The sequence below is a fragment of the Micromonospora sp. NPDC126480 genome, from assembly GCF_040302465.1.
In the GTDB taxonomy this organism is placed as follows: domain Bacteria; phylum Actinomycetota; class Actinomycetes; order Mycobacteriales; family Micromonosporaceae; genus Micromonospora.
Genome location: NZ_JBEORU010000005.1, coordinates 168864 through 226534, shown reverse-complemented (window position 1 = coordinate 226534; position 57671 = coordinate 168864). Strand labels below are relative to the sequence as shown.

Below are 57671 nucleotides of genomic sequence, written 5' to 3'. Positions count from 1 at the left end.
GGTGAAGGTCGGCGTCGGCAACGCGTTCCTCAACTCCGGCCAGACCTGCACCGCCTGGACCCGGATGCTGGTGCACCGCTCCCGCTACGACGAGGCGGTCACCCTCGTGGCGAAGGCGGCCGACGGCTACCGCCCCGGCGACCCCTTCGACCCGGCCACCCGGCTCGGCCCACTCGTCTCGGCCGCCCAGCGCGACCGGGTCCGCGAGCACGTCACCCGCGCCCTCGCCGACGGTGGCCGGCTCGTCGCCGGCGGGCCCGACGCGCCCCTGCCCGACCGGGGATTCTTCGTCGCGCCCACCGTCATCGCGGACGTCGACCCGGACAGCGCACTCGCCCAGGAGGAGGTCTTCGGGCCGGTGCTCGCGGTCATCCCGGTCGACGACGACGAGCACGCCGTCACGGTCGCCAACAACTCCCGGTACGGGCTGGCCGGCGCGGTCTGGTCCGGCGACGAGGAGCGGGCGCTGCGGGTCGCGCGGCGGATGCGGACCGGCGCGGTGGACGTCAACGGCGCCCCGTTCAACCCGCTCGCCCCGTTCGGCGGCTACAAGCAGTCCGGCCTCGGCCGGGAGCTGGGCCGGTACGGGCTGGAGGAGTTCCTGCAGACCAAGGCGATCCAGCGATGAGGGGCCTGGTCGTCCGGGCGGCCGGCGGGCCACCCCGGGTCGAGGAGATCGAGCCGCCGGTGCTCGGGCCCGCCGACGTACGGGTGCACATCCGCGCCGCCGGGGTCTGCCACTCCGACCTGTCCATGGTGGACGGCACCCTCGCGCCGCCGTACCCGCTGGTGCTCGGGCACGAGGCGGCCGGTGTGGTGACCGAGGTGGGCGCCGACGTCCGCCGGGTCGCTCCCGGTACGCACGTGGTGCTCAACTGGGCGCCGCCGTGCCGGGACTGCTGGCACTGCGGGCACGGGGAGCCGTGGCTGTGCGAGCGCACCGGCGCCCCGGCCGCCCCCGGCGGCCGCACCACCGGCGGCGAGGCGCTGCACGTCACGCTCGGCCTGGGCGCGCTCGCCGAGGCCGTGGTGGTGCCCGAGCGCGCGGTCATCCCGGTGCCGGCCGAGCTGCCCTTCGAGGCGGCGGCGCTGCTGGGCTGCGCCGTGCTCACCGGTGTCGGCGCGGTACGCCGCACCGCCGCCGTCGCCCCGGGCGAGTCGGTGGCCGTGATCGGCCTCGGCGGGGTGGGCCTGTCGGCGGTCTCCGCCGCCCGGGCGGCCGGTGCCGACCCGGTGATCGCCGTCGACGTGTCACCGGCGAAGGAGGGGCTGGCCCGCGCCGCGGGAGCCACCGACTTCCTGCTCGGCGACGACTCGCTCAGCCGGGCGGTGCGGCGGCTGACCGCGGGCCGCGGGGTCGACCACGCGCTGGAGTGCGTCGGGCGGAGCACGACCATCCGCGCCGCGTGGCGGGCCGCCCGCCGTGGCGGTCAAGTCACCGTGGTGGGGATGGGCGCGAAGGACGACGTCGTCGGCCTCAGCGCCCTGGACATCTTCCACTCGGCGCGCACGCTGCGCTCATCGGTGTACGGCTCCTCGGACCCGGACCGGGACGTTCCCGAGCTGGCCCGGGCGGTTCTCCACGGCACGCTCGACCCCGCTGCGCTGATCACCGACCGGGTCACGTTGGCGGAGGCGCCGGCGGCGTTCGAACGGATGGCGCGCGGCGAGGGCGCCCGGACGGTGGTGCTGTTCGGCCGGTGATCCGGTGACCGCGCCGGCCTGCGAACCGCCGCCGCGTCGTCACGGTGTCGAGCGGGTGCGCCGCGCCGCGACGTAACGCCGGACCTTCTCGGCGGTGCCGCAGTCGTCCATGCTGCACCAGCGGCGACTGCGGTTCTTGCTCTCGTCGTAGAAGACGAACCGGCAGCCCGCGCAGCCTTTGATCCGATTCAGCGCTCCCGTGGTGAGCAGGTGGACCGCCGCGTGCACCACCGGCCGCAGTGGCCGGAGGAGGGTGTGGTCGTCCCGCCAGGTCCAGAGGAACGCGCTGCCCCGGTCGAGCCGCGCGTGCCGGAGCGCGTCCGCCTCGTCGTCGCGGAGGCGGGCCAGTGCGGGCACGGCCGGATCGCGTCCGGCGGCCAGCGGGCGGAACACCTCGTCGAGGTGGTCGCGGGCGCGGAGCGCTCGGGCGAGGGCGGCGCGCGCCTGACGTGGATCGTCGCGGGCCGACCGGCGCAGCGCCGCCGCCTCCGCCTCGGCGAGGACGCCCGCGTACCGGCCCCAGGCGACAAGCGCGGGGTAGCCCGTCAGCACGTCGTCGTCGGGCGGTCCAGCCGGTGGACCGGTGCGGGTGTTGACGAAGTCCAGGGCGAGGTTGCCGCCGACCAGGCGCATCCGCGTGACGTCCTCGGTTGTTTCCATCGAAACCGACTTTACCAGTTGCCCCGACCGGTCCCTCTCGATAGCCTGATTCCACTGTTAGCGCGTTAGCCGGTAACACGGGGAGGGCCGGATGGGCCACAGAAGGGCGGTCGGGGCGCTGATCGGCCTGGCCGGCGGGACGTTCCTCTACACCACCGCCGAGGCGCTGCCGGTCGGGCTGCTGCTCCCGATGGCCACGGACCTGTCCGTCCCGCCGTCGCGCGTGGGCGTGCTCGTCACCGCGTACGGGGCACTGGTCCTCGTCGCCTCGGTGCCGTTGACGGCGTTGGCCCGGCGGGTCCCCCGGCGGCGGCTGCTGTCGGCGCTCCTGGCCGGCTTCGTCGTCAGCACGCTGACCACGGTGTTCGCGGAAACCTTCGCGCTGGTACTGGCGGCCAGACTGGCGACCGCCGCGACGCATGCGTTGTTCTGGGCGGTCGTGGTGCCGGCCGCGGCCGAGTTGTTCCGACCCGGCCTTCGCGGGCGGGTGGTCGCGATCGTGTTCGCCGGCGGCAACGTCGCTCTGGTCCTCGGCGTGCCGGCCGGCACCTGGCTGGGCGAGCGCGCCGGCTGGCGGGCCGCGTTCCTGGCGGTGGCGGCGCTCGGCGCGATCGTGTTCGTCACGGTGGCCGCGCTGCTGCCCTCGGCGCCACCCGACCAGGGACACGCCGCCCGCGGTGCGACACCCGACGCCCGCCGTTTCTGGCTGCTGGTCGCGGTGGCCGTCCTGACCACCGCCGGGGCGATCGCCGCCTACACCTACGTCGCGCTGTTCGTCACCGAGGTCAGCGGGTTCGCCGCCTCGTCGGTCGGGGCCATCCTGCTGGCACGCGGCATCGCCAGCGTGGTCGGCATCCTCGCCGTCGGCACGGTGGCCGACCGCGACCCGTGGCTCGCCCTGGTCGCCGCCGTCGCGCTGCAGTCGGTGGCGCTGCTCGGGCTCCACCCGCTCGGCCACCATCCGGCGGCGTCCGTCGCGCTGCTGGCGCTGGCCGGGCTGGCCTTCGCCGCGTTCACCGCATCGCTCGGCGGTCTCGTGCTCCAGGTGGCACCCGGGCGCTCGGACCTCGCCGCCGCCACTCTCTCCGCCGCCGTCAACCTCGGCATCGCCGGTGGCGCCCTGGTCGGCGGGCTCACCGTGGCACGTCACGGGGTGCACGGCACGGCGCTTGTCGGCGCCCTGCTCGGCATCCTCGCTCTGCTGCTCGCACTCGGTGAACGGCTCATCCCGCCCGCTGCCGGCTCACCGCGCCGCCATCGGGGCGACCCCCTGTCGGCACCGGCCGCCACCAGGTCAGCCGCCGCCACACCGGAGCGTCCGGCGTCCGTGCCCTCCGTCGATCCGAGTCCTCGCTGAGCCGACGGCGGGGCGGATGGGCCGAGGACGGCAGAGCGGCCGGGTCTTGTCAGTCCGGGCCGGATCGGCGGACGCCGCCGCGGGTGCTCGTCACGGCGCCACGCTGCCGCCCGCCTCGAGTCGGTCACGACCCCGTCTCAGCCGAGTACGCGGGCCAGCTCGGTGCGGGAGCGCACGCCGAGCCGGTGGAAGATGTTGCGCAGGTGGTGGTCGACCGTCCGGGTGGACAGGAACAGCTGGGTCGCGACCTCCCGGTTGGTGGCGCCCGAGGCGACCAGGTGGGCGATCCGCAGCTGCTGGCCGGTCAGCAGCTGCGCCGCCGGGCGCGCCGGGACGCCGACCGACTCCCCCGCCGCCCGCAGCTCCGCGGTCGCCTGTTCCGCCCACGTCTCCGCACCGAGCAGGGTGAACGTCTGGCGGGCATGGTGCAGGTGGGCACGGGCGTCGCGGGGCCGCCGGCAGCGACGCAGCTCACGGCCGAAGAGCAGCTCGGTGCGGGCCCGCTCGAAGGTGGCGGCGTCGGCCGGGTGCAGCCGCAGCGCGGCGCGGAAGTGCTCCTCGGCCTCGGCGCTGCCGCGCGGGGCCAACAGGGCGTGGCACCGGGCGGACAGCGCCCGGCGGGACGGGCTGGCGGTGCTGCTGGCCCACCTGTCGAAGACGGCGAGGGCGGCCCGGGCGCGGGCGTGGTGACCCAGCTGGGCGGCGGCCTCCACCAGGTGCGGGGTGGCCATCACCTGGACCAGGACCTGACCCCGGCCGGTGCCGGGACGGGCCAGCGCGGCGAGCCGGTCGGCCGCGTCGGCGTGCCGGCCGTCGACCAGGTCGAGCACCCCCAGCGCCCACTGGGCGAGGGCGTACGGGCGACTGCCCGGGACGGCGGTGTCGCCGATCCCGGCGACGTGTCGCAGGGCGGTGTCCCGCTCGGCCCGCACCGCGGCGAGCACCGCCAGCAGACCCAGGTGTACGCCGGCGCAGGTGTGCTGGCCGCCGGCCCGGGCCACCCGCAGCCCTTCCCGGCAGCTGTCCGCCGCCGCGTCGTGGCGGCCGAGCCAGTACTCGGTCATCGCGCGCAGCTCCAGCGCCCGCGGCAGCAGGGACAGCTCACCGGTGGCGCGGGCCAGGTCCACGGCGCCGTCGGCGAGCCGGTGCGCGGCGGCGTCCACGGCCACCAGGAGGCCGGCCACCGCCGCGCCGGTCAGCGCGGTGGGTGTCAGCGCGGCTCCGGACAGCCGGCCGCCGAGGACGACGGCGCGGCGCAGCAGCGGCCCGCCCTGCTGGTGCTCGCCACGCAGCGTGGCGGCCACGCCGGTGGCGAGGGTGGCCAGCAGCTCGGCCTCCGGCGGGTCGCCGTCGCGGCGCAGCGCGGACACCCGGCGCGCCACCTCGGCGTACCGGTACTGGTCGCCGGAGAAGCAGATGGCCTCGCCGGCCCGCAGCAGCGCGACCAACGCCGCGGTGCGGTCCGTGCCGGCCAGCGTCGTGGCGGCGGCCAGCAGGGTGGTCAGCGCGGCCGACGGCGATTCGCACCGTAGCTGCATCTCGCCGCGCAGCAGGTCGGCCCGGCCGGTGACGGTCGGGTCGGCCGGAACGGCGGGCAGGGCGTGCAGCAGCACGCGAGCCTGGTCGGGCCGCCCGGCCATCCAGGCGTACCGGGCGGCGGTGACCCGCCGGGTGGCGGCACGGGTCGCGTCGTCGCTGAGGTCGGCGGCACGGGCCAGCGCCGATGAGGCGGCGGCCCGGTCGTCCGCGCCGGTTGCGGCGGCCTGCTCCAGCTCGGCCGCGAGCCCCGGGTCGGGGCCGTCGGCGGCGGCGGCCAGGTGCAGGGCCCGGTGCAGTCGCCGGCCGCACGCGTCGAGCGCCCCGGCGAGCAGCAGGTGGGCGGCACGCCGGTCGGCCAGCGACGCGGTCACCTCGACCATGCGGCGGGCGAGCGGTAGCGGGAACGTGACCCGACCGGCCGGGTCGACGCGGACCAGGCCGCCGGCCTCGGCCGGGGCGAGCGCCTCGACCGTGCTGCCGGCGGCCCGGGCGGCGCGGTTCACGATCGTGCCGTCGGTCTCACCGGCGAGGGCGGCCAGCAGCAGCACCCGGCGGGTGTCGCCCGGCAGCCGGTCCAGCACCGAGCGGTACGCCCCGGCGAGCGCACCGTCCGCCGGTGGCGCGTCGGGCGGCGGCTCCTGCCCGTGCCACTGGCCGGGCGTCAGGGTGCCGGCGAGGTCGACAAGGGCCTGCGGGTTGCCCGCGCCGACCGCGGTCAGCGCCGCGAGGACCGGCGCGGGCGGCCGCGGGCCGGGCCGGGCGTCGGCGAGCAGGCGGTGGCTGTCGTCCTCGTCGAGCGGGCGCAGCCGCTGGGCGGGTATGCCGGCCGCGTCGGTGTCGCCGTGGGCGGTCAGCAGGACGGTGACCGGCAGGCCGCGCAGCCGCCGGGCGACGAAGGCGAGCGTCTGCGCGGTGGGGCGGTCGCCGGCGTCGACGTCGTCCACCGTGCACAGCACCGGCTGCTCCCGGGCGGTCACGGCGAGCAGGCCGAGCACCGCCACCGACAGGGCGAGCCGGTCGTCCTCGGGGCAACCCTCGCCGGCAAGCGCGCGCCGCAGCACGCGGTGCTGCCGCTCGGTAAGCGCGTCGGCCCGGTGCAGCACCGGGCCGAGGAGCCGCTGGAGTCCCGCATACGGCAGCGACGCCTCGTCGGGCAGCCCGCTGCCGGCCAGCACGGTGCGGGCGACGGCGTGGCGGTGCGCGTACGCGAGCAGGGTGCTGCGGCCGGAGCCGGGCTCGCCGTGCAGCAGCAGCGCTCCCCCGGCCGGCCCGTCGAGCAGGGACCGGATCGCCCGGCACTCGTCGTCCCGACCCCGCAGCACGGTTATCTGCACTGTCGATGCATTAACCATGCATCAAGTTTCACCTATCGGTAACCGGTTGGAAAGAGGGCGACGGAACCGGTCAGCGCCCGGCGTCCGCGAGCAGGGCGCCCACGGTGCGGGCCATCACCGCGCGGGCCTGGTCCACACCGAGGCCCAGCCCGTCGCGCAGCATCGACCAGGCCGACCACGTGCTCGCCGCGACCAGGGCGTGCACCAGTTGCTCCCGCCCCGCGCCGGCCCGCTCCAGCTCGGCGGCGAACAACACCTCGACCTCCTCGCGCACCCGCTCGATGTGCTTGAGCCGGTTGCGGTGCAACTGCGCGGACAGCGGCTCGCGCATCTGGGCGGCCCGCGCCGACGGGGCGATCAGCTGGAGCAGCTTGGCCCGCTGCCGGCAGAACGCGTCGACCCGCTTGGCCAGCGGAAGCTCCGGTGGGATCGGCCGCCACGCGGCGTCCTGCTGGCGCAGCACCTCCACACCGCTGGCCTCGAAGAGCGTCTCCATGTCCTTGAAGTTGGTCCAGAGGGTGCGCAGCGAGATGCCCGCGCGCTCGGCGATGCGCTCACCGGTCGGCCGCAGGTCCCCCTCCGAGATGAGGGCGAGGTGCGCTTCGACGATCGCCGCCCGGGTGCGCTCGGCGCGGGCCGTACGCCCGTCGACCCGACCCGGGGCCTCGGCCCTGCCCATCCCCGCCCGCCTCCTTCGCGTTGTCCGCACGCCGAGTCTAGGGCCTTGGTCGTCGTGCCCGGTCGAGCCGCGACGGCGCCGGCGGCGGCCCTCGGGTCGCCGCCGTCACCCGGCCGGTGGCCGGTGGCGGCGCAGCTCGCGGCGGGCGAGCGCCTGCCGGTGCACCTCGTCCGGACCGTCGGCCAGCCGCAGGGCCCGGGCCCGGTACCAGAGCCCGGCCAGGGGCGTGTCCTGGCTCACGCCGGCCGCGCCGTGGGCCTGGATGGCCCGGTCGAGGATCCACTCGACGGCCGCCGGCACCACGATCTTGATGGCCTGGATCTCGGCGTGCGCGGCCTGGTTGCCGACGGTGTCCATCAGCCAGGCGGTCTTGAGCACGAGCAGCCGGGCCTGCTCGACGCGGACCCGGGCCTCGGCGATCCAGTCCCGGACGACGCCCTGCTCCGCGAGGGGTGCGCCGAACGCGTGCCGGTCGGTCACCCGGCGGCACATCAGCTCGATGGCCCGCTCGGCCATACCCAGCAGGCGCATGCAGTGGTGCACCCGCCCCGGACCGAGCCGCGCCTGGGAGATGGCGAATCCGGAGCCCTCCGCACCGATGAGGTGGTCCGCCGGCACCCGGACGTCGACGAAGTCGACCTCGGCGTGGCCGCCGTGGTCGCTGTCGTCGTACCCGAAGGCGAGCATGCCCCGGCGGACCGTGACGCCCGGGGTGTCCCGAGGCACCAGGATCTGGCTGTGCTGGCGGTGCCGCGGGGCGGACGGGTCCGACCGGCCCATCACGACGAACACCGCGCAGCGCGGGTCCATCGCCCCGGTGACGAACCACTTGCGGCCGTTGACCACGTACCCGTCGCCGGCGCGCTCGATCCGGGTGGCGATGTTCGTCGCGTCGGAGGAGGCGACCGCCGGCTCGGTCATCGCGAACGCCGACCGGATCCGCCCGTCCAGCAGCGGGACCAGCCAGCGCCGCCGCTGGTCCGGCGAGCCGAACAGCGCCAGCAACTCCATGTTGCCGGTGTCCGGCGCGGCGCAGTTGAGGGCCGCCGGGGCGAGCGCCGGGGACCGGCCGGTGATCTCGGCGAGGGGCGCGTACTGGAGGTTGGTCAGGCCGGCGCCGTGCTCGCCGGGCAGGAAGAGGTTCCACAGGCCCCGCCGGCGGGCCTCGGCCTGCAGCTCGAGGACCACCGGCGCGACCCCCCAGGGGTCCTCCCGCTCGGGCAGTTGCCGCGCGAGCACGGGCTCGGCCGGGTGGACGCACTCGTCCATGAAGCGCAGCAGGCTCTCGCGCAGCCGCTCGGTGGTCTGGTCGTAGCGGAAGTCCATCGACGCCTCCGGGTCCGCGCGGTCAGCCGGATTTTGCATTGGCGGTGCAGACTTTATGGCGACGCCTCGACGCGCGTCAACGGCGGTGACGATGACCACGAGGCGGACTGATTGACATCGTCGTCGATTGCTTGCACTGTCAGTGCAACTATCATCGCGTACTCCAGGAAGGACCTCCGCCATGCCGGAAGCCGTCATCGTGGCCGCCGCCCGGTCACCGATCGGGCGCGCGAACAGGGGCTCCCTGCGCGACCTGCGCGCCGACGACCTGGCCGCCACCGTCGTGCGTGCCGCCCTCGACCAGGTGCCGCAGCTGGCACCCACCGAGATCGACGACCTGATGCTCGGCTGCGGGCAGCCGGCCGGCGAGCAGGGCCACAACCTCGCCCGGGTGGTGGCCACCCTGCTCGGCTTCGACCACCTGCCCGGCACGACCGTCAACCGGTACTGCTCGTCGTCGCTGCAGACGACCCGGATGGCGCTGCACGCGATCCGGGCCGGCGAGGGCCACGCCTTCGTCTCGGCCGGCGTGGAGTGCGTCTCCCGGTACGGGGCCGGCCGCGCCGACGGTCGTCCCGGCACCACCAACCCGGCGTTCGCCGACGCCCTCGTCCGCACGGCGACCCGCGCCGAGAGCGACGCGCCGCCGTGGCACGACCCGCGCCACGACGGCGAGCTGCCGGACGTGTACGTCGCGATGGGGCAGACGGCGGAGAACGTGGCACAACTGCGCGGGATCTCCCGGCAGCGGCAGGACGAGTTCGCCGTACGGTCGCAGATCCTCGCCGAGGCGGCCATCGAGGCCGGGTTCTGGGCCCGGGAGATCACCCCGGTCACCACGCCGGGCGGCCGGGTGGTCACCGCCGACGACGGCCCCCGGCCGGGGACCACCCTGGAGGCGGTGGCCGCGCTCAAGCCGGTGTTCCGGCCCGACGGCACCGTCACGGCCGGCAACAGCTGCCCGCTCAACGACGGGGCGGCCGCGCTCGTGGTCATGTCCGACGTACGCGCCCGGGAGCTGGGGATCACGCCGCTGGCCCGGATCGTCGCCACCGGCCTTTCCGCCCTGTCCCCGGAGATCATGGGCCTGGGGCCGGTCGAGGCGTCCCGGCGGGCACTGCGCCGGGCCGGGATGTCCATCCGCGACGTCGACCTGGTGGAGATCAACGAGGCCTTCGCGGCACAGGTCGTGCCGAGCGCCGAGGAGCTGGGCGTCGACTGGGACCGACTGAACGTCAACGGCGGCGCGATCGCCGTGGGGCACCCCTTCGGCATGACCGGCGCCCGGATCACCACCACCCTGATCAACTCGCTGCGCTGGCACGACCGGCAGGTCGGCCTGGAGACGATGTGCGTGGGCGGCGGTCAGGGGATGGCGATGATCATCGAACGGCTCAGCTGACGGCCGATCGATGGTCGATCGCCTGCACAAGCGATGGGGTGTCGTGGCCGCGCCGGGCGGGTGCGCGAACCCCGCCCGGCGACCCACACGTCAGGTGGTCGGCACCCCGTTGGCCGGCGGTGCCACCGGCGGCGCGGTGTACTCGTTGACCGCACCGTCGCCCTCGTCGGTCTCGTACGCCGCCCCGAAGTAGGCCTGCACTCCCCCGCTGACCCGGGTCAGGCGACCGCCGCCGTAGCCGGAGTGGTCGGTGGCGGAGAACCGCAGCGGCGCCAGTCCGGGACCCTGGAAACCGCCCTTCGCGACCGCCTCGACGAGCTTCTCGCGGGTGAGGTCCTTGCCGGCGGCGAGCAGCACCTGGACGAAGAGGTAGCCCACCGCCATGCCGTAGACGGTGTTGCCGTCGAACGGCGCGTTCCCGTTGTGCTCCTGGTTGACCTTCGTGAACAGCTGGATCCACGGGTTGGCGGTGTCGGTCTGCATCGGCAGGTAGTTGATGCCGACCATGCCCTCCAGCAGGCCGGCCGCGTCGCCGAGCTGCTTGGCCAGGGTCGGGTGGTCGGAGCCCACGTTGGACACCACCCACTGCGGCCGGAAGCCCAGTCGGGCGGCCGTGCCGATGGACAGGGCGGTGAAGCCCGGCACGGTGGCGAGGACGACGACCTCGCAGCCGGCCGCCTTGAACTTCCCGATCTGGGGAGCCACGTTTGTGTTGCTGGTGACGTAGGTCTCCCGCGCGACCACGGCCTCCGCACCGAGCACCTTCTCGACCCCGGCGAGGCTGTCGCGGCCGAAGTCGTCGTTCTGCCCGAGGAAGCAGACCTTCTTGCCTGGCAGCGTGGTCTTCACGTGGTTCGCCAGGATCTTGCCCTCGACGGTGTAGTCGGTGTTGAAGCCGAACGTGTTCGGGTAGCGGTCGGGCTGGTCCCAGCTGCGGCTGCCGGACGCGACGAACAGGTCGGGCACCCGGTTGCTGTGCAGGAAGTCGAGGACGCCGCTGTGGGTCGGGGTGCCGAGCCCGTTGAGGATGGCGAAGACCTTGTCCTGCAGGACCAGCTGGCGGACGACCTGCTGGGTGTTCGCCGGGTTGTACCCGTCGTCCATGACCTTGTAGGTGATCTTCCGGCCGTGCACGCCGCCGTTGGCGTTCACGTAGTCGAAGTACGCCTTGGTGGCCGGTGCGATCTTCGAGTAGCCCGCCGAGGCGGGACCGGTCAGTGGCATGTGGGTGCCGACGACGATCTCGGTGTCGGTGACGCCGGGGACCGGTCCGCGGCCGGAGCCACCGTCGTCGGAGCTGCACGCCGTGGCGGTGATGAGCAGGGTGATGGAGGTGGCGATCGCGAGACCGCGTCGTGCGCTGCGTCGCATGGTGCACCGACCTTTCTCGGTCCGGTTCTGTTGGTGGGTGGGTGGGTCGCGTCCCGGCCGGCGGCCGGGACGGTGTCAGGAACGGCGGCCCGGCAGGCGGGCACGCAGGGTCGCGACGGCACGCGACAGCAGGCCCTGCACGCCGCCGGGCGCGGCGATCATGACGACGATCAGGGTGATCCCGAAGATCGCCAGCGGGAGGTTGCCCTCCAGCCGCTGCGCCGCCGCCGGGGACAGGGTCAGCAGATCGGTCAGGGTGTGCGTCAGGTCGGGCAGGGCGACCAGCAGGGCGGCGCCCCACAGCGCGCCGGCGAGCCGGCCGAGCCCACCGATGACGACCGCCATGAGCAGGAACAGCGACAGCGTCAGGGAGAACGCGCCCGGCGAGACGCTCTGGGCCAGCACCGCGAGCAGCGCGCCGCCGAGGCCGGCACCGGCCGCGCTGACCACGAAGGCGAGAACCTGCGTGCGGGCGACGTGGATCCCGGCGAGCCGGGCGGCGACCTCGTCGTCGCGGACCGCGCGGAACGTGCGGCCGTACCGGCTGCGCACGAGGTTGCCCAGCAGCACCAGGCAGAGCAGCGTCGCCGACCCGGCGACCCAGAGCTGCCACCGCTCGTACGGGAAGTACACCCCGAGCGCCTCCGGTGGCGGCGCGACCGGGACGGCCAGCCCCTGCTCGCCGTTGAAGACCCCGGCGAAGGTGACGGTCAGCGCCGGCGCCACCACCGCGACAGCGAGGGTGACGCCCGCCAGGTAAGGGCCGCGCAGCCGGGCGGCGGCCGCGCCGACGACGGCGCCGACCGCGACCGTGACCAGCACGGCCGCGAGCAGCGAGACGACCAGGGTCCCGCCGGCGGTGACCCCCCGCTCGGCGAAGGCGTCCTGGCTCAGCGCGACGGTGTACGCGCCGACCGCCATCAGCGCCCCGTGCCCGAGCGAGAGCTGCCCGTTGAGTCCGGTGAGGACGGTCAGCCCGGCGGTCGCGCACAGGTAGGCGGCGACGGTGGCGAGCTGGAAGTTCCGGAACGGCTCCAGGCCGTAGCTGACCGCGACAAGCGCCAGCGCGGCGGCGACCGCGATGCCGAGGTGGCGTACCAGGGTCGGGACCTGCCACCGGCCGGCCGGCCCCTCGGGTGCGGTGCGGCTCGCGGCTGGGGCCGCCACCCGGGTGGCGCTCACACCCGCCTCGCCGTGACCGGGGCGAACAGGCCGCCCGGGCGGACCAGCAGCACGGCCAGCAGCAGCACCAGCACCGCGAGGGGCACGAGGTCGCTGCCGGCGAAACCGCTGACGTGCGACAGCAGCAGCCCGACCCCGAGGCCGCCGACGATGGCGCCGGGTGGGCTGTCCAGCCCGCCCACGACCGCGGCGGTGAACGCGGAGACGAAGACCAGGTCCATGGCGTGCGGGTGCAGGCCCAGCTCGGTGGGGATGACCAGCATGGCGGCGAGGGCGCCTACCCCGGAGGCGAGCGCCCAACCGAGGGTCAGCATCCCGCCGACGTTCACCCCGAGCAGGCGGGACACGTCCGGCGCGAACGCCGCGGCGCGCATCCGCAGGCCGACGGCCGTGCGGGTGAAGATCCAGGCCAGGGCGGCCCCGACCACGCCGACGGCGGCGAAGACGAACACGTCGTACGGGGACAGCGCGGCGACACCGCCGATCGTGAACGCGGTGCGGCTGAACGGCGTCTGCGCCGGCCGGAACTCGTTGCCGTACACCATCCCGAGGACGGCCTGGATCAGCAGGACCAGCCCGAGCGCGACGATCACCGGGTTCAACGGCGAGCGGTGGTCCACGAAACGCATCACGGCGACGTCCACGACGGCGCCGAGCAGCAGCCCGGTGGCGAGCGCGGCGGCGAAGCCCAGCCAGTAGGAGCCGGTCGCGGCCGAGACGCTGTAGGCGGCGTACGCCGCGGCCACCGCCATCGCCCCCTGGGCGAAGTTGACGATCCGCGCCGCGCGCCAGATGAGCACCAGGGCGAGCGCGAACGCGGCGTAGACCGCTCCCCTCGACAGGCCGTCGAGGGTGAGGAAGACGAAGCGGTCCAACGATCCTCCTTACCGGGGGTCAGAATCCGAGGTACGCGTGACGCAGGTCGGCGTCGTCGCGCAGCCGGGCGGCGGGGGCGGTGGTGACCACCCGGCCGAGGGACATCACGACGCCCTGGTCGGCGACGGTGAGCGCGCTGCGGACGTTCTGCTCGACCAGCAGCACGGCGAGGCCGGTGCGGTCGCGCAGCTGCCGCAGCAGCGCCATCGTCTGGGCCACCACCCGGGGTGCCAGGCCGAGCGACGGCTCGTCGAGCAGCAGCAGGCGGGGCCGGGCGACCAGGGCGCGGCCGAGGGCGAGCATCTGCCGCTCGCCGCCGGAGAGCTGGTGGCCGAGGTGCCGGCGCCGGCGGGCCAGCGGCTCGAACAGCTCGTACACCTCCTCGCGGGCGCGGTCGGCGTCGGCGCGGTCGCGGCGCCACAGCCCGCCGAGGCGCAGGTTCTCCTCGACGGTCAGCTCGCCGATCACACCGCGCCCCTCGGGAACGTGGGCCATGCCGCGGCGGACGAGTTGCTCGACCGGTGTGCCGCGCAGCTCCTCGCCGTCGAGGAGGATCCGACCGGCGGTGGGGCGCAGCAGGCCGGAAAGGGCGCGCAGCAGGGTCGTCTTGCCAGCGCCGTTGGCGCCGACGACGGCCACGATCGCGCCGGCGGGCACGCGCAGGTCGACGGCGTGCAGCACCGGCGCCGCCCCGTAGCCGGCCACCAGTCCCTCGACGGCGAGCAGGTCGCCCGCCGCGCCGTCCCCGCTCATGCCGCCGCCTCGTCGACGGCGGCGCCCAGGTAGGCGTCGGCGACGGCCGGGTCGTCCCGCACCGCCTCGGGGGTGCCGGTGGCGACGACCCGGCCGAAGTCGAGGACGACGATGTCGTCGCAGACCGACATCACCAGGTCCATGTGGTGCTCGACCAGCAGCACCGCGCACGGGTCGGTGTCGCGCCGGGGCAGCTGCCGGATCAGCTCGGCCAGCTCGGTGATGTCCTCGGCGCCGAGGCCGCCGGCCGGCTCGTCGAGCAGCAGCAGGCGGGGCCGGGCGGCGAGGGCGCGGGCCAGGGCGACCCGCTGGCGTACGGCGAAGGGCAGCGTCGCCGGCACGGCGTACGCGTGCGCGGCGATGCCGAGCGTGTCGAGGACGTCGAGGGCGTGCCGGCGCAGTCGGCGTTCGTCCCGGTCGCTGCGTGGCAGGCCGAGCAGGGCCGAGGCGAAGCCGGCCCGGGCGGTGTGCGTGGCGCCGGCCATCACGTTCTCCAGCACGGTGAGCCCGGCGAAGAGCCCGGTGCCCTGCAGGGTGCGGGCGATGCCGAGCCGGGTGAGCCGGTGCGGACGCGGCCGCAGCGGCGCGCCGTCGAGGGTGAGGGTGCCGGTGTCCGGGGGGACGAAACCGCAGATGACGTTGAACAGGGTGGTCTTGCCGGCACCGTTCGGACCGATGACGCCCACCACCCGCCCGGGGGGCACCCGGAGCGAGACGTCGTCGAGGGCGGTGAGGCCCCCGAAGCGGACCCCGATGTGGTGCAGTGCGAGCCCTTGCGCCATCACTCGTCCCTCACGTCGGGGCCAGAAATTACACTGGCAGTGTACGTTTCTTGGCTGGCTCGTCAATACCGTCGATACGCTGTCGTGACACGTCCGCAACGGATTCGCCGACCCGGAGCCGACCGCGTCGTCCTTCGGCTTTTCTGCACTGACGAGGAAGCGTTTCAGGCGACCGGCACGCCGTGCCCCGGGGCCGGCAGGTCGACCAGGCGCGCCACGGCCGCCCGGTGCCGGTCGGCGGTGCCGAACGCGATCGCACTGCTCTTGGCCCGCTTGAGGTACAAGTGCAGGGGATGCTCCCAGGTGAAGCCGATGCCGCCGTGCAGCTGCACACCGACCTCGGCGGCGTGCACCGCGACCGGCCCGCAGTAGGCCTGGGCCAGCGATGCCGCGAGCGGAGCCTCCGCGTGCCCGGTCGCGAGCCGGTCGGCGGCGTGCCGGGCCACCGCCCGGGCCTCGGTGACCTCCACCCACAGGTCGGCCAGCCGGTGCTTGACCGCCTGGAACGAGCCGACCGGCCGGCCGAACTGGTGCCGCTCCCGGACGTGCCCGACCGTGCGGTCCAGGCAGTACTGCGCGACGCCGACCTGCTCGGACGCGAGCAGGGCGGCACCGGCGGTCAACGCGTCGTCGAGCGCGGCCCACGCCGCCGCCCCGGAGGCGAGGAGCCGCCCGGGCGCCCCGGTGAGAACCAGGTCGGCCAGTGTGCGGGTGGCGTCCAGCGACACCACGGGCACCATCCGCACGCCCGGTCCGGCGGCGTCGACGGCGTACAGGCCGTCACCGGCGGGGACCAGCAGCACGTCGCAGGGCAGGGCGTCGGCCACCCCCGGCACCGTGCCAGAGAGCGTCCCGTCGGGAGCAACCGCGAGGGGGTGCGGGCGGGTGCCGGGTGCGGTGGCGAAGCAGACGGCGAGCGCAACCGCGCAGTCGCCGGTGGCGACGCGGCCGAGCAGCTCGCTCCCGCCGCAGGAGAGCAACGCCCGGGTGGCCACGGTGGTGCCGAGGTACGGCACCGGGGCGACCGCACGGCCCAGCTCCTCCAGCACCACCGCCACCTCGCGGAAGCCGGCGCCGGCACCGCCGTACGCCTCCGGCACCGCCAGCCCAGTGAGCCCGAGCTGGCCGGCCAGCCGGGCCCACAGTGCCCCGTCGTACGGGTCGTCGCCGTCGAGCCGGGCCAGCACGCGCTGCCCGGGTGCGTGTGCCGCGAGCAGGGCGCGGACGCTGTCGCGCAGCGCCTCCTCGTCGGCGCTGTAGAGCAGGTCGGTCACCGGTCCACCCGGGGTTCGCGGGGCAGGCCGAGCACCCGCTCGGCGACGATCGTGCGCAGGATCTCCGACGTGCCGCCTTCGATGGAGTTGCCGCGGGCGCGCAGGTAGCGGTAGGTGGCGGTGCGGCCGAGCAGGTCCGGCTCGGCGGGGCGGCGCAGCGTCCAGTCGTCGTACCGCAGGCCCTGCGCGCCGAGGAACTCCACCTCCAGGCCGCTGATCCACTGGGCCAGCTCGGCGAAGGAGAGCTTCACCGCCGACCCCTCCGGCCCCGGCTCACCGGCGGCCACCTGCTGGCGCAGCCGCAGGGCGGTCAGCCGGGCCGCCTCGGCGCGTACCCACGCCCGCAGCACCTCCTCGTGCAGCCCCGGCGTACGCAGCTCGGGCCGCTCGCGCCAGCCCCGGGCCAGCAGGCCGATCATCCCGCCCTCCCGGGGCAGCGGCAGGCCGCCGATGGCGACCCGTTCGTTCATCAGCGTGGTCCGCGCGACCTGCCAGCCCTCCCCGACGGCGCCGATCCGGTGCGCGTCCGGCACCCGCACCCCGGTGAGGAAGACCTCGTTGAACTCGGCCTCGCCGGTGAGCTGACGCAACGGGCGCACCTCGACGCCGGGTGCGGTCATGTCGCAGACGAAGTACGTGATCCCCCGGTGCTTCGGCATTCCGGGGTCGGTGCGCGCCAGCAGGATCGCCCAGCGCGCCCGGTGGGCCAGCGAGGTCCACACCTTCTGCCCGTCGACCACCCAGTCGTCGCCGTCGCGCACGGCGCGGGTGGTGAGGCCGGCGAGGTCGGAGCCGGCACCGGGCTCGCTGAACAGCTGGCACCAGATCTCCTCGCCGGTCCACAGGGGTCGCAGCCAGCGCCGCTGCTGCCCGGCGGTGCCGTGGCGCAGCAGGGTCGGCGCGGCCATGCCGAGGCCGATGCTGTTACGGCGGGGGCGGTTGTCCGGCGCGCCGGCCAGGTCGAACGCCTCGTCCACCACCGGTTGCAGGTGCCGCGGGGCGCCGCGTCCGCCGAGCCCGGGAGGGAAGTGCACCCAGGCCAGTCCGGCGTCGAAGCGGGCCCGCAGGAACGCGGTCCGCTCGCCGGCCGGGTCGTTCGCCCGCAGGAACGCGTCGACCAGGGCTCGCAGCCGCTCCGGGGTGTGCTCGGGCACCGCCACCTCCCATCAGGATTATTTGCACTGGCACTGCAATATAGTGCTGCGCCGCGCGGGACGGAAGAGCCCGGCGGCGGGTGCCGGGGCGGCCGCACGGGCACGGCCGCCCCGGGTCGCGATCAGGAGTGCGGGCAGGTGTTGCGGTACTCCTCGATCGCGAGCCCGCTCGGGCCCGGGCAGAGGAACGGCTCGTACCGGGTGTCGTTGTCGACGAACCGCTTCAGCCAGGCGACCATCTGCTTGGCGAGCGGGGTGTTGGTGGTCTGCGGGAAGAAGTGACTCGCCCCGTTCAACTCCAGGTACGCCTTCTCGGACGAGGCCGGGATGCTGGAGTAGAACGGCTCCGCGTGCGACGAGACCGGGGCCACACTGTCCGACTCGCCGCCGACGATCAGGGTCGGGACGCGCACGTCGCCCCAGGTCTTGTCCAGGTTCCACGGCGCGATCGGCACGGCGGCCTGCAGCGACGGCCGGGAGACGGCCGCCTCCAGGCTGCCGCCGCCGCCCATCGAGTGGCCGGCCACGGAGAGCCGGGTCGCGTCGATGCGGCCGCGCACCGAGCTGCGCTCGGTCAGCCAGTCCAGCGCGGCGAGCAGTTGCCGCCCCCGGCTGGCCGGCTGGTCGAAACGGCTGTTGGTCTCGATCCCGATGACCACGAAGCCGTGCGAGGCGATCCGCGGGCCGAGCCAGTCCAGGGTGGACCAGGAGGCGGTGTAGCCGGGCGAGATGGCGACGGCGCCGAAGGTGCCCTCGCTGGTGCTGGTCGGGTAGTAGACGACCCCGCCGCCGAAGCCGGTGACGCTCCAGGAGGAGACGCTGAACGACGAGGTGGCGAACGGGCCGCGGCTGGCCTCCAGGATCGCGTTGGTCGGGGCGGGGCCGCGCTCGTACGGGTTGTCCGCCTGAGCGGCGGCCGGTACGGCCAGCGCGGCGCCGCCGGCCAGGAACGCCGTCACGGCGAGCCGGGCCAGGGTGGAGATGACGGAACGGGGACGGGTGGTGGTGGATGATCGCACGTCGGGTACTCCCTGCTGGGTCGGAGTGGGATCGACGTGCGTCAGTCTTCGATGGTTAGCGGGGGCGCCGCATCGGCGAAATCACCTGTCGATTCCGGCGCCGGTCGGGACGAGACCACGGGCGAACCGGAACGACACGGCCTCCATCAGCGGCTTGCGCTTGGTGTTCTGGAAGGCGGCGATCCGCCACCGGCCGTCGTCCTCGCGCACCAGCACGTACGTCTGCACCTTGGTCAGCCGCCTCGGACGGTCGCCCTTGTAGATCTCGCCGCGGCCGGTGACCACCGCGGCGTCCGGCCCCAGGAACCGGACGTCGAGCACCTCGTCGGCGAGCCGGGTGCCCTTGACGAACTTCGTGAAGAGCTCCTGGTGACTCGCCACGATGTCCCGCCGGCCCCGGTAGTGGGTGCCCACCCAGGTGACATAGGTGGCGTCGGCGGTGAACAGCCGCCCGTACGCCTCGGCGTCCTGCCGGCCCCAGGCGGCAACGAGCGCGTCGATCACGGCGAGGACGGCGGTACGGTCGTCGGGCATGATTCCTCCCAGGATAATCTGCATCTAAGCAGAATCTGCATGTGTGCAGATAATAGGAAGAGGTCCATCGGTATGGCAAGGCGGTCATGGGACGAGCGGCACGCCATCTTCCGCCGCTACCTCGACGCGGTCGGCCTGCACGGCATGGCGGGGGCGGAGGCGGCCGGCCTGCACCCGTCGGAGTGGCACGCGCTCAGCCTCATCACGCTTGAGGGTTCACTGACCTCCGGCGACCTCGCGACGCGGATCGGGCTGACCACCGGTGCCACCACGAGGCTTATCGACCGGCTGGAACGCGCCGGTTACGCCCGCCGCGCCGCCGACCCGGCCGACCGGCGCAAGGTCGTGGTCGAACCGGTCCCGGAGGCGCTCGGCCGCATCGACGAGGTGGTGACCCCGGCGCGCGACCGCCTCGCCGACGTGCTCGCCGCGTACACACCGGAGCAGCTCGACGTCCTCTTCGACTACTTCGAGCGGGCCGCACCCGCCTTCCGGGAGGCGACCCGGCAGATCCGCGACGGACGGCGGCGCTGACGCCGGCCCGGATCAGCGGAGCAGCCGGAGCCCGCTGACCGTCCGCTCGTGCGCCGGGAAGTCCTCGGCGGTGTGCGGCGCGTAGATCCAAGTCCGCAGGGAGTCGCTGGCGACGTCCACCTCCACCAGCCGGACCGGGTTGGTGCGGCGGGAGTGGAAGGTCTGCAGGAACGAGTGGATCCGGTTGCCGTGCGCACCGGTGTCCACCCGGTACGCGGCGGTGCCGGTGTGGCCGGAGAAGACCAGGCGGATGTTCGGGTAGCGCGAGATCAGGTTGTCGAACAGGTACCGCGGACTCGTCGACCCGTACCCGGCGCTCGCCCCGATCGTCCCGTCCGCCTCCAGGTAGTGGTGCGTCACCACCACGACGTTGTGCCGGGGATGGGCGGCCACCACGTCCCGCGCCCAGCCGACCGCCGCCGCCCGGGGCCACGGCTCCAGGGTCAGCAGCAGCCACCGCACGCCACCGGCCTGGTAGGTCGCGTACGCGTTGTCGACCTTGCCGGCCTCGAACCGGCCCCGGACCGTCCCGGCGGTGAAGTACCGGTTGAAGACGGTGGTGTCGCGCAGCAACGGCCCGGCGGGCCGGCGCACCGTCCCGTCCGGCGCGTAGACCTGGGTGTCGTGGTTGCCGACGGTGAGCGAGTACGGCACCCCGGCGGCCTCCAACGGTCGCAGCGCGTCCCGGGCCCGGACGTACTGCACGTGGTCCGGGGTGTCCCACTTGACCACGTCACCGGCGTGCGTGACGAAGCGCAGGTCCAGCGCCGACCGGTTGGCGACCAGCCAGTCGGTGCGCTGCCAGAACCGGCCGTCGCCCGCGTTGACGACCTCCTCCTGGGTGTCCGGCAGCACCGCGAAGCTGAACCGTGGATCGGTCGGGGCCGGCGCGGCCTCCATCCGGGCGTACGCCACGTGGACGTTGCGGTCGCACTCGGCGGTGTACCGGTCGTTGACGAGTTCGACGGTGACGGTCCGGGTCCCGTCGCCGAGCGCCGGACCCACCGCGTAGGCGCCGTAGTCGGTGGCGCTGCCGATCGTGGCCTCACCGGCGACCGTTCCGTCCACCCGGACCCGGACGACCGGCCAGCCGTCGCAGTGGTCACCGATCGCGCCGATCACCACCCGGCCGGCACCCTGCACGGTGGTGCTGGCCGAGCTCTCGTCGCGCCACAGCGTGGCGTGTGTCCCGGACGGCGGCACCGGCGTGCCGGTGGCCGGCTGGATCGTGCCGTTGACCACGGTGAACGGGGACGACCCCACCGCGTTGGCGACGCCGGCGAGACCTCCGGCCGACACCACGACCAGCACCGCCACGATCGTCCGCGTGATCCGCATCGGTGACCTCCCGTCAGCACCGGCGGACGCCGGCTCCGGGGATGCTACGGGAGAAAGCGCACGTCACCACGCATCAACCCGGCTGACTACGTGGACACGGCGTGTACACGAAGAGTAGTCGGATCGGCTGTGCGTCGCCTCACCGCAAGCCGGCCGCCGCCGCGTCGAGCCGGGCGAGGAACGCCCGCACCGCAGGCGGCCGGGTCCGGCCGGCGAGGGTCGCGGCGAAGACCCGCCGGACGGCGGCGTCCTCGCGGTGCACGCGCAGCAGGGCGAGGTCGGGCGGCGTCGCCCGGACCGCAAGGGCCGGCACCAGCGCGACGCCCAGCCCGGCCGCCACGCAGCCGAGCTTGCCGGTCCACTCCGCGGCGACGATGTCGACCCGGGGCCGGAACCCGGCCGGCAGGGCGGCCCGCAGGAGCGTCTCCTCGGCGGTGGCCGACCCGGCGATGAACGCGTCGTCGGCCAGCTCGCGCAGGCGGACGGTACGGCGGCGGGCGAGCCGGTGCGTCCGGGGCACCGCCACCAGCAGCACCTCGTCGAGCAGGTGGTGCAGATCGAACCGGTCGCCGTCGAGCGGCCGGTCGGGCGCCGCGCTGACCACCACGACGTCGGCGTCGCCGGCGGACAGCCGCTCCAGCAGGCCGGGGGTGAGCCCCTCCACGAGGGACAACGCCACGCCGGGGTGGGTGGCGCGGAACGCGGCCAGCGCCCGCGGGACGAGCGCGGCGACGGCGGTCGGGAACGCGCCGACGCGCAGCCGGCCGGCGGTCAGGTCACCGAGCGCGGCCAGGTCCCGGCGGGCGGCGTCCAGCCGGTCGAGCACCGCCTCGGCGTGGCCGAGCAGGCACCGACCCTGCTCGGTCAGGGCGACGCCGCGCGGCAGCCGGTCGAACAGCCGCGCGCCGGTCTCGGCCTCCAGGGCGGCGATCTGCCGCGAGACGGCGGACTGGGTGTAGCGCAGGGCCCGCGCGGCGGCGGTGATCGAGCCGTACGCGGCGACGGTCCGGAACACCTCCAGGGCGGCGGGTTGCATTCTGCCATCCTGCCATGTGCTGGCCGCATGACGGCCATGCGCAACATTCGTTGGTCGCATGGCTGATCGGTGTCTAGCGTTCCTGGCCATGGACGCCGTCGCACTTCTCGGCACCGGCACGATGGGCACCGCGATCGGTCGCCGGCTGCTCGCCACCGGGCAGCGCCTCACCGTCTGGAACCGCACCCGCGCCCGGGCCGACCCGCTCGTCGCGGCCGGTGCGCGGGCCACCGGCGCCGCGGCCGAGGCCGTCCGGGACGCCGACGTGGTGATCACGATGCTCACCGACGCGACGGCGGTCCGCGAGGTGCTCGGGGCGGCGGCCGGCGCCCTCCGCCCCGGCGCCCACGTGGTCGAGATGTCCACCATCGGGCCCCGGGCCACGCGGGACCTGGCCCGGTTGTTGCCGGCGACGGTGCCCCTGGTGGACGCGCCGGTGGCCGGCAGCGCCGGCGCGGCCGAGGCGGGCCGGCTCGTGGTGCTGGCCGGCGGCGCGCCGGCGGCGCTCGACCGGGTCGCTCCGGTGCTGGACCGGCTCGGCACCGTGCGCCGCTGTGGCGGCCCCGGCAGCGGCGCCGCGCTGAAGCTGGTCCTCAACACCGCGCTGGTCACCGGTGTCACCGCCGTCGCCGACGCGCTGGCCGTCGCGGCGGCGGCCGGCGTGGACCGGCGCACCGCGATCGAGGCGCTCGCCACCGGGCCGCTCAGCGGCGCGGTCGCCCGGGCGACCACCACCGGCGCCGCCTTCGCCGTGGCCCTGGCGGCGAAGGACGCCCGGCTGGCCCTGGCCGCGCTGGGCGACGACGCACCGGCGCCCGTCCTGCGGGCCGCCGCCTCGGTGCTGGCCGCCGCGCCGCACCCGCACGACGACATCGCCACCCTCATCGACGCACCGGAGGACCCACCGTGACCGTGACCCTGGACAACCCGGCGACCGTTCCCGCCCCGTTCGGCGACCGCTTCGCCCACGTCGCCCGGCTCGACCCGCCGGCCGGTGCCCTGCTCCTGCTCTCCGGCCAGGTCGGCGTGAACGACGACGGCGTCGTGGTGGCCCCCGGCGACGTGCGGGCGCAGTCCGAGCGGATCTTCGAGCTGATCGGCGGCCTGCTGGCCGCCCACGGCGCCGGCTTCGCCGACGTGCTGCACATCCGGACGTTCATGACCGACCTGGGTGACCTGGCCGGCTACGCGGCGGTCCGCAACCGGCACTTCCCGGGCCCCAAGCCCGCCAGCACGACGGTCGAGGTCAACCGGCTCTTCCTCGACGGCGCGGTGATCGAGGTGGAGGTGACCGCCGCCGTGCCGGCCGCCTGACGGTCGTCAGGCGGTGGCGGCCCGCCGGGCACGGTGGCGCAGCACGGCCTTCACCAGCTCACCCGCGATGAGGATGGTGGAGGCCACCGCCGCGCAGACGAGCCACTGCCCGGCGGTGATGTCGGTCGTGGTGAACACGCCGTGCAGGACGTCCAACTGCACCACCAGCGCCAGCAGGACGACCACGGCACCGGTGGCCACGAACGCCCACCGGTTCTCCAGCGTCTCCCGACTGACCACGCTGCGCACGTCGTGCCGGACGTTGAGCAGGTTGAACGCCTGGAACAGCACGAACGTCACGAAGGCCATCGTGCCGGCGGTGGTGGCCTCCCCGATCCGCGGCGCCGGTCCGGGCGCCCACACCAGGACGGCCAGGGTTCCGGTGGCCATCACCGCGCTGGCCAGCAGGATGCGGATCAGCCGGGGCCGGTTCAGGATCCGCTCCGCCGCCCCGCGTGGCGGTTGGCGCATCGCGTCCGGGCTGACCGGGTCGACGCCCAGCGACATGGCGGGCGGGCCGTCCATCACCAGGTTGACGAAGAGGATCTGCAACGCGGTGAACGGCGCGCCGCCGGCGATGCCGGTCACCGCCGCGACGAGGAAGGTCAGGACGAAGCCCAGCGCGGTCGAGACCTGGAAGCGGGTGAAGTTGACGATGTTGGCGTAGACGCCGCGGCCCTCGCGGACGGCGGAGACGATTGTGGCGAAGTTGTCGTCGGTGAGCACCATCGTCGCGGCCTCCTTGCTCACCTCCGTCCCGGCGATGCCCATCGCGACGCCGATGTCGGCGTTGCGCAGGGCGGGCGCGTCGTTGACGCCGTCGCCGGTCATGGCGACCACGTCGCCGCGCCCCTGCAGGGCGCGCACGATCCGGATCTTGTGGGCGGGTGACACGCGGGCGACCACGCCGACGTCGTCGAGCCGCCGGGCCAGTTCGGTGTCGTCGGCGACGGTGTCGAGGTCGGTGCCGGTGACAGCGCGGCCGGGGATGCCGAGTTCGCGGGCGATGGCGGCGGCGGTGACGGCGTGGTCGCCGGTGAGCATCCGGACCCGGATGCCCGCCGCCCGGCACTGCGCGACCGCCTCCCGCGCTTCCGCCCGGGGCGGGTCGACGATGCCGACCAGCGCGACGAGAACGAGCCGGTCGAGCAGGTCCTTCGGGTCGTCGCCCGGGTCGAACGCGGCGGCCGGGAAGTCCTCGTAGGCCACCGCCATGACCCGCATCCCCTGCTCGGCGAGGAACGCGTTGCCCTCGTCATAGCGGGTCCGGGCGGAGTCGTCGAACGGCAGCACCCCGGTGGCGCCGAGGTACCGGTCGGCCCGGGCGGACAGCACGTCCGGGGCGCCCTTGACGAAGCAGCGCACCACCTCGGTGCCGTCGTCGCCGGTCCACCGGTGGAACGTCGCCATGAACTTGTGGTCGGAGTCGAACGGTATCTCCAGCGTCCGCGGATGCTGCCGGCGCACGGCGGCCACGTCGAGGTCGCCCTTCTCGGCCAGCACCACGAGCGCGCCCTCGGTGGGGTCGCCGACCAGGTCGCTGTCGTGCACCACGGCGTCGCTGCACAGGGCCATCGCGGTCAGCGCCAGGTCGATCGTCCCGGGCAGCGGCTCGGCGTCGGTGGTGCGGATGCGACCGTCGGCGCGGTAGCCCTGACCGGAGACGGTGAACCGCCGGCCCGCCAGCAGGAGCTCGCGCGCGGTCATCTCGTTGAGCGTCAGCGTCCCGGTCTTGTCGGTGCAGATCTGCGACGTGCCGCCCAACGTCTCCACCGAGGACAGCCGCTTGACGATCGCGCCCCGGCGGGCGAGCCGGCCGGTGCCCATCGCCAGGGTGAACGCGACCACCGCCGGCAGACCCTCCGGCACCGCCGCGACGGCGAGCGAGACCGCGCTGATGAACAGGTCACCGAAGTCCTGCCCGCGGACCAGGCCCAGCACGAACACCAGGACGATCACCAGGCCGGCGATGACCGCCAGGGTCCGGCTGAGGCCGTTGATCTGGCGCTGCAACGGCGTCGGGCCGGGCCGGGCGTCGTGCAGCAGGTCGGCGATCCGGCCCGTCTCGGTCGCCATGCCGGTCGCGATGACAAGCGCCTCCCCCCGGCCACGGGTCACCACGGTGTTCATGAACACCGTGGTCCTGCGGTCGCCCAACGCGGCGTGCTCGTCGACGGCGGCGTGGGCCGCCTTGCTCACCGGCTGGGCCTCCCCGGTGAGCGTGGACTCCTGCGCCTGCAGCGCGGTGGACGACAGCAGCCGGGCGTCGGCGGGGACCCGGTCACCGGCCTCCACCACCACGACGTCGCCGGGCACCAGGTCCCGGGCGTCCAGCCGGATGATCTCCCCGTCCCGCCGTACGGTCGCGGTGGTGACGCTCATCCGCCGCAACGACTCCAGCGCCGCCTCGGCGCGCGACTCCTGCACGAAGCCGATCGTGGCGTTGAGCAGCACCACGAAGGCGATCGCGACCGGTGTCTCCCACTCCCGGCTGATCACCAGGGACACCACTGCGGCGACCAGCAGGATGAGGATCATCAGGTCCTCGAACTGCCGCAGGAAGGCCCGCCACCGCGGTTCCCGCTTCGCCTCGGCCAGCCGGTTCGGCCCGTGCCGCTCCAGTCGCCGGGCCGCCTCCGCCGACGACAGGCCGGTGCGCGGGTCCACGCCGAACTCTGCGGCGACCTCGGCAGCCGGCCGGGCGTGCCAGGGTGGCGCGGCGGGCACGCTGGACTGCGACATCCGCCCATCATCCCCGACAAGGCGGCGCGAGGAGGCGGCTCAGGGCGCGAGGCTGCCGCCCCAGTTGTCGACGGTGAGCCGGCCGGTGGTGTCCTCGAAGAACCGGTGTTCGAGCGTGCCGTCGGCGATCCGGTAGAAGACGTGGTGCTGGTTCGCGGTGGACAGGCCCACCGGGTCGTCGGCGACCACGCCGACCGCACCCCAGTTGTCGGTGCCCGGCTCGATGCCCGGCCACCAGTACCAGTGCCGCAGGTCGCCGCCCGCGGCACGGCCGAAGACGTGCTGCTGGTCCCGGTGCACGAACGCGTGCGGACTGCCCACGAAACCGCCGCCGGGCCAGACGCCCCCGTTCAGCGTGCCGCTCGGATCGTCGAAGAACCGGTGCTGCAGGTCGCCGGCGCTGTTCCGGAAGAACACGTGATGCTGGTTCCCGGCGTAGGAGAACCCGCTCGGGTCCGACGCCACACCGGCGGTCACCGCCCAGTCATCGGTCGCCGGGTCGATCCCCGGCCACCAGAACCAGTGGATCAGTCCGCCGCCGGCCGTCCGGCCGAAGATGTGCTGCTGGTCCCGGTGCACGAACGCGTGCGGGTTTCCGACGAACGCGCCGCCCGGCCAGACCCCACCGGCGATCTGCCGGGTGTTCAGGTCGTAGAAGCGGTGTTCCAGGTGCCCGTCCGGGTTGCGGTAGAAGACGTGCTGCTGGCTGCCGTAGGCGAAGCCGGTCGGGTTGGACAGCACCCGGCCGGCGGTGTTCCAGTTGTCCACACCCGGTGTGGCCATGCCCGGCCCGTACCACAAGTGCCGCAGCGTGTTGTCCGTCCCCCGGGCGAACACGTGCTGCTGGTTCGCGTGGGCGTAGCCCACCGCCCGCCCCGTCAGCGGCCCGCCGCCCCAGTCGGCGCGTACGACGCCGCGGCCCGGCGCCCAGGACAGGTTCACCAACTGTCCACCGGTACCGACCGCCACGACGCGCTGGCTGTCCCCGAACTGGAACGCCCGGCCGGCGACTCCCCCACCGCCGGACAGCCGGGCGGCCACGTCGGCACGCATCAGGTCCAGGTCGATGAAGGACGGGTCGATCTTGCCGGAAGTGCTGGTCTCCCGGTGCCCGCGGGCGTGGCCGGCGTCCCGGCCGAGCTGCCGCAGGACGGCCGCGGTGGCGGCCAGCGAGGCGTCGTACTGCGCGGCGGTCATGCGCTGGTTGACCCCGTCGTAGTCGATCTCCCACCCGACGAGCATGGTGTTGCCGTCGCCGGCCGGGATCGGCCCGCTGCCGCGGCTGGCGCCGGCGTGGTTGGCGCGGCCGGCGGAGATGAGGTGGAAGACGCCGTGGTAGTCCACCAGCGCCTGGCAGAGCGGGCCCGGCAGGTCGGGACGGCCGTAGATGCAGGTGTTCAACGCCGGATGCGGGTTGCTGGCGCTGGACCGGGCGGCGGTGTGGTGCCACAGGACACCGATCGGGTTGAAGGAGCCGGACACCATCCGGTTGCGCCAGTCACCGTGCTCGACGACGCCTACCCCGGCGGCCCGCAGGACGTCCGCGAGCCAGGGAATCGTGGCCATGGGTGTTCCTCCCTCACGACGGCATCCCGGCGAGTCTGGGAAAGTTCGATGACGGTTGTCAATGCGTTGTCGAGATTTTTTGCATCAGGCTCCGAGGAACATGAAGACATCCTTCAGAGCGGCCCGGCGCACGCACACTGGGTCCATGAGCATGAACCGGAGGTCATTCCTGGCGACGGTCGCCGCGGCCGGCGTGGCGACCGCCGCCGCACCGCACCTGGCCACGCGACCGGCCCGGGCCGCCACCTGGCGCAAGCGCCTCACCGGCGCCGACCTGGACACCAACCACCGGTGGCGGGTCGCCGGCACCGATCTCGGCATCCCGTACGTGCTGGAGAACGGGTCCATCGGCTACCTGTTCGGCGACACCTTCAACACGCCGTGGCCGGAGGGCCCGCCGCTGCCCAACGACTGGCGCTCGCCGGTGCTGCTGCGGTCCAACATCCATCCCGGCGCGGCCGGCGGGATCGTGTTCGACAGCGCCGCCCGGGTGGCCGGCAACGGGCGCGCCCCCGAGCTGATGCACAACGGCCACAACGGGATCGGGATCGACGGCCTCTGGGAGGTGACCGTCATCCCCAACGACGGGATCAGCTTCCCGGAAACCGGCCGCCAGCTCATCTCCTACATGAGCATCGAGAACTGGAACTCGGCCGGGCCGGCGGGCCCGCACTGGAAGAGCCGCTACGCCGGGCTCGCGTACAGCGACAACGGCAACGACTTCATCCGGACGCCGCTGAAGTGGTGGAACAACGGCGCCAACACGGATCCGTTCCAGATGTGGACCATGCAACGCGACGGCGACTGGGTGTACGTCTTCTCCGTACGCTCCGGACGGCAGGACGGCCCGATGATGCTGCGCCGGGTCCGCTGGGACCGGCTGTTCTACCCGGAGTCCTACGTGGGCTGGGGCTGGAACGGCAGCAACTGGGGGTGGGGTCGCCCGTGCACGCCGATCCTGACCGGTCGCTTCGGCGAACCGTCGGTACGCCGGCTGAGCGACGGCACCTGGGTGATGTCCTACCTGAACTGCGCGACCGGGTGCATCGTCACCCGCACCGCGGGCGGCCCCGACCAGGTGTGGACCGCCGAGAAGGTGCAGGTCTTCCCGTGGCAGGAGCCGGGGCTCTACGGGGGCTTCATCCATCCGTGGTCGACCCGCCGGGCGAACGACCTCCACCTGTTGGTCTCGAAGTGGACCAGGACAGCGGACGGCCGCAGCACCGCGTACCACGTCAGCCAGTTCGCCGGGACCGCCTGAACGCGTCCGGCCGGCGCGACCGGCCGAGCAGGGCCCAGCCCATCAGCGCGATCACCAGGCCGAGACCCGTCCGACGCGCTTCCGGAAACGGCGTCGAACCGGCTCGCGGCCGGCTAACGTCTGGAGGTCGGGCGCCCGCTGGCCGGCGTCCCGTCGCCCGCCTGCCGGCCGCCCGCCGCCACGGTCGACGACGCGTTGCCGAGGAAGACCGATGCCTGTCGTAGCTGCCGATCGACGCCGGCGCCCGACGCCGTGAGCCGCCCGGACGACGAGAAGCGGTCGACCGACGCCGTCCTGCACGGGCTGGCGCAGCGGCTCGACAAGCCCATGGGGGCGCTCGGCCTCATCTTCCTGCTCCTGGTGCTCGGGCAGGCGTTGACCCGCGATCCCGCGGTGTCCGGGGCGTTGAACGTCGCCACCTGGATGCTCTGGGCCGTCTTCGTCGCCGAGTTCGCCCTGCGCGCCTGGCTGGCCCGGCACGACGCCGGCCGGTTCTGGCGCCGCAACTGGTGGCAACTGGTCTTCCTCGCCGTGCCCTTTCTCCGCTTCGTCCGCGCGGCGGCCCTGCTCCGCGCGGTCCGGGCCGGCGGCGTGGTGTCCGCCGCCGTGCGCGGCACCCGCTCGGCCGGCCGGCTGCTCACCGACCGGCTGGCCTGGCTGGCGATCATCACCACGATCGTGGTCCTCGCCGTCGGTCAACTGCTCGTGCTCAGCGGCTCCTACCGCAGTTACGGGCAGTCCCTGCACGACGTGGCGCTCACGACCATCACCGGCCAGCGGCTGCGTGCGACCGACCCGTTCGCCCAGATCGTCGAACTGATCCTCGCCCTCTACTCGGTGGCGGTCTTCGGCACCCTCGCCGGCGCCCTCGGGGCGTACTTCCTCAGCAGCCAGAACCGGGACGGCGGCGATCAGGAGCGCCAGGCCGCCTGATCGGCCGCACCCGCGCGCACCCCTTCTGACCTGCAGGTTTGTCGGATCTCATCAGTTGGAGACGGTGCCGGCCGGGTGATATGACTGGACTGTCGGCCACCAACGACGCTAGTCGTCACTCCCTCGGCCGCGCGGATCCGTCCCCTATCGACGGCGCGCGGAAGCGGCTCGGCGTGAGACCTTGAGGAGCTACGGTGCCGAAGAGGTTGATCTGGCGTAACCGGCGGCCCTTCCAGAACGCGGTCGTCGCGACCGCACCGGTGTGCGGAGCCCTGATGATCGCCATGGAGGTCCGGCCGCCGGTGGTGGAGGTCGCCATGCCGGATCCGGTCCGGATCGGCTGGGAGGCGGGGCTGATCGTCGCCGGCCTGGTCGGCATCGCCGGGCTGCTCTGGCCGGGCCGCTGCTCCACCCGGCTCGGCATGGAGCTCGCGTCCATGCTGATGCTCGGGACGGTCACCGGCATGTACGCGGTCGCCCTGGCGGTGATCTCCGGGCGGACGGCCGTCGCGGCGACGTCGTTCATCGCCGCCGTGGCGATCGGGTCGTGGTGGCGGGCCGGCGAACTGCTGGGCGAGCTGCGGGGGATGGTCGAATCACAACGGTCACCCACGGACGTCGTCGGCGGATTCCCATGACAGCCCCACCCCCTTCCAACGCCGCGCCCCAGTGGCTCCAGATCCTGCTGTCGGTGCTCGGTCTCCTGGGCGGCGCCGGCGGTCTCGCCGCCATCGCCGCCGTCGTGGTGCAGCGTGGCAAGTTCCGCGCCGAGGCCGCCGACCTGCTCACCGACACCGCCCTGACGCTTGTGCAGCCGATGCGTACCCGGATGGCCGAGCTGGAGGCCGAGGCGCAGACCGCGCGGGAGCAACTGCGCGCCTCGGACGAACGGACCCGGCGGCTGCAGGCGACGATCGTCGAGCTCCGCGCGATGCTGGACCGCTGGTACGCGTTGATCTTCGCGCCGGACGCGACCCTCCGCTCGATCCGCTACGCCGTCCGCGAGGACCGTCGCCGCCGCGACCACCCCTGACCTGCCCCGGGCCGTCACCGGCGCCGATCCGGGCACCACCGGCCGGCCACAGGTCCGGGCATCGTCGCCGAGGGTGACGTCGCGGCTGCGCGGCGGCGACCGTAGGCTGTGCACATGCGAGCGCGGCCCTCCCCAGACCGACGGCACGGCCCGGGGGCCGGGGATCCGGGTCCGTGGGGGCGGTGAGCCCGGGGACGACGCCGGATCGGGACCGGGCCGGCGCGGCGTCCACACTGGCTCGACGGTGCGCCCGGATCGTCGCGTCACGCCCGTTCGAAGTGGCCATCGTCGTGCTCATCATGGCCAACGGCGTGGTGCTCGGGCTCGAGACGTACCCCGATCTCGGCGCGGCGGCGCCGGCGCTGCACGCCCTGGAATGGGTGTTCCGGGTCGCGTTCGTGACGGAGATCGCGGTCCGCATCGCGGCGCACGGCCGGCGGCCGCTGGACTTCTTCCGGCACGGCTGGAACGTCTTCGACTTCCTGGTGATCGCGGCGATCTTCATACCGGGTCTGCACGGCGACACGGCCGTGCTGCGGTTCCTGCGGGTGGCCCGGGTGCTGCGCCTGGTGCGTTTCTCCCCCGGCCTGCGGACGATCGTGGCTGCGCTGTGGCGGAGCCTGCCCGGCGTGGCCGGCTTCTTCGCCCTGACGGCGGTGACGCTGTACGTGTACGGGATGGCCGGCTGGCTGATCTTCGGGGAGCGCTACCCCGAGCAGTACGGCGACATCGGCCGGTCCCTGCTGACGCTGTTCGTGCTGCTGTCGCTGGAGACGCTGCCGGACCTCATCCAGCAGGGCATGGCGGTGTCGCCGCTGACCATCCTCTACTACGTCAGCTTCGTCGTCATCACCGTGAACCTGCTGCTGAACATCCTCATCGCGGTCATCGTCAACTCGATGGAGGAGGCGCGCCGCCTGGAGATGACCGAGGGGCTCGCGTCCGACTACGACGAGGACGGCGACGGGGTGCCGGACGAGGTGGACCGGATCGCGCTCAGCCAGCGCCTCGACGACCTGCGGACGGTCGTCGCGGAACTGGAACGCGAACTGCGGATCGACCGCGGCGACGGGCACGGCCGCCCGGTCGTCACCGCGCCCCGGCGACCGCTCGACGAACGGCAGGTGCCGTCGAGTGCGTCCGTACCTGGCCCGCCGGCCGCCGATCATGATAGGGATTGAGCACCCTGCGGCGTGACGACGTGCCGCCACGGCGAGAGGGGTGGACGATGCAGGTCGAGAAGACGAGTCTGCCGGGCATCGGTGTCAGCCAGCGTTTCACCACGGCCGGCGGCCAGCGCGCAGGGCTCATCGCCTACCCCGACGGCCGGCGTGACCTGGTCATCTACCACCCGGACGATCCCGACACCGCCGCGCACACGCTCTCCCTGGAGCGGACCGAGGCGCAACTGCTCGCCGACCTGCTGGCGGCGGTCGTGACGGTGCAGCACGTCGCGGACCTGGAGCGACAGCTACCGGGCATCACGGTGGTGCGGATCCCGATCGGCCCCGGCACGCCGGCCGACGGACGGGCGTGGCGCGAGGTGGACCTCGGCGGGCGGGCGCTGTCGCTGCTCGCGGTCATCCGCGGCGACGACACGATCGCGGCGCCCGGGGGCGACTTCGTCCTGGCCGCCGGCGACGAGGCGGTCGTCGCGGGCACCGAGCCGGCGACGTCCGCCGCGGCGGACGTCCTCGCAAGCTGCTGACGCCCGCTCCGCGACTGTGACGCGCGGTCGTCCAGGTATCGCGCGATGTGCTGATTCGGTCCTTACCGGTTAGGGTTGGCTAACCGATTGGTCAAGCTCCCGGGGAGGGTGTGTGCTGGTACTGGTGGCGGTCCACGTGCTCGCAGCGGTGATCGCCCCGGTGCTGGTACGCCGCTGGGGCCGCCGGGCGCTCTACCTGGTCGCGCTCGCACCCGCCGCCACACTCGGCTGGGCACTGGCCCACACCGGCACGGTCCGCTCCGGCATCCCGGTCGTGGAGACCGTCACCTGGGTGCCCCAGCTCGGGCTGGCGATCGCGCTGCGGATGGACACCCTGTCGTGGCTGATGGTGGTGCTCGTCGGCGGTGTCGGCGCGCTCGTCCTCGCGTACAGCGCGCGGTACTTCCGCTCCGACGACCCCGGCCTCGGCCGGTTCGCGGCGGTGTTCGCGGCGTTCGCCGGGGCGATGCTCGGCCTGGTGGTCGCCGACGACCTCCTGCTGCTGTACGTGTTCTGGGAACTGACCACCGTCTTCTCGTACCTGCTCATCGCCAGCGACCCGACCCGGCGGGCCAGCCGGCGGGCGGCCATGCAGGCGCTGCTGGTGACCACACTGGGCGGTCTGGCGATGCTCGCCGGGTTCGTGATGCTCGGCCAGCACGCCGGCAGCTACCGCTGGTCGGAGGTCGCCGACAACCTCCCCGGCGGCGGCTACCTCACCGTCGCCCTCGTGCTCGTCCTCCTCGGCGCGTTGAGCAAGTCGGCCATCTTCCCGTTCAGCTTCTGGCTGCCCGGGGCGATGGCCGCGCCGACGCCGGTCAGCGCGTACCTGCACGCCGCGGCGATGGTCAAGGCCGGCGTGTTCCTCGTCGCGCTGATGGGACCGGCGGTGGCGGATGCCGCACCGTGGCGACCGGTCCTGCTGGCCGGCGGCCTGATCACGATGTTCCTCGGCGGCTGGGCCGCACTGCGGCAGGTCGACCTGAAGCTGCTGCTCGCCTACGGCACGGTCAGCCAGCTCGGACTGCTGATGGTGGTCCTCGGTGCCGGTACGCGGGACACCGCCCTCGCCGGCGCCGCGATGGTGCTGGCCCACGCCATGTTCAAGGCCACCCTGTTCCTCGTGGTCGGCGTGATCGACCACGTCGCCGGCACCCGTGACCTGCGCGAGCTCGGCGGCCTGGGCCGGCGGGCACCGGCACTGCTTGTCGTGGCGGCTCTCGCGGCGGCCTCGATGGCGGGCCTGCCGCCGATGGCCGGGTTCGTCGCGAAGGAGGCGGCCGTCGAGGCGTTCCTGCACGGCGGCACGGCCGAGCTGATCGTGCTCGCCGGGGTGGTCCTCGGCTCGGCGCTGACCGTGGCGTACACGTTGCGGTTCGTCTGGGGGGCCTTCGCCGACAAGCCCGGCGTGCCGGCCACCCAGGCCGAGCCGGTCCGCTGGCCGTTCCTCGCGCCGCCCGCGGTGCTCGCCGTCGGCGGCCTCGCGGCCGGGGCCCTCGCGCCGGCCGTGGACCGGCTCCTCGCGCCGTACGCCGACCGGTACCCGACCGGCGCGGACCCGGGCTACCACCTCGCCCTGTGGCACGGGTTCACCCCGGCGCTCGCCCTCTCCGCGCTGGCGATCGCCGGCGGCGCGGGACTGTTCCTGCTGCTGCACCGCGGCCGGCTGCGCCCGGTCCGGCTGCCGGTCGACGGCTCCTGGTTCTACGACCGGGTCGTCGGCGCCGTCGACCGGGCGGCGGTGGAACTCACCGGCGCCACCCAGCGCGGTTCCCTCCCGTTCTACCTCGGCGTCATCCTCGTCGTGCTGGTCGTCCTGCCCGGCGGGGCGCTGCTGGCCGGCGCGCCGTGGCCGCAGCGGTTCAAGCTCTGGGACACGCCGCTGCAGGCGGTCGCCGGCGCAGTCGTGCTCGTCGCCGCCGTCGCGGCCGCCCGGGCCCGGCGCCGGCTGACCGCGATGATCCTGGTCGGCGTCACCGGTTACGGCACCGCCCTGCTGTTCATCCTGCACGGCGCACCCGATCTGGCGCTTACCCAGTTCCTGGTCGAGACCGTCACCATCGTCATGTTCGTGCTGGTGCTGCGCCGGCTGCCGGCGAAGTTCTCCGAGCGGCCGATCCGGGCCAGCCGCCGGGGCCGGATCGCCCTCGGTGTCGCCGTCGGTCTGGTCACCGCAGGCATGGCGTACGTGGCGGCGGGCGCCCGGGTGGCCACGCCCGTCTCGGTGGGCTTCCCCGACGAGGCCGTCTCCTACGGGGGCGGCAAGAACGTGGTCAACGTGACGCTCGTCGACATCCGGGCCTGGGACACGATGGGCGAGATCGCGGTCCTGGTGGTGGCCGCCACCGGCGTGGCCAGCCTGATCTTCCGCCGCTCCCGCGACCTGGGCCTGCGCAGCAACATCCCCGGCGTCGGCCGCAGCGAGTCGGTGCGGCCGCGCTGGCTCACCACCGGAGCGACGACCCGCCAGCAGTCGGTCATCCTCCAGGTGGTCACCCGGCTGCTGTTCCACGCCATCGTGCTCTTCTCGATCTACCTGCTGTTCTCCGGCCACAACGCCCCCGGCGGGGGCTTCGCCGCCGGCCTGGTCGCGGGCCTGGCGCTGGCGGTGCGCTACCTGGCCGGCGGGCGCACCGAACTGAACGGCGCCGCGCCGGTGGACGCCGGCCTGGTGCTCGGCGCCGGTCTGTTCGTCGCGCTCGGCACGGGCCTCACCGCGATGCTGCTGGGCGGCGAGTTCCTGCAGAGCGCCGTGCTCGACCTGCACCTGCCGGTCCTCGGCCACGTGCACTTCGTGACGTCCGTCTTCTTCGACGTCGGCGTCTACCTCATCGTGGTCGGCCTGATCCTGGACATCCTGCGCAGCCTCGGCGCGGAGATGGACCGCCAGCAGGAGACCGAGGACGTCGCCGAGGCCCGGACGAAGGAGCTGGTGTGACCCCGAACCTGACCTACGTCCTCGTCGTCGGCGTCCTGTTCGCCGCCGGGGTGACGCTGCTGCTGGAACGCAGCCTCACCCGGGTGTTGATGGGCGTCGTCCTGCTCGGCAACGGCGCCAACCTGCTCCTGCTCACCGGGGGCCGGGCCGGCGGCCCGCCGATCGTCGGCACGACCGCCCAGGAGGAGATGAGCGACCCGCTGCCGCAGGCGATGGTGCTCACCGCGATCGTCATCACCCTCGGCATGACGGCGTTCCTGCTGGCGCTCGCGTACCGCAGCTGGCACCTCAACGGTCACGACGAGGTGCAGGACGACGTCGAGGACCGCCGCATCATGGAGCTGGCCGACCGGGACGAGGGCCCGGGCACCGCGGACAACGACTCTCCCGACGGCGAGCCGCCGCAGGATCCCGCCGAGCGGCCGGTCGCCGCCGCCGGCGAGCCGGGGAGGGCCGGATGACCTGGCTGGTTCCCCTGCCCGTGGTGATGCCGCTGCTCGGCGCGGCCCTGACACTGATGCTGGCGGGCCGGCCGCGCGCCCAGCGCTGGGTCAGCCTCACCGTCCTCACCACCACCGTCGGCGTGGCCGCGCTCCTCCTGGTCTTCTCGTCCCTGGACGGGCCGCTGGTCGTGGAGGTCGGAGGCTGGGTCGCGCCGCTGGGCATCGTGCTGGTCGCCGACCAGCTCGCGGCGCTGATGCTCGTGGTCTCCGCCGCGGTCACCCTGTGCGTGCTGGTGTACTCCATCGGCCAGGGCATGGCCGACGGCAGCGAGGAGACGCCGCTGTCGGTCTACCACCCGACGTACCTGGTGCTGACCGCGGGCGTGTGCAACGCGTTCCTCTCCGGCGACCTGTTCAACCTGTACGTCGGCTTCGAGATCCTGCTGGTCGCCAGCTACGTGCTGCTGACCCTGGGCAGCACCGAGACCCGGATCCGCGCCGGCACCACGTACGTCGTGGTGAGCCTGCTGTCGTCGCTGATCTTCCTGGTCGCGATCGGCCTGGTGTACGCCTCGACCGGCACCCTCAACCTGGCCCAGCTCGTCGACCGGCTGGACGCGCTGCCGGACGACCTGCGCCTCGTGCTGCAGGGCATGCTGCTGCTCGCCTTCGGCATCAAGGCGGCGGTGTTCCCGCTGTCGGCGTGGCTGCCGGACAGCTACCCGACCGCCCCGGCGCCGGTCACCGCGGTCTTCGCCGGCCTGCTCACCAAGGTCGGCGTGTACGCGATCATCCGCACCGAGACGCTGCTGTTTCCCGGCGGGCGCACCGCCGACCTGCTGATGGTGGCCGCGGTGCTGACCATGGTGGTCGGCATCCTCGGCGCGGTCGCCCAGTCCGACATCAAGCGGCTGCTGTCGTTCACGCTGATCAGCCACATCGGCTACATGCTGTTCGGGGTCGGCTTGACCACGGCGCTCGGGCTGTCCGCCGCGATCTTCTACGTCGTGCACCACATCACGATCCAGACCACCCTGTTCCTCGCCGCCGGTCTGGTCGAGCGACGCGGCGGCAGCACCGCGCTGGACCGTCTCGGCGGGCTCGCCCGGCTGTCGCCGCTGCTGGCCGTGCTGTTCTTCGTGCCCGCGCTCAACCTGGCGGGCATCCCGCCGTTCTCCGGGTTCCTCGGCAAGCTCGGTCTCGTGCAGGCCGGGGTGGCCGACGGCGGCCCGCTGGCCTGGGCGCTGGTCGCGGGTGGGCTGCTCACCAGCCTGCTCACCCTCTACGCCATCGCCCGGGTGTGGAACCTGGCCTTCTGGCGGGCCCCGCACGCCGACATGCCGGCGGCCGGGGACACCGCCCGGGCCGCCCACCCCGGCGCCGTCCAGCCGCCGGGGGCCATGCTGCCGGGGCTGATGATCGCGCCGACCGCCGCCCTGGTGGTGCTCGGGCTCGCGCTGACCGCCCTGGCCGGTCCGCTCTTCGAGGTCAGCACCGACGCCGCCGACGACCTGCTGCGCCGCACCCCGTACGTCGAGGCCGTGTTCCCGGGCGGTGCGCCGTGACCTACGACCCGATGATCCCGCCCGCCCCCACCCCGACCAACCCGCCGCTGACCGTCCGCGAGCGCCGCCGTAACCGGGCCGTCGCCGGTACCTTCCTGGTCGTCGCCTGGATGCTGTTGTGGGGCACGTTCAGCTGGGCGAACCTGATCAGCGGTGTGCTGGTCGCGGTGGTGCTGCTGGTGGTGTTCCCGCTACCTCCGGTGACCTTCGGCGGGCGGATCCGCCCGCTGCCGGTCGCCCGGTTCTGGCTGCATTTCACCCGGGACCTCGTAGTCGCCTCGGTCCACATCGCCTGGCTCGCGCTGCGGCTCGGCCACACCCCACACGGCGCGATCATCGCCGTGCCGTTGCGCGTCAACACCGACCTCAACCTCACCCTGGTCGGCGAGGCGCTGTCCCTGGTCCCCGGCAGCCTCATCATCGAGGCCGACCGGACGACCGGCACCCTCTACGTCCACGTCATCGGCGTACGCACCATCGAGGAGGTGGAGCGCTTCCGGCACGGCGTGTACGAACTCGAAGCCCGGATCGTGCAGGCCATCGGCTCGCCGGAGGAGCTGCGCCGCCTGGCCGAGACCGACCCCACCGGCCTACCGCAGCCGGTCGACCCGGAAGGGGTACCGACATGAGCGAGCGCCAGCGAGCGAATCGTCAACGCAGTGCCGTGGTGCCTCATGGCGGCACGGAGCGAAGCGGAGTGCCGACATGAGCATTGTCGCCGTGACCGTCACCGCCCTGCTCGCCCTGGCCGGCGCGTTGACCCTGGTCCGCATCATCCGCGGGCCGTCGATCCTCGACCGGGCGGTGGCCACCGACGTCCTGCTCGCCGTCATCGTGGCGGCCATCGCGACGGAGGCGGCGTACAGCCGCGACGCCACCGCACTGCCGGTGCTCGTGGTGCTCGCCGTCCTCGGGTTCGTCAGCTCGGTCAGCGTCGCCCGGTTCGCGGCCCGGAAGAAGGACGCCAAGTGAGTGCCGACGGCGTCCTGGACACCCTCGCCGCCATCTGCCTGATCGCTGGGGCGCTGCTCAGCGTCGCCGCCGGGGTGGCGCTGGCGCGCTTCCCCGACCTGCTGTTCCGGATGCACGCGGCCGCCAAGCCCCAGGTCCTCGGCCTGCTGCTGGTTCTGCTGGGCTGTGCGCTGCGGCTGCGCAACGGGGTGGACATCACCACTCTCGTGCTGGTCGGCGCCTTCCAGCTCGCCACCGCACCGGTCGCGGCGCACATGGTCGGCCGGACCGCGTACCCGCACCACGACATCCGGCGGGACCTGCTGCTCACCGACGAGTTCGCGCCGCACGCCGAGCGGATCGGCGCCGATCGGGACGGCGCGCCCCGGCCGTCCGTTCCGGCGGCGGCGCCGCAGGAGCGTTAACCGGAGACGCGCCGGGTCGTCAGCGGCGGGGTGGCGCGGCGACGCTGCGCCGCGGGACCAGCGTCGGCGCGATGGTCTGCCGCAACGGGCCCTCGGTGGCGGATTCGATCTGTGCCAGCAGCATCTCGAGACTGGCCCGGGCGACCGCGGCGAAGTCCGGCCGGACCGTGGTCAGCGGAGGGATGAAGTAGGCGGCCTCCGGCACGTCGTCGAAACCCACCACGCTGATGTCGTCCGGCACCCGCCGGCCGTGCTCGTGCAGGGCGCGCAGCACACCGAGGGCCAGGTGGTCGTTCGCGGTGAACACCGCGGTGACCTCCGGCATCCGGGCCAGCATCTGGCCGCAGCGGTAGCCGGCGGCCGCGGACCAGTCCGCCGGCACCAGGGGCGGCACCTCCGCCCCCGCCGACCGCAGCGCCGCACGCCAGCCCTCGATCCGGCCGGCGCTGTCGAACCAGTCCGGCGGCCCGGACACGTGCCACACCGTGCGGTGCCCGGCCTCGAGCAGGTGCTCGGTGGCGGCCCGCGCACCGGCCACCTGGTCGACCGTCACCAACGGCACCGGCCGGTGCGGGTCGCCGTCGACCGTGACCAGCGGAACGTCCTTGGGTAGCCGCTCGAGGGCCGCACCGGCCGACTCGACCGGCGCGATCACGACGACACCGGCGACCCGGTGGGCCAGGTGCCGCTCGACAGCCGCGGAGATCGACCGGTGGTCGAGATCGCTGACGCTGCCGACGCTGACGGCGAAGCCCGCCTCGGCGGCCGCCTGCTCGAGGGCGGCCAGCAGGGACGCCGGACCGTACAGGGTGGTGTTCTGGGCGACGACGCCGATCACCTGGGACCGGCCGGTCACCAGCGCGCGGGCCGCCCGGTTGGGCCGGTAGCCGAGCTCGGCGATCGCGGCCTGCACCCGCAGCCGGGTCTGCTCGCGCACGTTGGGGTGGCCGTTCAACACCCGGGACACGGTCTGGTGGGACACACCGGCGAGGCGTGCCACGTCGGTCATCGCGGGACCGCGCACGGCCACCTCACTCTCCCCGCCTGCCTGTCGGAAGCCGCGGCCCGCCACCCCGGGGTAGCCGACGCCGGATCGCGGACAGTCTACGCCCGACCGGTGAAAGGCCTGTTCCACGCCCTGACGGAGCGCGGAACAGACCCCTCCAAACGCTGCGCAATCAACACGGCCGACGTGCTCTCCACCGGCCGTGGCGCCGCGCGGCGTGTCGCGTGATCATCGTCACGGTGTCGTCAGGTCGAACCGGCGCACCGTGACCGCACCCCCCAGCGACTGGGTGGCGTGGTTGAAGATGGCGAACCGGTAGCCCATGAAGAACTGCCAGGCGTTGTTGAGGGTCAGGGCGTTACCGAGCGGGACGAACGTGACCCCGTCGGTGCTGTAGGAGAAACGAGCCTGTCGCCCCGATCCGGGTCTGATGTCAGCACTGGCCCGCAGCCAGATCCGGCCACCGGACACGGCGGCACCGGCGATCTCGGTTCCGGTGCTTGTGGTGTTCCAGTTGCTGTCCATGCTCAGCCCGTTGGTCATGACCACCCGCGTGGCACCGTTGTCCCGTCGGACGCCGATCCAGGCCGAGGACTGGCGGAGCATCGCCAGCCCGGCGCGGTCCCCGTCCCGCATCGAGGAGTAGTCGAGCTCGATCGTCGCCGTCGAGGTCGGTCCCTGGATGCGGTGGGTCAGGGTGTTGCGGGCGCCGTACAGGTCGGTGGTGACGGTGGCGGTCTGCAGCCGCAGCCCGTTGTTCACCGACCACCTGCTGTTGTCCGGGTTGTGGTTCCACTCCCACTGCGGGCCGAGGGTGGTGCCGGCGAACGTGTCGGCGCCGGTGAGCGGCTTCACCGGGCGCAGGGGCAGCGGGTTCGGGTACGAGGTGCCCCACGCGCCGTTGACCGTCTGCACCTGTGGCCAACCGTCGCCGGTCCAGGTGATCGGCGCGAGCGTCGGCATCCGCCCGCCCGGGTACGCGTCGGTGAAGGCCAGGTAGTACCAGGAGCCGTTCTGGGTCTGCACCAGCCCACCCTGGTGCGGCACCCCGCCGCCGGCGATCGGGCCCGGCAGGTCCAGTAGCACCTGCCGCATCTCGTAGGGTCCGAACGGGCCGTTCGTCGACCTGAGCACGTACTGGCCGTTCGCCGGGCGGGTCAGCCAGATGTAGTAGGCGCCGTTGCGCTTGTAGAAACGCGCCCCCTCCAGCGTGCCCACGCTCGACGGGGTCTGGAACACCTGCTGGGCCCGGACCTGGGTACGCCCGTCGGCGGACAACTGGGCCACGCTTATCGTGCCGTTGCCGTACGCGATGTACATGGTGTCGTTGTCGTCGACCAGCATGCCGGCGTCGTAGTAGCAGTTGGGGATGGTGGTGTGCCGGCTCCACGCGCCGTCGACGGCGGACGCTGTGTAGATGTGGGTCTGGGCGAAGTCGACGCACCCGGCCCAGTAGAACGTCCGGTTGCTCGGCCGGTAGTTCAACGTCGACGCCCAGATGCCGTCCACGTACGCCCGGCCTCCGGACATGTCGTACTTCGAACCGAAGTCCAGGCGGGGCACCGAGTGCCCGGCGAACTCCCAGTTGACCAGGTCCCACGACCGCAGCACCGGCGCCCCCGGCGAGTAGTGCATGGTCGAGGCGGACAGGTAGTAGACGTCGCCGACCCGGATGACGTCCACGTCGGCGAAGTCCTGCCAGATCACCGGGTTGGTGAAGGTGCCCGGGTCCGGGGTGCCGCCGCCGTCGACGCGGACGAGTTGCCACTGCTGGTTGGCGCCGCCCCAGTCGTCGTACTGCACCACGTTCGCCCCGTCGGCGGTCGAGGCGTTCTGCACCTCCACCGCCCGGTTGCTGTTCCGGTTGATCAACCGCACGTAGCCGCCGGCCGAATCGGCCAGCCGGAACTGCTGGTTCGCCCCGTTGTGATCGGCCCACTGGACGATCGACGCCCCGTTGGCGGTCGACCAGTTGTACACGTCCAGCACCTTGCCCGAGTGACGCGATTTGAGCCGGTACCAGCCACCACCGGAGTCGACGAACTGCCACTGCTGCCAGTTGCCGTCGTTACGCGACCACTGCGTGATCCGCGCACCGTCATTCGTCGCCAGGTTGTACACGTCCAGCGCCTTGCCGCTGTTCCGGTTCACCAACACGTACCAGGCATTGGTGTCCACCGTCGCCGCCGAAGCCGGCGCCGGCGCCACCATCACGAGCACGCCACCCACCACCAGCGCCGACACGGCGGCGACGATCCGGGTCAGCCGGCTGCGGCGCGGCGACACGCGCCGCGAGAGCCCACCGAGGTCAACCATGATCCTCCTTCCGGGAGCAGAGCCGATCGGTCTCTAGAACCCCTTCGCGAGCCGGTGGTAGGCCTGGCTCCACCGGATCTGCTCGGCGAAGCGGCGCGGCTCGGTGTCGGCGTCGATGACGAGCAGTTCGGTGCGGCACATCTCGGCCAGGTCGTGCAGCTCCTCCACGCCCACCGCCTGCGACAGCACGGTGTGGTGGGGTGCGCCGGCCACGATCCACGCCTCCGCCGACCCGGCCAGGTCGGGCCGGGGCCGCCAGACCGCCCGGGCGACCGGCAGCCGCGGCAGCGGCTGCGGCGGCGGCACGACGTCGACCACGTTCGCCACCAGCCGGAACCGGTCGCCCAGGTCCGCCATGCCCAGCACCACCGCCGGGCCGGGTTCGGCGTCGAACACCAGGCGGACCGGGTCCTCCCGGCCACCGATGCTCAGCGGGTGGATCTCGACGTTCGGCACGCCGGCCGCGATGGTCGGGCACACCTCGAGCATGTGCGCCCCCAGGACCAGTTCCTCGCCGGGCGTGAGGTCGTACGTGTAGTCCTCCATGAAGGACGTCCCGCCCGCCACGCCGACCGACATCGCCTTGAGCGTCCGCACCAGCACGGAGGTCTTCCAGTCCCCCTCGCCGCCGAAGCCGTACCCCTCGGCCATGAGCCGCTGCACGGCGATGCCGGGCAGCTGGCGCAGGCCCCCGAGATCCTCGAAGTTGGTGGTGAACGCCCGGAACCCGCCGTCCTGCAGGAACCCGCGCAGGCCGAGCTCGATCCGCGCGGCGTAGCGCAGGGAGTCGTGCCGCGGCCCGCCCGGCCGCAGCCGGGCGTCCATCCGGTACGTGTCGTCGTACTCCTTGACCAGGTCGTCGACCTGCGCCTCGGCCACCCGGTCGACGACCTCGACGAGGTCGTTGACGCCGTAGGTGTTGACCGAGACCCCGAAGCGGACCTCGGCCTCGACCTTGTCCCCCTCCGTCACGGCCACGTCGCGCATGTTGTCGCCGAAGCGGGCGAGCCGGAGCGAGCGCATCGCCGACCAGCCGAGAGCCGCGCGGGCCCAGGCGCCGACCCGGGCCACCACCCGCTTGTCGCTGACGTGCCCGACGACGGTCTTGCGGGCCACGCCGAGGCGGGTCTGGATGAAACCGAACTCCCGGTCGCCGTGAGCGGCCTGGTTCAGGTTCATGAAGTCCATGTCGATCTCGTCCCACGGCAGCCGGACGTTCGCCTGGGTGTGCAGATGCAGCAGCGGCGTCCGCAGGGCGTCCAGTCCGGCGATCCACATCTTCGCCGGCGAGAAGGTGTGCATCCAGGCGATCACTCCGACCGCTCCCTGCACGCTGGCGTCCCGACAGACGTGGAGGATGTCGGCGCTGCTGGTCAGGACCGGCTTCCAGACCACCCGGACCGGGATGTCCGGAGCGTCGTCGAGCTGCGCGGCGATCTGCCGGGACTGGCCGGCGACCTGCCGGAGGGTGTCCTCGCCGTACATGGCCTGGCTCCCGGTGAGGAACCAGACCTCGGGTTCGAAGTGCGTCGCCATGGTGTTGCCTTCCGCGAGAGGGGCGGTCACTTGTAGCGGATGCCGATCAGGCGCTGGAGGAGGATGAAGGCGAACAGGAGCCCCCCGATCACGATCTTGGTCCACCAGGAGTTGAGGCTGCCGTCGAACGTGATCAGGGTCTGGATGACGCCGAGGACCAGCACCCCGAGCACCGTGCCGAAGACGTAGCCGGATCCGCCGGTCAGCACGGTGCCGCCGATGACGACCGCCGCGATCACGTCCAGTTCCATCCCGACGGCGATCAACGGCGCGCCGGACAGCGTGTAGAACGACAGCAGGAGACCGCCGATGGCCGAGCACAGTCCGCTGACCGTGTAGACGGCGATCCGGGTGCGGCCCACCGGCAGGCCCATCAGCAGCGCCGACTGGGCGTTGCCGCCGATGGCGTACACGTTGCGGCCGAAGCGGGTGTACGCCAGCACGTACGCGGCGACGAGGACGACCGCGAAGGCGATCAGCACGCTGACGGACACGAAGTTGCCGCGTGGGTCGCCGATGCGTTCCTGCGACACGGCGGTCCAGAAGCCGTCGGTGATCGGGACGGACGCGTCGCTGATGAACGTGCACATGCCCCGGGCGAAGAACATGCCGGCGAGGGTCACGATGAACGGCTGGATGTCGAAGAAGTGGATCGCGCAGCCCATCAGGAAGCCGAGCGTGGGGCCGATCAGGAGTGCGACGACGAGCACGGCGAGCGCGGGCAGTCCCTTCTCGAGCAACGCGGCCGACACCATCGCCGTCATGGCGACCACCGAGCCGACCGACAGGTCGATGCCGCCGGTGAGGATCACGAAGGTCATGCCGACCGCGACGACCAGCAGGAAGCCGTTGTCGATGAAGACGTTGAAGACGACCTGGACGTTGGAGAACGCCCGGTACTGGGAGACGCCGATGCCGTACATCACCAGCAGCAGGACGAGGGTGGCGAGGACGGGGACGTGCCGCCGCGGCACCGCGGGCCAGGACCGCCCGGTGGTCAACGACGTGCTGCTCATGCCGGCACCTGCTCCTTCTCCCGCTGCGGCGACGTCGGCCCGGAGACCGCCCGGCTACGACGTCGCGAGAACCGGGCGCGGAACGCCGGTGACTGGATGAGGCAGACGGCGATCACGACGACCGCCTTGAACAGCAGGGCCGTCTGCGGCGAGATGTTCATGGCGTACACCGTGGTGGTGAGGGTCTGGATGATGAGCGCGCCGAGGACGGTGCCGCTGAGGTAGAACCGGCCGCCCGCGAGGGACGTGCCGCCGATGACCACCGCGAGGATCGCGTCGAGTTCCACCCAGAGGCCGGCGGCGTTGCCGTCGGCGCTGGACACGTTGGCGGTCATCATGAAACCGGCGACCGCCGCGCAGACGGCGCTGACCACGTAGACGAGGAAGACGACCCGGCCCGAGCGGATGCCGGCCAGCCGGCTGGCCTCGGCGTTGCCGCCCACCGACTCGACGATCATGCCGAGGGCGGTGCGGCGGGTGAACGCGGCGACGAGCAGGGCCGCCGCGAGCGCGATGAGGATGGCCAGCGGCAGGGTCAGCAGATGCCCGAGCCCGATCGCCCGGTACGGACCGGAGTTGATCGTGATGATCTGACCCTCGGTGATCAGCTGGGCGAGCCCCCGGCCGGCCACCATCAGGATCAGCGTGGCGATGATGGGCTGGATGCCGATGACCGCCACCAGCACGCCGTTCCACGCGCCGAGCACGAGCGCGGCGCCGACGGCCATGGCGAGCGCCGTCAGGACGGTGGGCAGGCTGTCCTGATCGGACGCCTCGCTGATGTACAGGCAGGCGATGGCGCCGCTGATGGCGCAGATCGAGCCGACGGACAGGTCGATCCCGCCGGTGGCGATGACGAGGGTCATGCCGAGAGCGACGAGGATCAGGGGTGCGCTGAGCCGCAGGATGTCGATCGGCGTGCCGTACAGATGTCCGTCCTTGACCTCGACGGCCAGGAACCCGGGCCGGTGAACGGTGTTGGCGGCGAGCAGGATCAGGAGCACGAGGGCGGGCCAGAACAGGCGGTGGCCGGACAGGGTCCGGAGGCGGTCCGCGGCGCTGCTCACCGGATCACCTCCTCGGTACGGGTTCCGCTGGCGATGGTCCGCATGACGCGGTCCGCGTCGACGGTGTCGTCGTTTGTGAGCTGGGCGACCATCGACCGGTCGCGCATGACCGCCACGCGGTGGCTCAGGCGCAGCACCTCCTCCAGTTCGGCGGAGATGAACAGCACCGCCACACCCCCGTCGGCGAGCTGCACCACCAGCTTCTGGATCTCGGCCTTGGCGCCGATGTCGATGCCGCGGGTCGGCTCGTCGAGGATCAGCAGCCGCGGTTCGGTGATCAGCCACCGGGCGAGGAGCACCTTCTGCTGGTTGCCGCCGGACAGGTTGCGGACCGGCAGGTCGGGGTTCGCCGGCCGGATGTCCAGGGCCCGGACGTACTTCTCGACCAGCTCGTCCTGACGGCGGCGCGGGATCGGCCGGAGCCAGCCACGCGCGGCCTGCATCGCCAGGATCATGTTCTCGCGGACCGTGAGTTCGGCGACGACGCCCTCCGCGCGGCGGTTCTCCGAGCAGAAGCCGATGCCGCGGTCGATGGCCTGGACGGGGGTACGCAGGACGGTGCGGTCGCCGTCGACGGCGACCTGCCCGCGGTCGGCGCGGTCGGCGCCGAACAGCAGCCGCGCCACCTCGGTGCGGCCGGAACCGAGCAGGCCGGCCAGCCCGACCACCTCGCCGGCGTGGATGCGCAGGCTGAACGGCGCGACCGCGCCGGTGCGGCCCAGCTCCGCGGCCTCCACGAGCGGGGTTTCCGCCTCGGCGGCCACGTCCCGCCGGGGCTGCCCGTCGAGCCGTTCGAGCACGTCGAGTTCCTTGCCGATCATCTTCTCGACGAGGGTGAACTGGGGCAGTTCCGCGGTCCGGTACTCCCCCACGAGACTGCCGTTGCGCAGCACCGTGATGCGGTCGGCGATGCCGTAGACCTGGTCCAGGAAGTGGGTGACGAACAGGATCGCGATGCCCTCGTCGCGGAGCTGACGCATGATCCGGAACAGCTGGGCCACCTCACCGGCGTCCAGGCTGGACGTCGGCTCGTCGAGGATCAGCACCCGCGCCCGGATGTCGATCGCCCGGGCGATGGCGACCATCTGCTGCACGGCCAGCGAGTACGTCCCCAGCGGTGCGGCGACGTCGAGGTCGAGGTCCAGCCGGGCCAGGAGCTCTCGCGCCCGGCGCCGGACCTCACCCCAGCGGACGGCGCCGAAGCGCCGGGGCTCGCGACCGATGAAGATGTTCTCCGCCACCGACAGGTTCGTGCAGAGGTTGACCTCCTGGTAGACGGTGCTCACGCCCGCCGCGGCGGCCTGCATCGGCCCGCTGAAGGCGACCTGCTCACCGTCCAGGGTGATCGTGCCCGCGTCGATGTCGTACACGCCCGTCAACACCTTGATCAGGGTCGACTTGCCGGCGCCGTTCTCGCCCATCAGGGCGTGGACCTCGCCGGGGAGGAGCCGGAAGTCGACGTCGCGGAGCGCGCGTACCCCCGGGAAGGACTTGCTGATCCCGGTCATCGTCAGGACCGGACGGCCACCCGTCATCCCATCAGACCTCTTCTCGCTGGTGCCGGTACCGAGGCGACGTGTCGGGGCCGCCGTACGTCGACGGCGGCCCCGGCGTCGGTCAGTACTTGCGGTTCGGCAGGGCCTCCTTGGCCTGCTCCTGGGTGAAGGTGGTCTCCTCAGTCTCGATGCGGGCGGGCACCTCCTCGCCGGCGTGCACCTTCTTCGTGAGATCCATCAGCTGTGGCCCGAGCAGCGGGCTGCACTCGGCGATGAAGTTGAACTTGCCGTCCGCGAGGGCCTGCATCCCGTCCCGCACCGCGTCGACGGTGATGATGAGGATGTCCTTGCCGGGCTGCTTGCCGGCCGCGGTGATCGCCTCCAGCGCGCCCAGTCCCATGTCGTCGTTGTGCGCGAACAGCACGTCGATGTCCGGGTTGGCCTTGAGGAACTGCTCCATCACCTGCTTGCCGCCGGCACGGGTGAAGTCGCCGGACTGCGAGGCGATGATCTTCAGGTTCGGGTTGGCCGCGATCGCCTCGGCGAAGCCCTTCTTGCGGTCGTTGGCCGGCGCCGATCCGGTCGTGCCCTGCAACTCGACGATGTTCACCGGCCCGGTGGCGGACTTGGTCTGCTCGACCAGCCACTCCCCGGACAGGCGGCCCTCCTTGACGAAGTCCGAGCCGAGGAACGTCCGGTAGAGCGTCTTGTCGGCCGAGTCGACGGCCCGGTCGGTCAGGATGACCGGGATCCCGGCGTCCTTGGCCTCCTTGAGCACGGTGTCCCACCCGGACTCCACCACCGGCGAGAAGGCGATCACGTCGACCTTCTGCTGGATGAAGTTCCGGATCGCCTTGATCTGGTTCTCCTGCTTCTGCTGGGCGTCGTCGAACTTCAGCTCGATCCCCGCCGCCGCGGCGGCCTCCTTGATCGAGTTGGTGTTCGCGGTACGCCAGCCGCTCTCCGCGCCGACCTGGGAGAAGCCCAGGACGATCTTGTCGTCCCCGGCGCCGCCACCGGTGTCGCTGTTGCCGCACGCCGCCACGCCGCCCGTGAGCAGTACGGCTGCGAGTGCCGCGATGATGGTGCGTGCCGGTCTCCTGGTTCTCATCGGTTTCTCCTCGTGGTTGGGTGATCCCGGCCGCGCCTGCTGAGGGGTGCGGCCCGGTGTGGTGGTGGGTGTGGGCAGGGTTCGTGTGGGCCGGTCAGCCAGCCGTCGGGCGCTGGCCGTAGACGTTCTGGTACCGGTGGTGCAGCGAGTCGATGTCGGCCTGGGCGATCGGCGCCGGCGGCCCGAGCGCGCGGGCGAGGTGCGCGGTCCGGGCGACGTCCTCGCACATCACCGCGGCCTTGACCGCCGCGCGGGCGTCCTTGCCGATCGTGAAGACCCCGTGGTTGCGCATGAGCACCGCGGGCGAGCGGTGCCCGGACAGGGTGCTGACGATCCCCTTGCCGATGTCGTCCCCGCCGATCAACGCGAACGGCCCGACCGGAATCTCCCCGCCGAACTCGTCCGCCTGGGCGGTCAGCCAGCACGGGATGGCCTCGCCCCGGGCCGCCCATGCGGTGGCGTAGCCGCTGTGCGTGTGGACGACCCCGCCGACCTCGGGCATCGCCCGGTAGACGTAGGCGTGGGCGGCGGTGTCGCTGGACGGGGAGCCGGCCCCGTCCACGACGGTGCCGTTGAGGTCGCAGACGACGATGGCGTCCGCCGTCAGGTCGTCGTAGTCGACGCCGCTGGGTTTGATGACCATCAGGTCCTGACCGGGGACCCGCGCCGAGACGTTGCCGGCGGTCCACGCCACCAGGTCGTACCGGGTCAGTTCGCCGTGCAGGCGGGCGACGGTCTCCCGCAGGGCACGCACCTGCCGGGCCACGTCGGGGTTCATCCGACCACCTCCAGGACCGTGTCGGTCCGCCCCGCGGCGGCGTCCACGGCCGCGTTCCTGATCGCGCGGAGGCGGAGCATGACGTCGTTGCCGCCGCGCCCGAAGTGGTCGTGCAGCGCGCGGTACTCGGCGTAGAGGGCGTCGTAGGCCCGCGCGTCGTCCGGGTCCGGCCGGTAGGCGCCCGCGTTCACCCGGCCCATCGCCGCCGATGCCTCGTGGATCGTCGGGTAGGCCCCGGCGGCGACGGCGGCGTGGATCGCCGACCCGAGCGCCGGACCCTGGGCGGAGCCGATGATGCTCAGCGGACGGTTGGTGACGTCGGCGTAGATCTGCATCAGCAGCCGGTTCGAGGTGAGGCCGCCGGCGACCACCAGGTCGCTGACCGGCACCCCGGCGTCGACGAACGCCTCGATGATCATCCGGGTGCCGAACGCGGTGGACTCGAGCAGCGCCCGGTAGACGTCCTGCGGCCGGGTGGCAAGCGTCATGCCGACGACCAGGCCGCTGAGGTCGTGGTTGACCAGCAGCGAGCGGTTGCCGTTCCACCAGTCCAGGGCGACCAGCCCGTGGGCGCCGACCGGCTGGGCGGCGGCCAGTTCGGTCAGCCGTTCGTGCGAGTCCAGACCCGCCGGGGCGGCGTGGTTGACGAACCAGCCGAAGATGTCGCCGACCCCGCTCTGTCCGGCTTCGTAGCCCCACGCCCCCGGACTGATGCCGCCGTCGACGACGCCACACATGCCGGGCACCTCGGCCGGGTGGATGCCGTTGACCACGTGGCAGGTGGAGGTGCCCATGATGGCGACCAGCCGGCCCGGCTCGAGAGCCTGGGCGGCGGCGGCGGTGACGTGGGCGTCGACGTTGCCGGCCGCGACCGCGATGCCCTCCGGCAACCCGGTCCAGTCGGCGGCCCGGGCGGTGAGTGTGCCGGCCCGGGCACCCAGCGGCAGCAGCGGACCATCCAGCTTGGTCACGAAGTCGGCGAAGCCGGGGTTGAGCGCGCTCAGGTAGTCGCTCGAGGGGTACCGGCCGTCCTGCCGGATTCCCTTGTAGCCGGCGGTGCAGACGTTGCGGGTCTCCGCGCCGCACAGCTGCCACACGATCCAGTCGGCCGCCTCGATGAAACGCTCCGCGCGCCGGTAGATCTCCGGGTCCTCCTCGAGGATCTGCAGACCCTTGGCGAACTGCCACTCGGCGGAGATCTTGCCGCCGTAGCGGCCGATCCACGGCTCGCGCCGCTCGTGGGCCAGCGCGTTGATCCGGTCGGCGTGCGGCTGGGCGGCGTGGTGCTTCCACAGCTTCACCCACGCGTGGGGCCGGCGGCGCAGTTCCGGGATCTCGCACAGCGGGGTGCCGTCGGCGAGGGTCGGCAGCACCGTGCAGGCGGTGAAGTCGGTGCCGATCCCGACGACCTGGGACGGGGCGACCCCGGCGTCGGCCAGGGCGGCGGGGACGGCGTGGCGCAGGACGTCCCGGTAGTCCTCCGGGTGCTGCAGGGCGAAGTCGGGGGGTAGCGGCGGACCACCGTCGGGGAGCGCGGTCTCGATGACGCCGTGGCGGTACGCGTGCACCGCGGTCCCGACCTCGGCGCCGTCGCGGATCCGGACCACCAGGGCCCGCCCGGACAGGGTCCCGAAGTCCACGCCGACCACGTACCGCTCGCCCGAACCGTCCACTCTGCTCATGTCCACCTCCGAGGACGACGCGCCCAGTGTTAACGCTCACATCTACCACCGTCAAGACACTCGTCTGCAACGGGTCTGTAACAGAGGTGTGGGTGATCGAGAGGGTCGCTAGCAGTGCCGGATTGTTAGCGAAAACAAGCCGACCGGCGCGGTGCGGCCCCGGTCCGGCGACCGCGCCGCCGCCGTCGGAGGTCCGGGGCGGCGGTCCGGGGCGGCGATCCGGGCGCGCACTTGGGCGGCACAACGTCGGACTTACTGGTAACACTCTTGACAGATGTTTCAGACATCGACAAGCTTCGGTTGGAGAGCGCTCTCCTAGCCACCTCCCGACGGTGACGGCGCGCCGCGACGGAGGCCCGTGCACACACCGACGACCACCACCGATCGGAGGATTCGCATGCGCAGAGCCAACCCGGTGCGACGACGACTGCTCGCCGTCGCCGCCGCAGCCGTCACCGCCGTCGCGGGCCTCACCCTGCCGCAGCACACCGAGCCGGCCGCCGCGGCGATCGGCGGACTGTCCTGGCAGGACGAGTTCAACGCGCCCGCCGGCACGCCCGTCGACCAGAGCCGCTGGCGGTTCGACATCGGCGGGCACGGCTGGGGCAACAACGAGCGGCAGTACTACACCAGCAGCACCAGCAACGCGGTGCACGACGGCCAGGGCAACCTGGTGATCACCGCCCGCCGGGAGAATCCGGCGAACTACCAGTGCCACTACGGGCGATGCGAGTACACGTCCGCCCGGCTGCTGACGGCGGCGACGTTCACCCAGGCGTACGGCCGCTTCGAGGCGCGCATCAAGGTCCCGCGTGGGCAGGGCATCTGGCCGGCGTTCTGGATGCTCGGCAACGACATGGGCAGCGTCGGCTGGCCCGCCGCCGGCGAGATCGACATCATGGAGAACATCGGCCGCGAGCCGAACACCGTGTACGGCACCATCCACGGGCCCGGCTACTCCGGCGGTGGCGGCATCACCGGCAGCCGCACGATCGGCCAGCCACTGGCCGACGCCTTCCACACCTACCGGGTCGACTGGGAACCGAACTCCATCGTCTGGTACCTCGACGGAGTCGAGTACCACCGCGTCGACCCCGGCCGGCTCGGCGGCAACCGGTGGGTATTCGACCACCCGTTCTTCATGATCCTCAACGTCGCGGTCGGCGGAAACTGGCCCGGCTACCCCGACGCGACCACGCAGTTCCCGCAGCAGATGCTCGTCGACTACGTCCGGGTCTACCGCTACACCACGGACGGCGGCGGCACCACCCGGATCCGGGGCCAGCACAGCGGTCGCTGCATCGACATCCCCAGCGCCAACCCGGTCGAGGGCGCGAAGCTGCAGATCTGGGACTGCAACACCACCGCCGCGCAGGCGTGGACCTTCGCCGCCGACGGCACGGTGCGGGCGATGGGCAAGTGCATGGACCCGGCCTGGGCCGGCACGGCCAACGGCACCGAGGTCAACCTGGTCAGCTGCAACGGCAACCCGGCCCAACGGTTCACGCTCAACGGCTCCGGCGACCTGGTCAACCTGAGCTCGAACCGGTGCGTCGACGTCCGGGACTGGGTCAGCGGCAACGGCGGCAAGCTCCAGCTCTGGGACTGCACCGGCGGCGGCAACCAGAAGTGGTCCCGGTTCTGAAGGGGAAGGTCCTGGACGCCACCGGCAACAGCTCCGCCGACGGCACCCGGTTGCAGATCTGGGACCGCCACGGCGGCGCCAACCAGGTCCGGCGCCTGCCCTGACCGTACGCACGGCGCCCGCCGACGCCCATCGGGCGCGGCGGGCGTCCGCGGCGCGCGCGAGCGATGCCGTCCAGGTCCCGCGACCGGCCGCCGGTCACCGACGGCGAGCAGGGCCGGCGCCGTCCGGGACCGGGTCGCCGGGCCGTTGCCGGGGCGCCGCGGGTTGCGGCCCGGCCGCCGCCGGCAGCAGTTCGGTACGCTCGGCGATCAGGCGGGCCACCTCGTCGAGGGTTCCCTCGGAGACGTTCCCGGCCGACGGCGGCGTCCACAGGCTCCACCACACCGGATCGGTGATCCGCCGCCACCACGGCCGCGCGGCCCGCCCGGTGCGGATCCGGTGCACCCGCGAGGCCAGTTCGCTCAGGACGGCCAGGCTGTCGCGGTCGCAGTCGATGCGCTGCGTCCGGATCTGGGTGACCAACCGGCGCAGCCCGTCGTCGGAGCGTAGGCGGCGGATCAGCTCCGCCAACGCGGCGGCGTCCAGAACCCGCTGCGGGGAGAGCGACGCCAGGCGACGCCGGTCGACCCGCTCGCACCTCAGGTAGCTCACCACGAGCAGGAGACAGAACGCGCCGCCGAGTAGGTAGCCGGCCCAGGTCACGTAGTCTTCCACGGTCGGGTAGTTGCGGGTGAGCCACACCTGTACGACCAGCATCAGGGGCAGCACCGCCACGATGGCGAGCATCCGCGACATCGCCCGGACGCGCTGGTCCGCCTTCATCCGCCGGAACGTCCGGGCGCCGGCCGGGACGACGGCGAACGGCAGGAACGCCCACCGGGAGATCCGGACGTCGAGGCCCCACGCCACCGCCGCGACCGCCGCACCGGGCCAGAACACCGCGTACGGAACCGCGGTTAGGAACAGCAGCCCCCAAGCGGCATGGCCCGAGGCCGGCCGGCCCGGATCGACCGCTATGCCGATCCCGACGAGCAGGCTCACGAACCGGACGCCGGTGTGGACGACGGCGTCCGAGGACCAGCTGACCGCGGTCGCCCGCCGCGCCCGCATCAGGTTCAGCCAGGTGTCGAGGCCCCAGAACGCGGCGATGAACGAGAACGCCAGCGCCCAACCGGTGACCCAGCCCACCCGGGAACCCCCGCCCTGCACGCCCGCACCGCCCACGAAGACGAGGGTGACAAGCAGAGCGGTCAGCGGCGGCGTCCACCGCAGCAGCCGGGCGGCGCGTAGCTGCGGGAGCGGATCGCCCAGCCGGGACAGTTGCGCCCGGACGGGGGGCCAGTCGAACAGCAGCCGCCCCTGCGCCGCCTGCTCCATCAACCCCAGCCGCAGGTGCCGGCCCAGCTCCGGGGAAAGGGCCGGCATCCGCCCGGCGTACCGGTGGGCGGCGCTGCGCAGCAGCAGGCTCTTCGACGTGAACGATTCCTCGAGGACCGTCTCGGCGGCGGAGGGCTCGGCGAGGAGCGACGCCTGCACCGCCCACAGCTGGTGGTGCCGCCGCCCGGACGCCCAAGCGGCGTGGACCAGCGTGGTGACGGTGGCCCGCAGGTCGTCCGGGACGTCCTCCGGCCGTCCGGCGAGACCCGTGTCGAGCAGGTCGAGCAGGTGCAGGCTGTGCGGTGGCCACCCGTGGTCGGGCGGCGCCGCCTCCGTCGCGCCGGTCGGGACGTCCGCCCGCGCGCCGGCCGGCGGCATCGCCGCCACGCCCTCGGCCAGGAGCTGCGCGGCCCGGGTCACCAGCGCCGCCACGGCGTCGCCGCGCTGCGTCTGCAGCATCGCGACCGCGGTCTCGCGCCACCGGCCGTCGAGCAGCAGGCGGTCGGCGGGCACCCGGTTCGGCTCCCGGATCACCACGCAGGTGGCGAAGTACTCCTGGAACCGCCGGTGGGCGAACGTGAACCTGCGCTCGTCCCCGGCACCGCTGCCCTCGGGAGCCTGCGCGAGCTTGACGTACTCCAGCGCGTCGAGGTGCCGCGCCAGGCGGGCGGAATCGACCGGCCCACCGGCGACGTCCACGCCGGACAGGAGCCGACCCACCTCCGTCCGGGTCGGGCTCAGCCCGACCCCGGACTCGGCCGTCAGCCGGAACGCGATCTCCTCCGCGACCTGGCGGAGCTCGACCGGGTCCACGTCGAAGCGGCGCCGGACCCGCTCCCGGTCGCGTTCGAGCCGACTGTGGACGAACGTCTCGAAGACGGTGTGCGAGGACCCCGGGAAGGAGCCGGTGGTGCGGACGTGTTCGCAGAGCAGACCGAGCAGCATCGGGTTGCCGGAGAGCTGCGTCACCAACGGATCGGCGCTGGTGAGCGCGGCGTACACCTCCGCCTCGGCGGCCGGCTCGAGATCCGCCTTGCGGATCAGCTCCCGCTTCTGCCGCTCGGTGAGGCGCTGAACGGTGAACCGGGGCCACCCGAAGCGCCGTGGCCCCTTGAACTCGCGGGACGCGATGACGCCGGGGCTCACGTTCATCCCGTGCAGGAAATCGTAGAGGGCGTCGGCGTACCGGCCCACCGTCTCGTCCAGTTCGGTGGCGGTGAGCACCTCCGGGATCTCGTCGAACGAGTCGAACAGGAACAGCCAGGTGCCCTCGCGCATACCCGCCGCGAACTCGTCGGACAGGAACTGCTCCACGTCACGGCTGTTGGCCCGGTTGAGCTGCTCCAACACGAACGTGCGGACGGTCTCGGCGTCCAGCCGCCCGTCGATCGGCCGTAGCTCCTTCAGGTTGACGTAGAGAGGGATCCGGCTGTCCAGCCGGGGGCGTCGCAGCACCCGGTTGGCCATCGCCCGGGCGGCGTTGCGCAGGGCCACGCTCTTGCCCGACCCCGGCTCCCCCTGGAGGATGATCAGCCGTTCGTCGCTGCGCTGCAGCGCGCGGGAGAGGGACTTCTCCCGGCGCAGTGACGCGCGCCGGTGGCCGATCCAGCGGGGCAGCAGGCGGCCGCGGCCGCCCTCCGTCTCCACCTCCGCCTCCAGCCGGGCGAAGCGGTGGTCCCGCCACTCCTCCTTCTCGTCCAGGCGGCGCAGCTGGCTCTCCACGTGGTCGGCGAAGAGCGCCCGGCGCCGGACCCGGCGGGGATCCCGACGCCGGTCCCACCAGCCCTTGGCGTACCGCAGCACCCCGGCCAGACCGCGCAGCAGCGGCGTCAGGGAGAGCAGCATGACCGCCACCGACGCCGCGCCGAACAGCCACGGAGCCCAGCCCGGCCGGCCGAGCCCCAGCCAGCCGAGCAGCGCCAGGTAGTACTGGTAGACGCTGGCCGAGCCACCGGGATCGGGAGCGGTCTGACCCATGTGTACGGACACCTCCGGCGGCAGAGATCACCAAACTATTCGATCCACCGATCACCGGTGAGTCGCCAACCGGACAGTTCACCTCGGGCCGGACGGATGGCTCGCGTCCGGGTCACCGGCCCGGGCGGTATGAGCGAATCGGTATAGATCCTTTTCTATCGGTGCGGGTTAGGTTGACGCTGGCAGCCCGAGCCGGACGGTATGCCGCGGCGGACGCGCGGCGGGGCACCGAGCCGGCCGGCGGTCACCGGCGTCACCGCGCCGTCCACTGACCCCGATGGACGGCGCACCCCCGGCGCCGGTCCCACCCGTCATCGCCCGCGGCGCACCCCCGTCCCGCGCCGCGGCCCTCGACCAGGAGGCCACGCATGAGACGAAGCCTCGCCGCCGCAGCAGCGATCCTGCTGCTACCGGTAGGCGCCATCGCCGTCGCGGCACCAACCGCCACGGCCTCACCCACCACGACCGTCGCCGCCGCTCCGGTGGAGGCGGCATCGTCCGAGATGTTCGCCGCGATGCAGCGCGACCTCGGGCTGACCGCCGACCAGGCCCGCACCCGCATCGCCAAGGACGAGAAGGGCAGCCGTACGGACGCCAGCCTGCGCAGGTCGCTCGGCGCCGCGTACGCCGGCGGGTGGCTGACCGCCGACGGCCTCGTCGTCGCCGTCACCGGCAAGGCGGCCGCCGAGCGGGTGCGTGCCTCCGGCGCGCAGGCCCGGATCGTCGGCCGCAGCGGCGCCGACCTCGACCGGGTCAAGTCGACCCTGGACCGGCACGCCGCGAAGGCGCCGGCCGAGTCGATCGCGGGTTGGTACGTCGACGTCACCACCAACACGGTCGTGGTGCTCGCCCGCGGTGACCGCGCCGCCGCCTCGGCGTTCGTCCGGGCGAGCCGGGTCGACGCGGCCGCGGTCCGCGTCGTCGCCACCACCGAGGCGCCGCAGACCCTCTACGACGTCCGCGGCGGCGACGCCTACTACATGGGCGGCGGGCGCTGCTCGGTCGGCTTCTCGGTGAACGGCGGGTTCGTCACCGCCGGGCACTGCGGCAGCACCGGCACCGCCACCCAGGGCTACAACCAGGTGTCCCAGGGCACCTTCCGCGGGTCGTCGTTCCCCGGTAACGACTACGCCTGGGTCCAGACGAACTCGAACTGGACGCCGCAGCCGTGGGTGAACAACTACTCCGGCGGCAACGTCACCGTCGCCGGCTCCACCGAGGCGGCGGTCGGCGCCGCGGTGTGCCGCTCCGGCTCGACCACCGGCTGGCGCTGTGGCTCGATCCAGGCCAAGAACCAGACCGTCAACTACCCGCAGGGCACCGTCACCGGCCTGACCCGCACCAACGCCTGCGCCGAGCCGGGCGACTCCGGGGGGTCCTGGCTCTCCGGCCAGCAGGCCCAGGGCGTCACCTCCGGCGGCTCCGGCAACTGCAGCACCGGCGGGACCACCTACTTCCAGCCGGTCAACGAGATCCTCTCGGTGTACGGCCTCACGCTGCGCACCAGCGGCGGCGGTGACCCCCCGCCGCCGCCGACCGGCTGCTCCGGCTACGAGGCGACCTACACCGGCAGCATCTCCTCCGGGCAGAGCCGCTACCAGCCGAACGGCAGCTACTACTACTCCTCCGTCTCCGGCACCCACCGTGGCTGCCTCGACGGGCCGACCGGCGTCGACTTCGACCTCTACCTGCAGAAGTGGAACGGCTCCACGTGGGTCGACGTGGCCGGCTCGTACAGCCCCGGGCCGGACGAGAGCCTCAGCTACAACGGCACCGCCGGCTACTACCGGTTCGAGGTGCACGCGTACAGCGGCTCCGGCAGCTACACGATGGGCATCACCAATCCCTGATTTCTGAACCCGCACGTCGCTGACGGCGGGGCGTGGATCCTCCCGATCCGCGCCCCGTCGCCACGCACCGGACCGGGC

49 protein-coding genes (1 of these 49 only partly in view) are annotated in these 57671 nt (G+C 73.2%); 22 read left to right on the top strand and 27 right to left on the bottom strand.

Annotated elements, in window-relative coordinates; genetic code table 11:
* Both ABTW87_RS07115 and ABTW87_RS07110 read left to right on the top strand, forming a co-directional pair.
* Positions 1 to 628: the 3' portion of an aldehyde dehydrogenase family protein gene (locus ABTW87_RS07115; protein WP_350649360.1), read on the top strand. It extends 791 nt beyond the left edge of the window; only the last 628 of its 1419 coding nucleotides appear in the window; its start codon lies off the left edge, out of view; the stop codon is at positions 626 to 628.
* On the top strand, positions 625 to 1704 hold the full coding sequence (locus ABTW87_RS07110; RefSeq protein ID WP_350649358.1) for an alcohol dehydrogenase catalytic domain-containing protein: 1080 nt from the start codon (positions 625 to 627) through the stop codon (positions 1702 to 1704). Before ABTW87_RS07115 ends, ABTW87_RS07110 begins: the two co-directional genes overlap by 4 nt.
* A 39-nt stretch (positions 1705 to 1743) precedes the next feature.
* Here ABTW87_RS07110 and ABTW87_RS07105 read toward each other — a convergent pair whose 3' ends face one another.
* Positions 1744 to 2364, bottom strand: a complete 621-nt coding sequence (locus ABTW87_RS07105) for a CGNR zinc finger domain-containing protein (protein WP_350649356.1) — start codon at positions 2362 to 2364, stop codon at positions 1744 to 1746.
* Between the two features lie 91 nt (positions 2365 to 2455).
* Between ABTW87_RS07105 and ABTW87_RS07100 the strand changes: the two genes are divergently transcribed.
* On the top strand, positions 2456 to 3721 hold the full coding sequence (locus ABTW87_RS07100) for an MFS transporter (protein ID WP_350649354.1): 1266 nt from the start codon (positions 2456 to 2458) through the stop codon (positions 3719 to 3721).
* 137 nt (positions 3722 to 3858) lie between these two features.
* On the opposite strand, the gene ABTW87_RS07095 is transcribed toward ABTW87_RS07100, so the two are convergent.
* From ABTW87_RS07095 to ABTW87_RS07085, 3 genes are all read right to left on the bottom strand, one after another.
* Positions 3859 to 6594: a helix-turn-helix transcriptional regulator gene (locus ABTW87_RS07095; protein ID WP_350649353.1), complete on the bottom strand. Its 2736-nt coding sequence runs from the start codon at positions 6592 to 6594 to the stop codon at positions 3859 to 3861.
* 70 nt (positions 6595 to 6664) lie between these two features.
* Complete coding sequence (locus tag ABTW87_RS07090; protein WP_350649351.1) at positions 6665 to 7273, bottom strand: TetR/AcrR family transcriptional regulator; 609 nt, start codon at positions 7271 to 7273, stop codon at positions 6665 to 6667.
* 105 nt (positions 7274 to 7378) lie between these two features.
* Positions 7379 to 8599 carry an acyl-CoA dehydrogenase family protein gene (locus tag ABTW87_RS07085; RefSeq protein WP_350649349.1) on the bottom strand — a complete coding sequence of 407 codons (1221 nt, stop codon included), beginning with the start codon at positions 8597 to 8599 and terminating at the stop codon, positions 7379 to 7381.
* A gap of 181 nt (positions 8600 to 8780) precedes the next feature.
* Here ABTW87_RS07085 and ABTW87_RS07080 point away from each other — a divergent pair, with 181 nt between their 5' ends.
* Positions 8781 to 10001, top strand: a complete 1221-nt coding sequence (locus ABTW87_RS07080) for an acetyl-CoA C-acetyltransferase (RefSeq protein ID WP_350649347.1) — start codon at positions 8781 to 8783, stop codon at positions 9999 to 10001.
* 90 nt (positions 10002 to 10091) lie between these two features.
* Here ABTW87_RS07080 and ABTW87_RS07075 read toward each other — a convergent pair whose 3' ends face one another.
* The 9 genes from ABTW87_RS07075 to ABTW87_RS07035 form a co-directional block, all read right to left on the bottom strand.
* A complete protein-coding gene (locus ABTW87_RS07075; protein WP_350649345.1) occupies positions 10092 to 11372 on the bottom strand; it encodes an ABC transporter substrate-binding protein in 1281 nt (426 codons plus the stop codon).
* Positions 11373 to 11447: 75 nt separating this feature from the next.
* Positions 11448 to 12554, bottom strand: a complete 1107-nt coding sequence (locus ABTW87_RS07070; protein ID WP_502891537.1) for a branched-chain amino acid ABC transporter permease — start codon at positions 12552 to 12554, stop codon at positions 11448 to 11450.
* A complete protein-coding gene (locus ABTW87_RS07065; protein ID WP_350649344.1) occupies positions 12551 to 13429 on the bottom strand; it encodes a branched-chain amino acid ABC transporter permease in 879 nt (292 codons plus the stop codon). Before ABTW87_RS07065 ends, ABTW87_RS07070 begins: the two co-directional genes overlap by 4 nt.
* Positions 13430 to 13448: 19 nt before the next feature.
* On the bottom strand, positions 13449 to 14183 hold the full coding sequence (locus tag ABTW87_RS07060; RefSeq protein ID WP_350649343.1) for an ABC transporter ATP-binding protein: 735 nt from the start codon (positions 14181 to 14183) through the stop codon (positions 13449 to 13451).
* The gene (locus ABTW87_RS07055; RefSeq protein WP_350649341.1) at positions 14180 to 14965 is read right to left on the bottom strand and encodes an ABC transporter ATP-binding protein; all 786 of its coding nucleotides are present in this window, start codon (positions 14963 to 14965) and stop codon (positions 14180 to 14182) included. The genes ABTW87_RS07060 and ABTW87_RS07055 overlap by 4 nt, the downstream gene beginning before the upstream one ends.
* 164 nt (positions 14966 to 15129) lie before the next feature.
* Positions 15130 to 16239 carry an acyl-CoA dehydrogenase family protein gene (locus ABTW87_RS07050; protein ID WP_350649339.1) on the bottom strand — a complete coding sequence of 370 codons (1110 nt, stop codon included), beginning with the start codon at positions 16237 to 16239 and terminating at the stop codon, positions 15130 to 15132.
* The gene (locus ABTW87_RS07045) at positions 16236 to 17393 is read right to left on the bottom strand and encodes an acyl-CoA dehydrogenase family protein (RefSeq protein ID WP_350649338.1); all 1158 of its coding nucleotides are present in this window, start codon (positions 17391 to 17393) and stop codon (positions 16236 to 16238) included. Before ABTW87_RS07045 ends, ABTW87_RS07050 begins: the two co-directional genes overlap by 4 nt.
* Positions 17394 to 17515: 122 nt before the next feature.
* Complete coding sequence (locus ABTW87_RS07040; protein ID WP_350649336.1) at positions 17516 to 18412, bottom strand: alpha/beta hydrolase family protein; 897 nt, start codon at positions 18410 to 18412, stop codon at positions 17516 to 17518.
* Between the two features lie 81 nt (positions 18413 to 18493).
* Complete coding sequence (locus ABTW87_RS07035; protein ID WP_350649334.1) at positions 18494 to 18946, bottom strand: SgcJ/EcaC family oxidoreductase; 453 nt, start codon at positions 18944 to 18946, stop codon at positions 18494 to 18496.
* A gap of 72 nt (positions 18947 to 19018) precedes the next feature.
* On the opposite strand from ABTW87_RS07035, the gene ABTW87_RS07030 reads away from it, so the two are divergent.
* On the top strand, positions 19019 to 19480 hold the full coding sequence (locus ABTW87_RS07030; RefSeq protein WP_350649332.1) for a MarR family winged helix-turn-helix transcriptional regulator: 462 nt from the start codon (positions 19019 to 19021) through the stop codon (positions 19478 to 19480).
* Positions 19481 to 19492: 12 nt separating this feature from the next.
* Here ABTW87_RS07030 and ABTW87_RS07025 read toward each other — a convergent pair whose 3' ends face one another.
* Positions 19493 to 20818: a carbohydrate-binding domain-containing protein gene (locus tag ABTW87_RS07025; RefSeq protein WP_350649330.1), complete on the bottom strand. Its 1326-nt coding sequence runs from the start codon at positions 20816 to 20818 to the stop codon at positions 19493 to 19495.
* A gap of 139 nt (positions 20819 to 20957) precedes the next feature.
* On the bottom strand, positions 20958 to 21854 hold the full coding sequence (locus ABTW87_RS07020; protein WP_350649328.1) for a LysR family transcriptional regulator: 897 nt from the start codon (positions 21852 to 21854) through the stop codon (positions 20958 to 20960).
* 58 nt (positions 21855 to 21912) lie between these two features.
* On the opposite strand from ABTW87_RS07020, the gene ABTW87_RS07015 reads away from it, so the two are divergent.
* Both ABTW87_RS07015 and ABTW87_RS07010 read left to right on the top strand, forming a co-directional pair.
* Positions 21913 to 22764, top strand: a complete 852-nt coding sequence (locus ABTW87_RS07015) for an NAD(P)-dependent oxidoreductase (RefSeq protein ID WP_350649326.1) — start codon at positions 21913 to 21915, stop codon at positions 22762 to 22764.
* A complete protein-coding gene (locus ABTW87_RS07010; protein ID WP_350649325.1) occupies positions 22761 to 23168 on the top strand; it encodes a RidA family protein in 408 nt (135 codons plus the stop codon). The genes ABTW87_RS07015 and ABTW87_RS07010 overlap by 4 nt, the downstream gene beginning before the upstream one ends.
* A gap of 6 nt (positions 23169 to 23174) precedes the next feature.
* Here the strand turns inward: ABTW87_RS07010 and ABTW87_RS07005 are convergent, their stop codons facing one another.
* Positions 23175 to 25910, bottom strand: coding sequence for a cation-translocating P-type ATPase (locus tag ABTW87_RS07005; RefSeq protein WP_350649323.1), 2736 nt, complete (start codon positions 25908 to 25910; stop codon positions 23175 to 23177).
* 39 nt (positions 25911 to 25949) lie between these two features.
* Positions 25950 to 27476, bottom strand: a complete 1527-nt coding sequence (locus ABTW87_RS07000) for an N-acetylmuramoyl-L-alanine amidase (protein WP_350649321.1) — start codon at positions 27474 to 27476, stop codon at positions 25950 to 25952.
* A 145-nt stretch (positions 27477 to 27621) separates the two neighbouring features.
* Between ABTW87_RS07000 and ABTW87_RS06995 the strand changes: the two genes are divergently transcribed.
* The 12 genes from ABTW87_RS06995 (at position 27622) to mnhG (ending at position 38733) form a co-directional block, all read left to right on the top strand.
* A complete protein-coding gene (locus ABTW87_RS06995; protein ID WP_350649319.1) occupies positions 27622 to 28737 on the top strand; it encodes a glycoside hydrolase family 183 protein in 1116 nt (371 codons plus the stop codon).
* A 252-nt stretch (positions 28738 to 28989) separates the two neighbouring features.
* Positions 28990 to 29670: a hypothetical protein gene (locus tag ABTW87_RS06990; RefSeq protein WP_350649317.1), complete on the top strand. Its 681-nt coding sequence runs from the start codon at positions 28990 to 28992 to the stop codon at positions 29668 to 29670.
* 194 nt (positions 29671 to 29864) lie between these two features.
* Positions 29865 to 30308, top strand: coding sequence for a hypothetical protein (locus ABTW87_RS06985; protein WP_350649315.1), 444 nt, complete (start codon positions 29865 to 29867; stop codon positions 30306 to 30308).
* Complete coding sequence (locus tag ABTW87_RS06980; RefSeq protein ID WP_350649313.1) at positions 30305 to 30703, top strand: hypothetical protein; 399 nt, start codon at positions 30305 to 30307, stop codon at positions 30701 to 30703. Before ABTW87_RS06985 ends, ABTW87_RS06980 begins: the two co-directional genes overlap by 4 nt.
* 278 nt (positions 30704 to 30981) lie before the next feature.
* Positions 30982 to 31884, top strand: coding sequence for an ion transporter (locus ABTW87_RS06975; RefSeq protein WP_350649311.1), 903 nt, complete (start codon positions 30982 to 30984; stop codon positions 31882 to 31884).
* Positions 31885 to 31931: 47 nt separating this feature from the next.
* Positions 31932 to 32411 (top strand): cation:proton antiporter regulatory subunit, encoded by a 480-nt coding sequence (locus ABTW87_RS06970; protein WP_350649309.1) that lies wholly within the window; start codon positions 31932 to 31934, stop codon positions 32409 to 32411.
* A gap of 112 nt (positions 32412 to 32523) precedes the next feature.
* Positions 32524 to 35349 carry a Na+/H+ antiporter subunit A gene (locus tag ABTW87_RS06965; RefSeq protein ID WP_350649307.1) on the top strand — a complete coding sequence of 942 codons (2826 nt, stop codon included), beginning with the start codon at positions 32524 to 32526 and terminating at the stop codon, positions 35347 to 35349.
* Entirely contained in the window at positions 35346 to 35810 is a 465-nt protein-coding gene (locus ABTW87_RS06960) for a Na(+)/H(+) antiporter subunit C (RefSeq protein ID WP_350649306.1), read from the top strand. Before ABTW87_RS06965 ends, ABTW87_RS06960 begins: the two co-directional genes overlap by 4 nt.
* Positions 35807 to 37357 (top strand): Na+/H+ antiporter subunit D, encoded by a 1551-nt coding sequence (locus ABTW87_RS06955; protein ID WP_350649304.1) that lies wholly within the window; start codon positions 35807 to 35809, stop codon positions 37355 to 37357. Before ABTW87_RS06960 ends, ABTW87_RS06955 begins: the two co-directional genes overlap by 4 nt.
* Before the next feature lie 11 nt (positions 37358 to 37368).
* A complete protein-coding gene (locus ABTW87_RS06950) occupies positions 37369 to 37986 on the top strand; it encodes a Na+/H+ antiporter subunit E (RefSeq protein ID WP_502891539.1) in 618 nt (205 codons plus the stop codon).
* 76 nt (positions 37987 to 38062) lie between these two features.
* On the top strand, positions 38063 to 38329 hold the full coding sequence (locus tag ABTW87_RS06945; RefSeq protein ID WP_350649300.1) for a monovalent cation/H+ antiporter complex subunit F: 267 nt from the start codon (positions 38063 to 38065) through the stop codon (positions 38327 to 38329).
* On the top strand, positions 38326 to 38733 hold the full coding sequence (gene mnhG, locus ABTW87_RS06940) for a monovalent cation/H(+) antiporter subunit G (RefSeq protein ID WP_350649298.1): 408 nt from the start codon (positions 38326 to 38328) through the stop codon (positions 38731 to 38733). Before ABTW87_RS06945 ends, mnhG begins: the two co-directional genes overlap by 4 nt.
* 19 nt (positions 38734 to 38752) lie before the next feature.
* Here the strand turns inward: mnhG and ABTW87_RS06935 are convergent, their stop codons facing one another.
* The 9 genes from ABTW87_RS06935 to araB all read right to left on the bottom strand — a co-directional run bounded on the left by ABTW87_RS06935 (position 38753) and on the right by araB (position 50741).
* A complete protein-coding gene (locus ABTW87_RS06935; protein WP_350649463.1) occupies positions 38753 to 39742 on the bottom strand; it encodes a LacI family DNA-binding transcriptional regulator in 990 nt (329 codons plus the stop codon).
* A 231-nt stretch (positions 39743 to 39973) separates the two neighbouring features.
* Complete coding sequence (locus ABTW87_RS06930; RefSeq protein ID WP_350649296.1) at positions 39974 to 42055, bottom strand: family 43 glycosylhydrolase; 2082 nt, start codon at positions 42053 to 42055, stop codon at positions 39974 to 39976.
* 33 nt (positions 42056 to 42088) lie between these two features.
* Positions 42089 to 43591 carry an L-arabinose isomerase gene (gene araA, locus ABTW87_RS06925; RefSeq protein WP_350649295.1) on the bottom strand — a complete coding sequence of 501 codons (1503 nt, stop codon included), beginning with the start codon at positions 43589 to 43591 and terminating at the stop codon, positions 42089 to 42091.
* Positions 43592 to 43617: 26 nt separating this feature from the next.
* Positions 43618 to 44607 (bottom strand): galactofuranose ABC transporter, permease protein YjfF, encoded by a 990-nt coding sequence (yjfF, locus tag ABTW87_RS06920; RefSeq protein WP_350649293.1) that lies wholly within the window; start codon positions 44605 to 44607, stop codon positions 43618 to 43620.
* Positions 44604 to 45674, bottom strand: a complete 1071-nt coding sequence (locus tag ABTW87_RS06915; RefSeq protein WP_350649292.1) for an ABC transporter permease — start codon at positions 45672 to 45674, stop codon at positions 44604 to 44606. The genes yjfF and ABTW87_RS06915 overlap by 4 nt, the downstream gene beginning before the upstream one ends.
* A complete protein-coding gene (locus tag ABTW87_RS06910) occupies positions 45671 to 47209 on the bottom strand; it encodes a sugar ABC transporter ATP-binding protein (protein ID WP_350649290.1) in 1539 nt (512 codons plus the stop codon). The genes ABTW87_RS06915 and ABTW87_RS06910 overlap by 4 nt, the downstream gene beginning before the upstream one ends.
* An 82-nt stretch (positions 47210 to 47291) precedes the next feature.
* Entirely contained in the window at positions 47292 to 48281 is a 990-nt protein-coding gene (locus tag ABTW87_RS06905; protein WP_350649288.1) for an ABC transporter substrate-binding protein, read from the bottom strand.
* Between the two features lie 94 nt (positions 48282 to 48375).
* On the bottom strand, positions 48376 to 49059 hold the full coding sequence (locus tag ABTW87_RS06900; protein WP_350649286.1) for an L-ribulose-5-phosphate 4-epimerase: 684 nt from the start codon (positions 49057 to 49059) through the stop codon (positions 48376 to 48378).
* On the bottom strand, positions 49056 to 50741 hold the full coding sequence (gene araB, locus ABTW87_RS06895) for a ribulokinase (protein ID WP_350649284.1): 1686 nt from the start codon (positions 50739 to 50741) through the stop codon (positions 49056 to 49058). Before araB ends, ABTW87_RS06900 begins: the two co-directional genes overlap by 4 nt.
* Positions 50742 to 51138: 397 nt before the next feature.
* Here araB and ABTW87_RS06890 point away from each other — a divergent pair, with 397 nt between their 5' ends.
* A complete protein-coding gene (locus tag ABTW87_RS06890; protein ID WP_350649283.1) occupies positions 51139 to 52386 on the top strand; it encodes a family 16 glycosylhydrolase in 1248 nt (415 codons plus the stop codon).
* Positions 52371 to 52490: an RICIN domain-containing protein gene (locus ABTW87_RS30200; RefSeq protein ID WP_502891536.1), complete on the top strand. Its 120-nt coding sequence runs from the start codon at positions 52371 to 52373 to the stop codon at positions 52488 to 52490. The genes ABTW87_RS06890 and ABTW87_RS30200 overlap by 16 nt, the downstream gene beginning before the upstream one ends.
* A 94-nt stretch (positions 52491 to 52584) precedes the next feature.
* On the opposite strand, the gene ABTW87_RS06885 is transcribed toward ABTW87_RS30200, so the two are convergent.
* Complete coding sequence (locus ABTW87_RS06885) at positions 52585 to 55743, bottom strand: NACHT domain-containing protein (protein ID WP_350649281.1); 3159 nt, start codon at positions 55741 to 55743, stop codon at positions 52585 to 52587.
* Between the two features lie 368 nt (positions 55744 to 56111).
* On the opposite strand from ABTW87_RS06885, the gene ABTW87_RS06880 reads away from it, so the two are divergent.
* Positions 56112 to 57593 (top strand): S1 family peptidase, encoded by a 1482-nt coding sequence (locus ABTW87_RS06880; protein ID WP_350649280.1) that lies wholly within the window; start codon positions 56112 to 56114, stop codon positions 57591 to 57593.
* Positions 57594 to 57671: the final 78 nt, after the last annotated feature.

Coding starts and splice junctions, on each gene's coding strand:
- ABTW87_RS07075 (WP_350649345.1), bottom strand. CDS start 11,372: ATGCGACGCAGCGCACGACGCGGTCTCGCGATCGCCACCTCCATCACC.
- ABTW87_RS07035 (WP_350649334.1), bottom strand. CDS start 18,946: ATGCCCGACGACCGTACCGCCGTCCTCGCCGTGATCGACGCGCTCGTT.
- ABTW87_RS07085 (WP_350649349.1), bottom strand. CDS start 8,599: ATGGACTTCCGCTACGACCAGACCACCGAGCGGCTGCGCGAGAGCCTG.
- ABTW87_RS06955 (WP_350649304.1), top strand. CDS start 35,807: ATGACCTGGCTGGTTCCCCTGCCCGTGGTGATGCCGCTGCTCGGCGCG.
- ABTW87_RS06900 (WP_350649286.1), bottom strand. CDS start 49,059: ATGAACCCCGACGTGGCCCGGCAGGTGCGTGCCCTGCGGGAGACCGTC.
- ABTW87_RS06905 (WP_350649288.1), bottom strand. CDS start 48,281: ATGAGAACCAGGAGACCGGCACGCACCATCATCGCGGCACTCGCAGCC.
- ABTW87_RS07015 (WP_350649326.1), top strand. CDS start 21,913: ATGGCTGATCGGTGTCTAGCGTTCCTGGCCATGGACGCCGTCGCACTT.
- ABTW87_RS07030 (WP_350649332.1), top strand. CDS start 19,019: ATGGCAAGGCGGTCATGGGACGAGCGGCACGCCATCTTCCGCCGCTAC.
- ABTW87_RS07020 (WP_350649328.1), bottom strand. CDS start 21,854: ATGCAACCCGCCGCCCTGGAGGTGTTCCGGACCGTCGCCGCGTACGGC.
- ABTW87_RS06945 (WP_350649300.1), top strand. CDS start 38,063: ATGAGCATTGTCGCCGTGACCGTCACCGCCCTGCTCGCCCTGGCCGGC.
- ABTW87_RS06930 (WP_350649296.1), bottom strand. CDS start 42,055: ATGGTTGACCTCGGTGGGCTCTCGCGGCGCGTGTCGCCGCGCCGCAGC.
- ABTW87_RS07110 (WP_350649358.1), top strand. CDS start 625: ATGAGGGGCCTGGTCGTCCGGGCGGCCGGCGGGCCACCCCGGGTCGAG.
- ABTW87_RS06950 (WP_502891539.1), top strand. CDS start 37,369: ATGATCCCGCCCGCCCCCACCCCGACCAACCCGCCGCTGACCGTCCGC.
- ABTW87_RS06890 (WP_350649283.1), top strand. CDS start 51,139: ATGCGCAGAGCCAACCCGGTGCGACGACGACTGCTCGCCGTCGCCGCC.
- ABTW87_RS06885 (WP_350649281.1), bottom strand. CDS start 55,743: ATGGGTCAGACCGCTCCCGATCCCGGTGGCTCGGCCAGCGTCTACCAG.
- ABTW87_RS07005 (WP_350649323.1), bottom strand. CDS start 25,910: ATGTCGCAGTCCAGCGTGCCCGCCGCGCCACCCTGGCACGCCCGGCCG.
- ABTW87_RS06970 (WP_350649309.1), top strand. CDS start 31,932: ATGCAGGTCGAGAAGACGAGTCTGCCGGGCATCGGTGTCAGCCAGCGT.
- ABTW87_RS07055 (WP_350649341.1), bottom strand. CDS start 14,965: ATGGCGCAAGGGCTCGCACTGCACCACATCGGGGTCCGCTTCGGGGGC.
- ABTW87_RS07090 (WP_350649351.1), bottom strand. CDS start 7,273: ATGGGCAGGGCCGAGGCCCCGGGTCGGGTCGACGGGCGTACGGCCCGC.
- ABTW87_RS07100 (WP_350649354.1), top strand. CDS start 2,456: ATGGGCCACAGAAGGGCGGTCGGGGCGCTGATCGGCCTGGCCGGCGGG.
- ABTW87_RS07080 (WP_350649347.1), top strand. CDS start 8,781: ATGCCGGAAGCCGTCATCGTGGCCGCCGCCCGGTCACCGATCGGGCGC.
- araB (WP_350649284.1), bottom strand. CDS start 50,741: ATGAGCAGAGTGGACGGTTCGGGCGAGCGGTACGTGGTCGGCGTGGAC.
- ABTW87_RS07060 (WP_350649343.1), bottom strand. CDS start 14,183: ATGAGCGGGGACGGCGCGGCGGGCGACCTGCTCGCCGTCGAGGGACTG.
- araA (WP_350649295.1), bottom strand. CDS start 43,591: ATGGCGACGCACTTCGAACCCGAGGTCTGGTTCCTCACCGGGAGCCAG.
- ABTW87_RS06980 (WP_350649313.1), top strand. CDS start 30,305: ATGACAGCCCCACCCCCTTCCAACGCCGCGCCCCAGTGGCTCCAGATC.
- yjfF (WP_350649293.1), bottom strand. CDS start 44,607: ATGAGCAGCACGTCGTTGACCACCGGGCGGTCCTGGCCCGCGGTGCCG.
- ABTW87_RS07105 (WP_350649356.1), bottom strand. CDS start 2,364: ATGGAAACAACCGAGGACGTCACGCGGATGCGCCTGGTCGGCGGCAAC.
- ABTW87_RS06995 (WP_350649319.1), top strand. CDS start 27,622: ATGAGCATGAACCGGAGGTCATTCCTGGCGACGGTCGCCGCGGCCGGC.
- ABTW87_RS06910 (WP_350649290.1), bottom strand. CDS start 47,209: ATGACGGGTGGCCGTCCGGTCCTGACGATGACCGGGATCAGCAAGTCC.
- ABTW87_RS07000 (WP_350649321.1), bottom strand. CDS start 27,476: ATGGCCACGATTCCCTGGCTCGCGGACGTCCTGCGGGCCGCCGGGGTA.
- ABTW87_RS06935 (WP_350649463.1), bottom strand. CDS start 39,742: ATGACCGACGTGGCACGCCTCGCCGGTGTGTCCCACCAGACCGTGTCC.
- ABTW87_RS07025 (WP_350649330.1), bottom strand. CDS start 20,818: ATGCGGATCACGCGGACGATCGTGGCGGTGCTGGTCGTGGTGTCGGCC.
- ABTW87_RS06880 (WP_350649280.1), top strand. CDS start 56,112: ATGAGACGAAGCCTCGCCGCCGCAGCAGCGATCCTGCTGCTACCGGTA.